The following is a 54,168-nucleotide window of genomic DNA, read 5'->3' as shown; positions in this document are numbered from 1 at the left end:
GAACGCGACCATCGAGGCGGCCCGGGCGGGCGCGGCCGGCAAGGGGTTCGCCGTGGTCGCCGACGAGGTGAAGAACCTGGCCGACACCACCGCCGACTCGACCGACAAGATCACCGCGACGGTCGCCGCGCTCGAGGCGGACGTGCAGCAGATGGGCGGCACGCTGACCGCGATCGTGCAGGACGTCAGCGAGATCGAGCAGGCGATGAGCCTGCTCGACGGGATCGCCGACGACCAGCACCGGATCGTCGAGCGGCTGAACGTCACGGTGGACGCGACGATGGCGCAGATCGCGGACCTGTCCGAGGTGGCCGACCGGCTCGACCGCCGGCGCGGCGACCGGCTGGCCGCCAGCGGCGAGATCCAGCTGCGGGTGCCGGACCGGGCCGAGCAGGTGACCGGCCGGCTGATCGACCTCAGCAACGGCGGGATCGGCCTCACGGTGCCGTCCCGCACCCCGATCCGGGTCGGCGAGCAGGCTCGGGCCGATCTGACGGTCGACGGCGTGCCGATCCACGCGAACGTCCAGGTGGTCCGCCGCCGCGAGCGCGGCGACGAGGCCGAGCTGGGCCTGGCGGTGACCGACCTCCCGACGGAGGCGCAGCGGCAGATCGAGGGCCACCTCAGCCGCGCGCTGGCGAACTCCTCGGCTACGCGTCGGGGAACACCTGGTCCACCAGGGTGAGCAGGGTCGCGGTGAGCAGCTTGTGCACCTGGGCGCGGGTGAGCTCGCCGCGCTGCAGCCATTCCCGGGCGGTGGAGGTCGCCAGGCCCACGTAGGAGCGGGCCATCGCGTGCCGGGCGCCGTCGGCGGGCCGGCCGACCGCGGCCAGCACCCGATCGGCCGCCACGTCGATCGCCTCGGCGATCACCCGGTCCACATCGGCGTCGCCGGCCATCCCGCCCGCGGTGATCGCGCCCAGCCACGAGGTGCTGTGCCGGGAGACCACGTCGAGGAACCAGGACACGATCGCGCCGGCCCGGGCGGGCAGGTCGTCGTCCGGCGGCAGCCGGGTCAGGGCCGCCTCGGGCACGGTCAGCATCACCCGCACGACCTCGAGGTACAGCTCCTTCTTGGTGCCGAAGTAGTGGTTGACCAGTCCGCGGGCGACGCCGGCCCCGCTTGCCACGTCGCCGGTCGAGACGGCCGCGTAGCCGCGCTCGCCGAACAGCCGGACCGCCACCGACAGGATCTGCTCGCGGCGGGCGTCCGGCTCGAGACGGCGGCGCTGACCGGTATCCACACTCACGCAGTGGACCCTACCGGGACCGGCTTGTTGACACACTGCCAACAAAGCCGGGAGAGTGGGGCCATGCCCACCCCCGGACTGGACGGGTACGCCCCGCCGTGGCTGAAGCCCGAGCACGACGACCTCGCCGAGCTGGCCCGTGACTTCTTCACCGACCAGGTGCTGCCGCACGCCGAGCGGCTCGAGCGGCAGGGCCACCCCGACCGCGAGCACTACCGCCGCGCCGGCGAGCTCGGCCTGCTCGGCCTGAGCGTGCCCGAGGAGTACGGCGGCGGTGGCGGCGACTTCACCCACGAGGCGGTGCTGCTGCACGAGCAGACCATGTGCGGCGAGGGCAGCCTCGGCCTGGCCGTGCACAGCGGCATCGTCACCGGCTACCTGCGCCACTACGGCACCGAGGAGCAGAAGCGGCGCTGGCTGCCCGGCCTCTGCGACGGCGACCTGGTCGGCGCGATCGCGATGACCGAGCCGGGCGGGGGCTCCGACCTGCAGGCCATCCGCACTCGCGCGGTCCGCGACGGCGACGACTACGTGGTCACCGGCTCGAAGACGTTCATCACCAACGGCGCCCTCGCCGACCTGCTGATCCTTGCCGTGAAGACGGACACCAGCCAGGGCGCGTCCGGGATCAGCCTGCTGGTCTGCGAGATCGGCGACGACACGCCCGGCTTCCAGCGCGGCCGGCTGATCGACAAGATCGGCCTGCACGCGAACGACACCGCCGAGCTGTTCTTCGACGAGATGCGCGTCCCGGTGACCCACCTGCTGGGCGGCGCGGAGAACGAGGGCAGCGGGTTCTTCCAGATGATGGCGCAGCTCCCCCAGGAGCGCCTGGTCATCGGCGTGGGCGCGGTCGCCGCCATGCAACGGGCGGTCGAGCTGGCGGTCGCGTACGCGAAGGAACGGACCGCCTTCGGCAAGCCGCTGATCGCCCACCAGAACACCCGGATGGTGCTCGCCGAGTGCGCCACCCGTACCCGCGCCTCGCGGATCTTCCTCGACGACTGCATCGCCCGGCACAGCCGTGGTGAGCTGGACGTGCCGACGGCGGCCATGGCCAAGCTGTGGCTCACCGAGGGACAGTGCGAGGTGGTGGACAAGTGCCTGCAGATCTTCGGCGGCTACGGCTACACCACCGAGTACCCGATCGCCCGGATGTACGCCGACGCCCGGGTGCAGAAGATCTACGGCGGCACCAACGAGATCATGAAGGAGCTGATCGCCCGTGTCCTCTGAGGCGTACGTGTACGACGCGGTGCGCACCCCGCGCGGCCGCGGCAAACCGACCGGCGCGCTGCACGGGGTCAAGCCGATCTCGCTGGTCACCGGCCTGATCGCCGAGCTGCGCGGCCGCAACCCGGGGCTCGACCCGGCCCTGATCGACGACCTCGTGCTGGGCATCGTCACGCCGATCGGCGAGCAGGGCGGCGATCTGCCCCGCGCCGCCGCGCTGCTGGCCGGCCTGCCGGAGACCGCGGCCGGGGTGCAGCTCAACCGCTTCTGCGGCTCCGGCCTGGAGGCGGTCAACCAGGCCGCGGCCCGCGTCCGCGGCGGCTGGGAGCACCTGATCCTGGCCGGCGGCGTCGAGTCGATGTCGCGCAACCCGATGGGCTCGGACGGCGGCGCCTGGTTCCTCGACCCGGAGACCGCCCTGGCCACCGGCTTCGTCCCGCAGGGCGTCAGCGCCGACCTGATCGCCACGATCGAGGGCTTCTCCCGCGACGACGTGGACGGCTACGCGCTGCGCTCCCAGGAGCGGGCCGCCAAGGCCGCCGCGGCCGGGCATTTCGCCCGCTCGATCGTTCCGGTCCGCGACCCCAGCGGGCTGACGCTGCTGGACCGCGACGAGCACGCCCGGCCGGAGACGACCCGCGAGGGCCTGGCCAAGCTCAACGCCTCGTTCGCGATGATCGGCGAGGCGGCTGGTTTCGACGCGGTCGCCCTGCAGAAATACCACTGGCTCGAGAGGATCGACCACGTCCACCACGCCGGAAATTCGTCCGGAATTGTGGACGGCGCGGCGCTTGTCGCGATCGGCTCCGAAAAGGCCGGCCAGGAAGCCGGTTTGACCCCGCGCGCCCGGATTGTCGCGGCGGCAGTCACCGGCGCCGAGCCGACGATCATGCTGACCGGCCCGATCCCGGCGACCCGCAAGGCGCTGGCGATCGCCGGCCTGCAAACCAAGGACATCGACCTCTTCGAGATCAACGAGGCGTTCGCGGCCGTGGTGCTCAAGTACGAGCGCGACCTGGGACTCGACCCCGAAAAGGTCAACGTCAACGGCGGCGCCATCGCCCTGGGCCACCCGCTCGGCGCGACCGGCGCGATGCTGCTGGGCACCGCCCTCGACGAGCTCGAACGGCGCGACCAGCGGCGGGCCGTCGTGACCCTGTGCATCGGCGGCGGCATGGGCGTCGCCACCGTGATCGAGAGGCTCTGATGATCCGCTACGACCGGGACGCCGACGGCGTTGTCACGCTCACCATGGACGACCCCGACCAGTCCGCGAACACCATGAACGCCGCGTACGTCGCCGCGATGACCGCGGCGCTCGACCGCCTCGAAGCCGAGCGGGACGAGGTCACCGGCGTCATCGTGACCAGCGGGAAGACGACCTTCTTCGCGGGCGGCGACGTGCCGCTGATGAGCACCGCCACCGAGCAGGACGCCCCGGCGCTGCGCGACCTGCTCGGCACGATCAAGCGGGACCTGCGTCGGCTGGAGACGTACGGCCGGCCGGTGGTCGCGGCGGTCAACGGCGCGGCGCTCGGCGGCGGCCTGGAGATCGCGCTCGCCTGCCATCACCGGGTCGCGCTCGACGCCCCCGGCACCCGGCTCGGCTTCCCCGAGGTGACCCTGGGCCTGCTGCCCGGCGCCGGCGGGGTCACCCGGACCGTACGCATGCTGGGTCTTGCTCCCGCTCTGACGACCTGGTTGCTGACCGGCCGGCGGATGCGCCCCCAGGATGCCCGGGAGAACGGGCTGGTCGACGAGGTCGCGGCGACACCGGCCGAACTGGTCACCCGGGCCAAGGAGTGGATCGGCAAGAACCCCGGCGCGGCCCAGCCCTGGGACCGGCCCGGCTACCGGATGCCCGGCGGCACCCCGGCCACGCCCAAGCTGGCCGCGCAGCTCCCGGCCTTCGCCGCCACCCTGCGCAAGCAGCTCAAGGGCAACCGGCTGCCGGCACCCGAGGCGATCCTGGCGACCGCCGTCGAGGGCGCCCAGGTCGACTTCGCGACCGCCGAGCTGATCGAGACCCGGCACCTGATCACCCTGCTCACCGGGCAGATCGCCAAGAACATGATGGGCGCGCTCTTCTTCGACCTGCGCGCGGTCAACGGCGGCCTCGCCCGCCCGCGGGTCGAGGTGCTCCCGGCCACCAAGATCGCGGTGCTCGGCGCCGGCATGATGGGCGCGGGCATCGCCCAGGCCTGCGCCCGCGCCGGCCTCCCGGTCGTGGTCAAGGACGTCACCCCCGAGCTCGCCGAGCGGGCGGCCGGCCCCGGCATCGTCACCACGGCGGACGTCGAGGACCTGCGCGGCTGCGACGTGGTGATCGAGGCGGTCTTCGAGGACCCGGCGCTCAAGGCGAAGGTGTTCGCCGAGGTCGAGCCGGTGCTCGCGCCGGGCGCGCTGCTCGCCTCGAACACCTCGACACTGCCGATCACCGGCCTGGCCGGGTCGGTCGGCCGCCCGGCCGACTTCATCGGCATGCACTTCTTCTCGCCGGTCGGCAGGATGCCGCTGCTGGAGATCGTGGTCGGCGAGCGGACCCGGGACGAGGCGGTGGCCCGCGCCTTCGACCTGGGCCGGCGGATCGGCAAGACGCCGATCGTGGTCAACGACGGGCGCGGCTTCTTCACCAGCCGGGTGATCGGCAAGTTCCTCGACGAGGCGATCGGCATGCTGGCCGAGGGCGTGCCGGCGCCGTCGATCGAGCAGGCCGCGTTGCAGGCCGGGTACCCGACCGGGCCCCTGGCGCTGGCCGACGAGGTGAGCCTCGCGCTGGTCCAGCGGATCCGGCGCCAGTACGAGGCGGTGTCCGGCGACGGGTTCGTCCGGCAGCCCTCGCACGACCTGGTCGACGCGATGGTGGACAAGCACGATCGGCCCGGGCGTGCGGGTGGGCGCGGCTTCTACACGTATGCGGACGGCAAGCGCACCGGCCTGTGGGACGGCCTCGCCGAGCTGGCCACCGACGAAGGCCGCGCGGTCCCCTTCCCGGACCTGCAGGACCGGTTCCTGTTCGCCGAGGCGCTCGACGCGCGGGCCTGCCTCGACGAGGGCGTGCTGCGCACCGAGGAGGACGGCAACGTCGGCTCGATCCTGGGCATCGGCTTCCCGGCCTGGACCGGCGGCGTGCTCCGGTTCGCGCACCAGCACGCCGACTTCCCCGGTCGGGCGACCGAGCTGGCCGCCCGCTACGGCGATCGGTTCATGCCCTCATGAGCGGCCCGCTCGACGGCGTGCGGGTGGTCGAGCTGGCCGGGCTCGCCCCCGCGCCGTTCGGCTGCATGGTCCTGGCCGACCTCGGCGCCGACGTGGTCCAGGTCGACCGGCCCGGCGGCACGGGCATCCCGCCCACCCCGATGCACCGCTCCCGCCGCACGGTCACCCTCGACCTCAAGACCGAGGCCGGGGTGAGCGGGCTGCTGCGCCTGGCCGCCCGCGCCGACGTGCTGGTCGAGGGCTACCGGCCCGGCATCGCCGAGCGCCTCGGGTTCGGTCCGGCCACGATCGAGAAGATCAACCCCCGGCTGGTGTACGCGCGGATGACCGGCTGGGGTCAGCAAGGTCCGCTCGCCGAGCGGGCCGGGCACGACATCGACTACATCGCCCTGGCCGGCGCGCTCGAGCCGATCGGCCGCGCCGGGCAACGGCCGCACGCCCCGCTCAACCTGATCGGCGACTTCGCCGGCGGCGGCATGCTGCTGGCCGTCGGGGTCCTCGCGGCGCTGCTCGAACGCGAGCGGTCCGGGCGCGGTCAGGTCGTCGACGCCGCGATGGTGGACGGGTCGGCGCTGCTCACCGCGTTCCTGCACGGGATGATCGGGGCCGGCCTGTGGTCGCACGGGCGGGGCGAGAACACGCTCGACGGCGGCGCGCCGTTCTACGACACCTACGAGACGGCGGACGGCGGCTTCGTCGCGGTCGGCGCGCTCGAGCCCGCCTTCTACCGGGCGCTGCTCGACGGCCTGGCCCTCGCCGGGGAAGAGCTGCCGGGCCAGCACGACCGGGCCGGCTGGCCGGTGCTGCGCGCCCGGTTCGCGGCGGCCTTCGCGTCCCGCACCCGCGACGAGTGGGCTCACCGGTTCGCCGGCAGCGACGCCTGCGTGGTGCCGGTGCTCGCGCCCGGGGAGGCGCCGGACCACCCGCACAACCGGGCCCGGGGCACGTTCGTCGAGGTCGGCGGCCAGACCCAGCCGGCACCGGCGCCGCGGTTCACCCGGACCCCGCCGCAAGCGCCGCGGGCGGCGGCCGGCGTGACCGTCGAGGAGGTCCTGGCCGGCTGGTGAGCCCCGGCTCTTTTGCGGTGCGGGGTTTCGCTCAAGTGTCCGGCGCCACGGTCGATTTCTTCGGGCAGTCAACACCGAGACTCCCCAAAGGCAGACACAGAACATGCGGAACATCGGGATCGCCAAGCGACTGGGCCTCATCGTCGGTACCGGGTCCGTGCTATTCGCGACGCTGGCCTTCATCAACCTCTTCAGCAGCCACAACCGGACGACCGGGGTCATCGCCCTGGTCGGCCTGGTCGTCATGATCGGCCTGGCGGTCCCGCTGGTCCGCTCGATCCTCGAGCCGATCCACCGCCTCGGCACCGTGATCGAGGCGGTGGCCAAGGGCAACCTGACCGTGCGCACCGGGATCACCAGCCAGGACGAGCTGGGCGTGATGGCCGCCAAGCTGGACCGCTCGCTGGACGACCTGCGCGAGTCGATGGGCACCATCGCGGCCAACGCCAGCATGCTGACCAACGCCTCGCACGAGCTGACCGCGGTGGCCGGGACCATCTCCGGCGCGGCCGGCGAGACCAACGCGCAGACCGCGTCGGCCGCCGCCGAGGCCGAGGAGATCTCCCGCAACGTCCAGTCGGTCGCCGCCGGCGCCGACGAGATGGGCCAGGCGATCCGCGAGATCGCCCGCAACACCAGCGAGTCCGCCCAGGTCGCGATGATCGCCGTCGGCGAGGCCGCGCGCGCCACCGACACCGTCCGCCAGCTCGGCGAGTCCTCCGCCGAGATCGGCAACGTCATCAAGCTGATCACCGCGATCGCCGAGCAGACCAACCTGCTGGCCCTGAACGCCACCATCGAGGCGGCCCGCGCCGGCGAGATGGGCAAGGGCTTCGCCGTGGTCGCCTCCGAGGTCAAGGACCTCGCCCAGGAGACCGCGAAGGCGACCGAGGACATCGGCACCCGGGTGGCCGCCATCCAGCAGGACACCAGCGGAGCCGTCGAGGTCATCTCCCGCATCTCCGAGGTGATCGGCCAGATCAACCAGTTCCAGACCACGATCGCCACGGCCATCGAGCAGCAGACCGGCACGACGAGCGAGATGAGCCGCAGCATCGGCGAGGTCGCGAACGGCTCCAGCCGGATCGCCCTGAGCATCTCCGACGTGTCGGCCGCGGGCGCGACCTCGGCCGCGGGTGTCGAGCAGACCCGCCTGGCCTCGAACGAGGTGGCCCGCACCGCCGAGGAGCTGCGCAACCTGGTGGGCGGCTACACCTACTGAGCTTCATTCACCCCCCAAGCGGCGGCGCCGCACCGGCCACGGACGGCAGGTGCGGCGCCGCCGTTTCAGCTTGATTTCAGAGTAAAATTCGCGTTTCACCTTCCAGAGGACAAAGCTTTTCGTACGGTCGGTAACCGTGCGCAAACTTCTGGCCGCCCTGCTGGCCCTGACCGTCCCGGCGCCGCTCCTGGCCGGGCGACCCGCGGCCGCCGCCACCGTCTGGCACGTCGTCGCCCCCGGCGAGACCATGGCGAGCATCGCCCGCGACTTCGGCCTGAACACCGCCGCGCTCGGCCGCTGGAACCAGATCGTCGCCCCCTACCCGGTGCACATCGACGCGACCCTGCGGCTGAACCCGCCCGCCGCCCCGCTGCCGGCCTGGCGCACCCGGATCGAGCCGGTCACCCCCGGGATGGTCAACTGGAAGCCGATCGTGGGTTGCCCCGTCCCGCCGTCCGAGCTGCGCCGGGTCTGGGTCTCCTACATCGACCTGCGGGGCGCCTACCACGACGGCAGCATCATCGTGCGCCGCGACGTGGCCGCACGCGTGCAGACCATCTTCCTCACCCTGTTCCGCTGGCGGTACCGCATCATGGCGATGGCCCCGATGTCGGTGAACATGCCCGGCGAGACCGACATGGGCATCGTCACCGCCGGCTACAACTGCCGCCCGATCGCCGGCACCCGCGTGTGGTCGGAACACGCCTACGGCACCGCGATCGACATCAACCCCCTGCAGAACCCGATGACCCGGGTCGGGTCACGGGACGGCGGAAGCCCCTACCTGGACCGCAGCCGCCACCTGATCGGCATGATCCACCCGGACGGGGCGGCCCGGGCGTTCACCGAGAACGGCTACTTCTGGGGCGGACAGTGGCACACCCTGAAGGACTACATGCACTTCAGCGTCACCAACCGCTGACGGCCTCGTCGTGGTTCAGCCGAGTTGTCCCAGCACGACCGAGCCGACCACGAACAGCAGGAGCAGCAGCGTGGTCCTGGTGACTGCCGTGCGGGTGGGGCGGCGGGCGGTGCGCAGGGTCTTGACGCCCAGCGGAACGAGGGCCGCCGCCAGGCCGGCGACCTCGACGGCCGAGGGCCACGTGCTCCCTTTGAGCACGCCGATCATCAGCCCGGACATCAGCGCCAGCCCGATGGCGGGCAGCAGGCCGAGAGTGCGGGACAGGTAGCACCCGATGGCCAGGACGATCCAGCCCAGCATCAGCGCCAGGGTGAGGCTCGAGGCGATCCACTCCCGGTAGCCGTAGTACGAGCCGACGGCCCGCGTCGCCGCGCTCACTCCGGCGCTGTCGACCAGCGCGAAGGCGAAGGTGTTGACGCCGTAGTGGAAGGTGCGGGCGAACAGGCCGAGCATGACCAGGCTGCCGCCCCAGGCCGACCAGGCGGGCCGGCTGATCCCGACCCGGACGGCGACCGCCACGATTCCGGGCCACAGCGCGATGGTGCCGGCGAGGAACATCCCGTACGCCGTCGTCATCAGGGCGGGATGCTGCTGGTAGGCGGTGAGTTGCCCGGGGAAGAAGAACGGGACGCCGAGCCGGAGAAGCGTGCCGGTCAGCAGCAGGACGGGCCCGACGACGAGGGACAACCCGCCGAGCCAGGGGCCGGGAAAGAGGAAACCGCCGGTGGCCGGGTCCCCCGGTTCGGCTGTCGCGGTGGTCATGTCGACGAATCTCCCGTACCGCGCGGCGTGGCACATCGGATCAGGGGTCCAACCATCCGGGCGCGGCTCCTACCGGAGAATGACGGCCTGCGGTCGGATGGCGGCGGCGGTGCCGGTCGGTAGCCTGACGACGTGGTCCGACTCCGGCGGCAGACGCTCGACGTGGCGGCCGCGGTTGTCGTGGCGGCGGTGTGCGGGGTGGCGGCGCAGGAGGCCGGCCGGTCGTTCTGGTGGCTGGCGGCGGCCGGGGTGGCCGCCCCGGTAGCGGTCCGCAGCCGGTTACCGCTGGTCGCGGCCACGGCGGCTCTCGCCGCGGCCACAGCGGTGCTCGCCGGCGGCGTGGTTCCCCCGTTTGCCGCGCCGATCCTGTGCGCCGTCGTGGCCCTGACGGTGTACCCGGTGGCGTCGGCGTTGCCGCTGTCGCGCTCGGGGCCGCTGCTGGGTCTCGGGCTCGTCGCCGCCGCGGCGCTCTTCCCGCGGTGGCCGGCCGCGCCGCTGGTGGCCATGCCGGCGGTTGCGGTCCCCTGGCTGATGGGCCGGCTCGTCCGGCAACGGCGGCAGTTCGCGGAGCGGATCGCCGACGAGCGGACCGCGCGGGCGGTGGCCCAGGAGCGGCTGCGGATCGCGCGTGACATCCACGACACCGTCGCCCACAGCCTGAGCATGATCGTGATGAAGGCCGGCGTTGCTCGGCACGTCTCCGCGGTACGGCCCGAGGAGAGCGCGACAGCCCTGGCGGTCATCGAGACCGCCGGCCGGGACGCACTGGTGGAGATGCGCCGCGCCCTCGGCCTGCTGCGCGCCGATGACGATCCGGCCACGCCGACCGGGTCCGAGGGCGACCTGCGCGCCCTCGCCGAGCACGCCGAGCAGGTCGGCGTCCGGGTGGAGCTCGCGCTGGTCGACCACGCTGCCCTGCCCGACGGGGTCCGGCTGGCCGTGTACCGCATCGTGCAGGAGGCGCTGACCAATGTGATCAGGCACGCGAGGGCCGGCCGGTGCACCGTCACCATCGAAGCGGGCCCGGAGGCGGTCACCGTCGAGATACGAGACGACGGCACCGCCGCGACGGCCGGGCCCGGCGAAACCGGCTACGGACTGCGCGGCATGCGCGAGCGGGTCATCGCCTACGGGGGCAGCCTGCGAGCCGGCCCGGCCACCGCCGGCGGCTTCGCGGTCGACGCCCGCGTGCCGTACCGCCCGCCCGGTGCGGAGACCTAGCCGTGGCCGAGACGATCCGGGTCGTCATCGCCGACGACCAGACACTCCTGCGCGACAGCCTCCGTCTCCTGCTGGACACCACGCCGGGCTTCACCGTGGTCGGCGAGGCCGGTACCGGCCGCGAGGCCATCCGCCTGACCGCGGCTCATCGCCCCGACGTCGTCCTGATGGACATCCGGATGCCCGACCTCACCGGCATCCAGGCCACCGAACAGATCTGCCGCCAGACGCCGAACAGCCGCGTCCTCATCCTGACGACCTTCGACCTCGACGAGTACGTCTACGGCGCGTTGCGGGCCGGCGCCAGCGGCTTCGTGCTCAAGGACACCACCGCCGCCGACCTGATCACCGCGCTGCGCGTGATCGCCGCGGGCGACGCTCTCCTCGCCCCCAGCGTCACCAGACGACTCATCGCGGCGTTCACCGCGCACCCCCGCCCGGCACAGCGATTCCACCGCACCTTGACCGGAGTGACCGAACGCGAGCGGGAAATCCTGACCCTGATCGCGCAGGGCCTGGCCAACAGCGACATCGCCGCCCACCTCACGCTCAGCGTGGCGACGGTCAAATCCCACGTCGGGCGGCTGCTCACCAAGCTCAACGCGCACGACCGCACCCAACTCGTCGTCATCGCCTACGAGACCGGCCTCGTGACCGCGTCCGGCGCCGCCCGCAACGACCGCCCCGGAGACACCACCACCCCATGACCGACCGCGGCGCCCCGGGCCGGACCCGGGGCGCCTGCCTCACTTCTCCAGCGACGTCCGGGCAGTCTCCTTGGCCGCCAGCACCGCGATCACGGTGAGCGCCGAGGCGATCGCCAGGTAGATGGTCACCGCTGCCAGGTTCGGGTTCGCGGGATCGCCGAGCAGCTTGAGCGCGATGATCGGGGCGGGCGCGCCGGCCAGGATCGACGCCAGCTGGTAGCCGACCGACGCGCCGGTGTAGCGCACCGTCGTGCCGAACAGCTCGGCGAAGAAGGCCGCCTGCGGCGCGTACATGAGAGCGTGCAGGATCAGGCCGACCACGACCGCGAGGGTGATCGGACCGGCCGAGCGGGTGCCGACCAGCTCGAGGAACGGGTAGATCCAGACCGCCACGCCGATCGCCCCGGCCAGGTAGAGCGGTCGCCGGCCGATCCGGTCGGAAACCGCGCCGATCACCGGGATCAGCACGAACTGCACGGCCGACCCGACCACGAGCGCGGTCAGGATCGTGTCCTTGTCGGCCGGCGTTCCCGCGTACGTGGTCAGGAAGGTGATCGAGATGACCGTGAACAGGTAGTACGAGATGTTCTCGGCCAGCCGCATGCCCATCGCCAGCACGATCTCCCGCGGATAGCGCCGAATCACCTCGATCAGTGGCCGGCGTTCGCGGCTCGCCACCGTGCGCTGGAACAGCGGCGACTCCTCGATGGACAGTCGTACCCACAGACCGGTCAGCACCAGCACCGCGCTGAGCAGGAACGGGATCCGCCAGCCCCACGCGTCGAACGCCGCGTCCGGCTGCACCAGCGCGAGGATCCACAGCACCGCGGTGGCGAGCAGGTTGCCCAGCGCCACGCCCGCCTGCGGCCAGGACGACCAGAAGCCGCGCCGGGCGTCGTCGCCGTGCTCGGCGGCCATCAGCACCGCGCCGCCCCACTCACCGCCGACCGCGAAGCCCTGCAGCAGCCGGCAGCCGAGCAGCAGGATCGGGGCGGCCACGCCGATCGCCGCGTAATTGGGCAGCAGGCCGATCGCGATCGTCGCGAGACCCATCGTGAGCAGCGAGAGGACCAGCATCTTCTTCCGGCCGACCCGGTCGCCGAAGTGACCGAACACGATCCCGCCGAGCGGGCGGGCGACGAACCCGAGCGCGTACGTCCCGAACGCCAGCAGCGTGCCGGTGACCGGATCGGACTTCGGGAAGAACTGCGACCCGAAGACGAGCGCCGCGGCCGAGCCGTACAGGAAGAAGTCGTACCACTCGACGGCGGTGCCGACGAGCGAGGCGAACACGACCTTCACGATGCCGGTCCCGCGGGACTGGACGACCTTCTCCTCTATGGTGGACATCGAACTCCTCTCAGCACTGGCCGTCGGCCAGGACGTAGTAGTTGTCGCCGGTCTGCCGCAGGGTGTGCGTGACGGCGACGTTCCACAGGCCCATGGCCTGGTTCGATCCGTTCGCGTAGGCGTAGCCGCCGCTCTGGTGCGCCCGCCCGGCCACCGTGTGCGCATAGTTGGACGTCGTGAAGCAGGGGCCGCCGGTGGGCGATGGCGTCGGTGACGACGTGGGCGGCGTCGTCGGGGTCGTGGTGGTCAGACCCCAGAACTGAGCGAGGTAGTACGAGGAGCAGATCGACTGCAGGTAGTACGTCCCGGTCGTTCCGCACTGGGTCTCGGCGCTGCCGGGATCGACCGGCGTTCCGTGGGCGATCCCGTTCACCCGATCAAGTTCCACCACGTTTCCGTACGTCTCCCGCGTCGTCCCGCCCGGCAGCGAGGTCGTTCCGGTCGGCGACGGCGACACCCCGAGCACGTTCGTCCACTGGTCGCGCAGCTCGGTCGCGTTGGCCGGCACCACGGTCGTGTCGGACGTCCCGTACCAGATCGCCACCCGCGGCCACGGACCGCCGTAACCCGGGTTCGCCGCCCGCACCAGGTCGCCCCACCGGGCCGGCGTCCGGTTCTGCGCCTGGTACTGGCAGACCGTTCCGCAGTTGTAGGGCAGCCCGGCCACCACCCCGCCGCCGGCGAAGACGTCCGGGTACGCGGCCAGCATCACCGCCGTCATCGCGCCGCCCGCCGACAGCCCGGTCACATAGACGCGGTGGGGATCGGATCCGTAGTGGGCGACCGCGTAGTCGACCATCTGCTTGACCGACAGCGCCTCACCACCGCCCCGGCCGATGTCCGCCGCGGCGAACCAGTTGAAGCAGGAGAGCGAGTTGTTCGCCGTGGTCTGCTCCGGGAAGACCAGCGCCAGGTGGTACAGGTCCGCGTACTTGGGCCAGCCGGAGTGGCCGTAGTAGTCGGACGCGCTCTGTGTGCACCCGTGCAGGGCCACCACCAGCGGCGCGCCGGACGGCAGCCCGGACGGCACGTAGCTGTACATGTTCAGGGCGCCCGGGTTCGAGCCGAACCCGGTCACCCGGGTGAGCCCGGCCGCCGCCCGCGCCGGGGTCACGACCAGGGTGACCAGCAGCGCCGCCAGCGCCACCGACCAGATCTTCTTCCGCACCGGGCACCTCCCGCCGACGACGATTTCGCCGACGCTATGACGCAGGACACATCCGAACCCATGGAGTCGGGGCCCACATTGCGGGCGGTCGCTGTGTAGGTGACCTACGCCACTCCGCGCAGCGATGTCTTCGCATGTGCCGATGCCCCATGCCGGGCCGCCCCCCGGTGGCGCCCGCACACGTGGTTCCGCCCCGGACGGGCGACCTAGCGTGAGCCCACCCCAACCTCGAGGTAACGAAAGGCGTCCGATGAGTGGATCGGCGACATTCCGGCGGGCGGCCCTCTCCGTGGTCCTGCTCGCCGCGGCCGGCGGAAGCGCGGCGTGTGGGAGCCCGCAGCAGGCGGCCGGCGGCGGCGACGGCCCGCTGCGGGTCGGCATCATCTATTCCCAGACCGGGCCGCTCGCCGGCTACGGCCGGCAGTACGCCGACGGCTTCAAGGCCGGCCTCGCGTACGCCACGCAGGGCACCGGCAAGGTCGGCGGCCGGACGATCGACGTCACCTACGCCGACGACGCCGGCGACCCGGCCAAGGCGGTCGCCGCGGCGAAGGACCTGATCGGCAAGGGCTACCGGGTGCTCGGCGGCTCCACCGCCTCGGGCGTGGCCACCCAGCTGGCCCCGCTGGCCGCCACCAACAAGGTGCTGTTCGTCTCCGGGCCGGCCGCGACCGACGCGCTCACCGGCCTCAACCGGTACACGTTCCGCTCCGGCCGGCAGTCCTATCAGGACGTGCAGACCGCGAAGGCATATCTCGGTGCCGGCGACGGCACCGGCAAGAAGGTGCTCGTGTTCGCGCCCGACTCGGTGTTCGGCAAGTCGAACGTCGCCGCCGTGCAGGCGATCATCGGCGGGGCCGGCGGCGCGACCGTCACGAACATCGCCGTGCCGGCCACCGCCACCGACTTCACCCCCTTTGCCCGGCAGGCCAAGGCGGCCGCGCCCGACCTGCTCTTCGTGGCCTGGGCCGGCAGCACCGCGAGCGCGATGTGGCAGGCCCTCGACCAGCAGGGCGTGCTCGCCTCGACCACGGTGGTGACCGGGCTCGACAGCCGCGCCACCTGGCCGGTCTTCGGCGCGGCCGGCTCCCGGCTGCACCTGCTCGCGCACTACTTCGACGGCGCCACCGACAACCCGGCCGAGCAAGCGCTTGCCAAGGCGGTGCCCGGCGGCCGGACCGACCTGTTCCAGCCGGACGGCTTCGCGGCGGCGCAGATGATCGTGCACGCGCTGGACAAGGGCGGCGACGACGTGGACAGGATGATCACAGCCCTCGAGGGCTACCGGTTCGACTCGGTCAAGGGCACGCTCACCGTCCGCGCCGAGGACCACGCGCTGCTCCAGCCGATGTTCCACGCCAAGCTGTCCGGCGACACCGCCACGCTGACCGGCACGATCGGCGCCGCCGACGCGGCACCGCCCGCCGCGGCGATGAAGGGCTGACGGTGTCGGCTCTCGCCGTGGAAGGCGTTTGCTGGCACGCCGGCGCCGTTCCGATCATCTCCGACGTCACGCTGCGGGTCGCCGCGGGCGAGTTCGTCGCGCTGATCGGGCCCAACGGCGCCGGCAAGACCTCGCTGTTCAATGTGGTCAGCGGCCTGTACGGGCCGAGCGCCGGCCGGGTTCTGGTCGGCGGCGTCGACGTGACCGGGCTCGCCCCGCACAAGCGGGCGCGGCTCGGCCTCGGGCGTACGTTCCAGACCTCGGCGGTCTTCGCCTCGCTGAGCGTGCGGGAAAATGTCGCGCTCGCCGTCCAGGCCGCCGGCGGCGGCAGCATGCGGCCCTGGCGGCGCAGAACCGATCGCCGGGTCGCCACCGCCGCGCGCGACGTCCTCGACCGCGTGTCGCTCGGCCCGCGGGCCGACGCCCGTGCCGGCGACCTCGCCCACGGCGAGAAGCGCAAGCTCGAGATCGCCCTGCTGCTTGCCGCCGCGCCGCGGATGCTGCTGCTCGACGAGCCGATGGCCGGGGTGAGCGCCGAGGACGTGCCGGCGCTGGCCGAGGTGATTCGCGGGCTCACCGCGGACGGCCGCGGCGTGCTCATGGTCGAGCACCACATGGACGTGGTGCTCGACCTCGCCGACCGGGTCGCCGTGCTGCATCACGGGACGCTGCTGGGCTGCGACACCCCGGCCGCGGTGATGGCCGACGCGACGGTCCAGCTGGCGTACCTCGGGGAGGAGTTGTGATCCTGAGCGTGCGCGACCTGTCGGTCCGGATCGGCGGCTCGCACATCCTGCAGGGCGTGTCGTTCGACGTGCCGCGCACCGGGATCACCGCGCTGCTCGGCCGCAACGGCGTCGGCAAGACGACCACCCTGCGAGCGATCCTGGGTGAGCTGCCGGCGTCCGGCGCCATCGACTTCGACGGCCGGCCGGCCCTGGGCCGGCCGACCCACCGCCTCGTCCGGGACGGCCTCGGCTACGTGCCGGAGGACCGCTGCGTCTTCGCCGGCCTCACCGTCGCGGAAAACCTGCGCCTGGCGGTCCGCTCCGCCGACCCCCGCTTCCGTACGGTGTATGAGCTGTTCCCGGAGCTGCACGTGCGGGCCGGTCAGCGGGCGGGCACGCTCTCCGGCGGTCAGCAGCAGATGCTCGCCCTGGGCCGGGTGCTGCTGAACGACCAGCGGCTGCTTCTGATCGACGAGCCCACCAAGGGCCTGGCCCCCGCGGTCATCTCGTCGGTCGCGACCGCTCTCGACCGGATCGCCGACCGGGTGCCGATGCTGCTCGTCGAACAAAACCTCGCGGTGGTACGCCGGCTGGCCACCGACGCGATCGTCCTCGCCGCCGGCCGGGTCGCCTGGCAGGGCCCGGCCGCCGGCCTGCTCGGCGATCCGGCCCTCGCCCGGGACCTGCTCGGCGTCGGCTCCACGGTTCGGAGGCCGTGAATGTCCACAGTGGTACTGCTGACGCTGACCGGGCTCGGCCTGGCGGCACTCTACTTCCTCATCGCCTCCGGCCTGTCGCTCGTGTTCGGCCTGGCCGGGGTTCTCAACTTCGCGCACGGGCTGTTCCTGTCGGTCGGCGCGTACGCGGCCTGGCAGGCCGCCACCCACTGGGGTCTCGGCCTGGCGATCCCGATCGGTGTCCTCGCCGGGGCGGTCACCGGCGCCCTGGTGGAACTGGTCGTGATCCGGCCGCTCTACCGCCGGCCGACCGAACAGGTGCTTGCCACCGTCGGGCTCTCGCTGGCCGGGGTCGCGCTGCTGCAGTCCGTCTGGGGCGCCGACCCGCGCCCGTACCCCAGGCCGGCCTGGACCGCGCACACCACCACCGTCCTCGGCGCCCCGGTGCCGGACGACCGGTTCCTGCTGATCGGCGCCGCGGTCGTGGTGCTCGCCGCGCTGCTCGCCGTCCTCCGCTGGACCCGGTACGGCCTGATCATCCGGGCCGGGGTCGAGAACCGGGCCATGGTGAGCGCGCTCGGTATCGACGTGCGCACCGCGTTCACCCTGGTCTTCGCGCTCGGCGGCGCGCTGGCCGGAACCGCCGGCGTGCTCGGTGGCATGTACTTCGGATCGGTCTCCCCGAGCCAGGGCGCAAGCCTGCTCATCTTCGCGTTCATCGTGGTCGTGATCGGCGGCCTCGGCTCGGTCACCGGCTCGGCCGTCGCCGCCGTCGCGGTCGGCCTGCTCCAGCAGTTCGTCAACTACTTCGGCACGTCCGGCGCCGGCGACGTGAGCGTGGTGGCCCTGCTGGCCGTCGTGCTGCTGCTGCGACCGGGCGGCCTGGCCGGAAAGGTCGCCGCATGAGGGCCGCTCGCCTCGTCCCCGTCCTGGCCCTGGTGCTCGCGATCGCGCTGCCCTGGTCCACGTTGGACGTCCCGGTGCTGTTCGACGGGCCGCTCAACTCCCCCGGCACGCTGCAACTGCTGGGCGTGTGCCTGGTCTTCGGCGGCCTCGCTCTCGGGTACGACCTGCTGTTCGGCCACGCCGGCCTGCTCTCCTTCGGGCACGCGCTGTTCATCGCGGCCGGGGCGTACACCATCGGGATTCTGATCGATCGCTACCACTGGCCGTTGTGGTCGGCGGCGATCCTCGCGGTGCTCGGCGCCGCGGCGGCGGCCGTCCTGCTCGGTGCGGTCGCGTTACGAGTGAGCGGCATCGCCCTGGCCATGGTGACGCTGGCGTTCGCGCAGGTCGGCTGGATCGTGGTGAACCGCGACCCGGGCGGCCTCACCGGCGGCGAGGAGGGCCTGCCGCTGGACGCCGGCGCGCTGCCGTCCGCGCTGGTCGGCGTGGCGAACACGGTCAACCTGTACTGGCTGGCGCTCGCCTTCCTGGTGCTGGTCGTGCTGGTGGTGCACGGCATCCGGCGCGCGCCGCTGGGCCGGGTGCTGACCGGCCTGCGCGACGACGAGCGCCGGATCGCGGTGCTCGGGCTCGACCCGTACCGGATAAAGCTGGCCACCTTGGTCCTGGCCGCCGCCCTGGCCGCCCTGGGCGGCGTGGTCTACGTGCTGCTGACCGGCGGCGCCACCCCCTACCTGGCGTCGACCGACCTGACCCTGGCACTGATCGTGATGGCGGTGCTGGGCGGCGCGGGCACCCGCTGGGGCGCGGTCCTGGGCGGCATCCTGTACGCCTACCTGGACCAGCGCCTGACCCGGATGGGCGGCTCGCTGCCCGGCCCGCTCGGCCAGCCGCTGTTCGTGCTGGGCACGCTGTTCGTGCTCGCGGTCGCCTTCGTCCCGGGCGGCCTGGCCGGCCTCCGCCGCCGGCTCAGCCCCGGCTGAGCTGCCGGGCGAGGTGTGACCAGGCCCTCTACGGGGAAGATCACATCACGCCGATGCGCGCGTGGTGCATGGCGATAATGCATGACTATGAATGACGTCTTGGGCTGGTTGGAAGATCAGTTGAGCGCCGAGCTGGCCGAGGCCGGGCACGCACCCGAGGACCCGGTGTGGACGGCGGCGATGCGGGTGCTGCCGCAGTGGAGCGGGACGCTCAGGTCGGCGCACGACTATGCCCACCTGCAGGTCGGCGGCGCCCGGTGCCGGTCTGCGCTCACCTCCCGGGCCGAGCCTGCCGCAGAGGCGATGGCCGGCCAGTAGCGGGCCTGCCGCTCCGGGATGTCGCTGAGGCTTTCCGAGTGGCGTCCCGCTCGCCGGGGCCCTTTCAGCGCCGCGTCAGTGCGGTTTCAGATCCCTCCAGCACAGTGGCGGCAGACCCATGAGGGTTTCGTCACCTATCGTTTCTGGAGGTAACAGCCATGCCACGAATGATGTCGCTGCTCGCCGTCGGTGCCGCGGCCACATTGGCTGCCCTGTCCTTCGCCGTGCCGGCGCAGGCGGGGGCCGGCCCGTTCCAGATCCGGCTCTTCGGCGAGGACGCCAGCAACAACACCTGCGTCTCGCTCGACCCGGCGACGGGGAACAACCCGGACACCCAACTCCGGCTCGCGGCCTGCGACCGGACCAAGACCAACCAGCTGTGGTTCTTCGACACCCTGGGCGGCAACGACTACCACATCATCAACGTCTCCTCTTTCAACTGCATGCGGGCGCTGCGAGACGCCGACCGCGCGCAGGTCCAGACCATCGACTGCACGTCGATCAGCGATGAGCGTTTCTCGGTCAACGTGTCGCTCCCGACCGGCGCGCCGACCCAGATCCACGCGCGGATCTCCGGCGGCAACCGGTGCCTGGACGCCACCAACGGTGGCACCTCGGTCGGCACCCCGATCCAGGTCTTCCACTGCACGAGCAACAACGGCTCACAGGCGTTCTCGATCTCGTGACGCCGGCAGTGACCGGTGGGCGTCTACGCTACGGGCTCAACCCGTGCGGACCGTTCCGGGCATGGCGACCGGGCAGCGGAGACGACACATCCCGGGCGGCGCCCCCGGTCATAGCTGCGCAGGGCCTGGGCCGGAATTTTCCTCATGTCGGGGTGGTGGCGGGCGATCAATGATCATGGTTTGTCGTATCCCGCAGGGAGTTGTCATGTCCGTAGGCCCCGTCGGTTCAGTCCCGTTCAGCGTGGTCGCACCAGGCACGTCGCCGGACCCACAGGCCCGCCAGGCGCAGGTCGACGCCCAGGCTGACCTGCTACAGGCGCTGGCCAGCCCCGATCTGCCGATGAAGATGATCCGGTGCGGCATCAGCCTCAGCCTCGGCGACGGCCAAAACGTCGACCTGTACATGTGAGTCGGTCACACCTGAGGCCCCTGGGTACGTAGGCCCGCGACGAGCAGGGCGACCATCCGGCGCGGGTCGTACTGCGGGCCGGCACCGACGCACAGGCTGCCGATGCCGCGCATGAGCTCCAGGGCCGCCACGTCCGGGCGGACCTCGCCGGCCGTCACCGCGGCCGTCAGCAGCCGGTCGCAGACCGGGACCAGGCGGTCGAGGAAGTACGCGTGCAGGGCCGCGAAGCCGGCGTTGTCCGACTGCATCGCCTCGGCCAGCCCGTGCTTGGTCACCAGGAAGTCGACGAATCGGTCGATCCAGGCGGTCAGCGCCGCGTACGGCGAGCTCTCCGCGGCCAGCAGGGCCGGGCCGGCCTCGGCGCACGCCTCGACCTGATGGCGGTAGACGGCGACGATCAGGTCGGCGCGGGTCGGGAAGTGCCGGTAGATCGTGCCCACGCCGACCCCGGCCCGCGCGGCGATCTCCCGCACCGGCACGTCGACGCCGGCCGCCACGAACGCCTGGGCCGCCGCGTCGAGCAGCGACCTCTCGTTCCGCCGGGCGTCGGCGCGCTTGCGAGAGGCGGCGACCATCGCGCTGTTACCTCCGTCACATCCGAGCCCATTCGGAACCGTGTTCCGTATCGTCGTAGGCGGAACATGATTCCGTTTGATCAGCATGCCAGAGACGACGGAGGATCACCATGCACGTCAGCTTCGGCATCGCCACCGCCCAGTCCCAGGTCTCCTACGACGAACTCCGCCAGGTGTGGCGGGAGGCGGACGCGATACCCGAGATCGAGCACGCCTGGCTGTACGACCACCTCATGCCGATCTTCGGCGACCCGGACGGCCCGACCTACGAGGGCTGGACACTGCTGGCCGCCCTCGCCGCGCTGACCAGCCGGATCCGCCTGGGCGTCCTGGTGACCAGCAACCGCTTCCGGCCCCCGGCCATGCTCGCGAAGATCGCCGCGACCGTCGACGCCGTGGCCGGCGGGCGCCTCGAGTTCGGCATCGGCGCCGGGTCGCGGCCCGGCCACCCGATCGCGCGGCGGGAGTACGAGGCGCACGGCCTGCCGTACCACGACTTCGCGCACTCGGTGGCCGGCCTGGCGGAGGCGTGCACCGTGATCCGTCGCCTGTGGACCGACGACAAGCCGTTCGACTTCCCGGGCGAGTACGTGCAGTTGACCGGCGCGTTCGGCAACCCCAAACCGGTGCAGCCGCGGGTTCCGATGCTCGTGGCGGGCCGCTCGAAGGCGGTGCTGCGGGTGGTCGCCGAGCACGCCGACATCTGGAACATCCCCGGCGGCGACCTGGCCGACGCGATCGAGCGCAGCGCGTTGCTCGACCGGTACTGCGCCGAGATCGGCCGGGACCCGGCGGCGATCACCCGCTCGATCTACCTGCCGTTCTCCGCCGAGCGGCCGGCCGACACCCGGCGCGCGGCCGGCGAGGCGATCGACGCCGGTTTCCGGCACATCGTGCTCGGGCTGGCCGCGCCCTACCCGGCCGGGGTCGTCCGCCGGGTCGCCGACGAGGTCGTCGCGGGCAGCGGGCGGGCCGTGCCGTAGGTGGTGCCCCGGCTGTCCCGTTCCAGCCAGCCGGTCTCCACCAGCATGCGGCGCACGCTCGCGGCGTCGTCGGTGACCGCGGACAGCCGTCGGTTGATCTCGTCCTCGTCGCACAGGCCGTCGAGGGCCAGGAAACGGGCGAACAGCTCGCCGATCTGCCGATAGCGGTCGGACATCGTCGGCGGCAATGCGGTCAGCCGGCCGTGCGCGAAGAAGCCGCGCAGGTGCGGATACTCCGCCAGCAGCGGGGCGATCGGCTGCATCCGGTCGACGGCGGCGACCGCCGCGCGGACCGCGCCGAGGTCGGCCCGGTAGATCCCGTTCCCGCTGCCGGTGGCCAGGCCCGCGCCGGTCAGCCGGGCGCACGCCTCCCCCGCCTGCTGCACCGGGACATCCAGCGCGTACGCGAGCTCGGCGAGGGTCGCGCCCTCCTTGCCGCGGCGCACCAGCTCGGCGAAGGCCGCGAGCCTCGGCGGCGCGGCGAGCTGGGCGAGGATCTCGGCGGCACGGGCGGCACCGGCAGAAGCGGACATGCCGCCACCCTAGAAAGGATGACGGCATGTCGCATGTGGTTTTTACCCCTGGTCGGCGACGAACGCGGAGACCCAGGACAGGGCCGCGTTCCAGTTGATCGCCTCCTCGTTGGTCGACCAGGACTGGATGTCGTCGATGTAGCAGAACTGAGCCACGCAGCCGGTCAGCTTGCTCTGCGCGTACGGGTCCTGGATGGACGAGTTCGCGCCGCCGGCGAGCGTGCCGTTCGGCGGGTGCGGCAGCGTCGGGTCGAGCTCGTGCGCGTACCAGCGGCTGTGCTCGTTCTGCGAGCTGACCTCGCCGTAACCGGTCACGTACGACTGGTTGAGAGCGTTCCGGCCCAGCACGTAGTCGACCCCGGTGAGCACCGCGGTGCGGTACTTCGGGTTGCCGGTCAGCGAGTAGGCGCCGGCCAGCACCACCATGTTGTTCAGGATGATGCTGTTCGAGCCCCAGTCCCACATGTTGTTGGCGGGCGCGTACGGAACCCCGTACGCCTGCGCTTTCTGCACGGCCAGGTACTTCTCGGCCCCCGCAACCACCGAGTTCTTCACGGCCGGAAGGCCCGGCAGGTGGTTGGGAATGAGCGCGAGGTCGAGCCGGCCGGCCGCCGCGGTGGACGCCCAGTCGAAGGCGCCCGCGCCGAAGATGTCGGCCGTGTGGTCCGGCGAGGCCAGGACGTCGGACTGGTACTGCTTCTCGCCGGTGGTGAGGAACAGCTCGGCCGCCGCCCAGTAGAACTCGTCGGTCACGTTGTCGTCGTTGTACGCGCCGCCCCCGTTGCCATCGCTTCCCGGCGCGTACCGGGCCGGATTGGCCTTGGCGGCGGTGTAGGCCGTGCGGGCGGCCTTCAGCGCCCGTGCCGCGAAGGCCGGGTCGTACTTGCAGTAGATGCGAGCGGCCTGGGCGGCCACCGCGGCCAGGTTGAGCGTCGCCGCGGTGGAGACCGGGTGCAGCTCCCGCGGTTGCGCGTCCTGCGAGGGCAGCAGCGGCAGACCGGTCCAGTTCTGGTCATGGATCTTGTGATGGACCATGCCCGCGTCCGGCTTGCCCGCCGGCACCTGCATCTCCAGCAGGAAGTTCAGCTCCCAGCGCGCCTCGTCGAGGATGTCCGGGACGCGGTTGCCGCTCTCCGGGATGTTCAACGACACCTTGCGTACGGCGGCGGAGCGCTCGTACTCGTTCAGGAGCTCCCATGTCGAGATGCCGCCGTTGACCACGTACTTGCCGTGGTCGCCGGCGTCGTACCAGCCGCCGCGCACGTCGAGCGTGTAGTCGCAGACACCGGCCTGGCAGGGAACGTTCCCGTCGCCCTGGTTCGGCGCGACATCCACGTGCCCGGCCGCGCGACCGTAGCCCGGCCGCAGCGCGTCGTCGATCGCGATCCCGCTGCGCTGGGTGTAGTAGAACTTGAGTGCGTCCGCACGAAGCGTGCGGTAGGCGCCGGAACCGATGTCGAACGGCCGGCTGGTCTCGCCGTCCGCCGTGATCGTGTAGCCGGTGCCGGCCCCGGCGTACCGGCCGAAGTCGATCGTCTGCACGTTCTGCCCGGACGAGACGTCCACCCCGCGCGGTATGCTCGTGCCGCGGGCGACGACCTTGCCGGCCGAGTCGTTGAGCTGCCAGGGCAACGCGGTGGTCGCGGTGGTCACCACGGTCGCGATCTTGGGGCCGTTCGGCAGGTACGCGACCTGGTTGACCCGCACCCGCGGGCCGGTGTCCGGCACGTACACCTCGGGCGGGACGCCACCGACGAGCGACACGTTGTCCAGGCAGAAGTGCCACGGCTCGGCGCTGCCGCCGAGCTGGAACGCGACCTGGCCCTGCGTGGTGTCGGTGCTCGCGGTGAACGTGGACGAGTAGTGCGTCAGGTCGCCGAGCACCGGCGACTGTTCGAAATAGGTGTCGTACGGGCTGACGGCGAGCCCGACGATCGCCCGGACCACGTGGCCCGCGTCGCCGGACGCGTCGAAGCTGAACCGGTAGGACTGCCCGGCGACCAGGGGCAGGTCGTTCTGTCCGATCGCGACGTCCCAGCGGTTGGTCGTGCCGCCGGGTACGTCGACGCAGGCCTGCCCGTTGGTGAGGGTCATCGGCATGCCCGCGGTCGACCAGAAGGGATCGGTGGTGCCGTCAAAGCCGCCGTTCTTGACCTGCTCGACCTCGTCGGCCAGAGCGGGTGCGGCGGCGCCGATGGTCAGCAAGGACGCAACGGCGAGGACGGAGACTAGTCGGGAGCGCTCCCATAGAGGCATGCAGACATACTGATCGCGGCCTCACACCGTGTCAACGCGCACGAAACAGCGCGTTCACGGCCGGGGCTCCGGGGGAACCCCGGCCGTGAACACTTCCCTAGGAGTGTCAGTTCGTGAAGACCGACGGGCTGCCGTCGACCGAGGTGTCCTGCACCGGCGCGTAGGTCGCGGTGAAGAACCCGGAGCTCGGGCAGAGCACCGAGCCGGACGTCTTGCTGAACGGCTGGTCGGTGAAGCTGATCGAGTTGTCGGCGTTGGACGCGACACCGGAGATCGAGCCGTTCGTGGCCCGGTAGACGCAGGTGATCGAGCCCAGGATGGTGCCGAGCGACAGGGTGGTCTGGATAGGCGCCGTGTCCGTGCCGGTCACCGTGACCGTGCCCGTTGCGCTGTCCACCGTGGTACCGAAGGGCAGGTTGTTGACGGTCACGCTGTTCACCTTGGTCACGCCGACGATGTTGGCGGTGCACGAGGAGAACGCCTGAGCGGTGGTCGACTCGGTGGCCACGGCGGGCGCGACCGGGTTGTCGGTGACGGTGGCGGTGAAGGTCGACACGGCGCACTTGACGCCGGTCGAGCCGCCGGCCGCGTTGGCGAAGTTGGCCGTGGTGCCGGCCGCCACCGAGGCGTTCAGCACGTCGCCGACGGCCACGTTGGCGCCGTCGGTACCGGCCGCGCCGGTGGTGAGCACCGCCGCCGGGTCGTCGGCCCGCGCCGGCGAGGCCGTCAGGGCCAGCGCGAGGGCCGCGAGCGCGGCGATCGGGGCGGTTCTGGACGCACGCATGGGTGTTTCCTCCCTCTCGAGGACGGGACGCACCCGGCGGGCACCTGCGGGGGGAGCAGAGGTCCATACCGGGCATACATCGGTGGGCGACTATCTCTGCCCACCGCTGCGAGAATTAATGCCGTCGATGTATATGCCCGAGGCTACTGGCGAGTCAACCCAATCGACATGGATCCTTACGCGAGGTGAAATCCCTGGTACCAACCCCTTGACCGTATTGATACCGGGCGGTAACTTCGGTCCGCTACATAGACCTCCGACAGTTTTACGGTCATTGTGGCCGAGCTACAAAGCAATTCCGCGACATTGTTTTCGACACACAAAAGGAGTGCCCGGATGACCACACCGGAGAAGATCTCCGCCGCCGGCGGCGTCCGCTGGAAGCGCTTCGGCGGCATGATCGCCATCACCGGGGCGGTGACCGCCGGCATGGTCGCCCTGACCGCGAGCGGCGTGCTCGCCGCCAACTTCTCGATCTCCGGCATGCCGTTCACGGTCACCGCCACCAACCTGCACGGCGAGGGCTTCGAGCAGTACGCGACGATCGACAACATGATTCCGAACAGCCCGAACGCCACCGATGAGAACGGCGGTCAGGAGCTGGTGATCGTGTCCGCGATCAACCAGGCGCAGCTGACCAACCTGTGCCAGAGCGTCTCGCTGGGCCCCATCAACCTGAAGATCACTGCGGGCGACAACGGCAACAAGGTCCAGGCCCGCGCCCTGGTCGTGGACTCCGACCAGATCAACGGCGACGCGGACTTCCAGAACATCAACGTCGGCCAGGACGCCAGCACGTTCAAGAAGGTGACCGACCCGGCCACCGGCGAGACCATCAAGGGCGGCGAGGGCGTCTTCGGCCAGCAGGCGGACACCGTCGACATCAACAACCTGCGGCAGAACAACTACGCCACCACGGCCTCCCGGTTCACCCTGCCGCACCTGCGGATGGGCTTCGCCGGCAGCGGTTGCTGATGACCCGCTCCAAGTTCTGGCTCTGGCGGCACGCCCGTCCCTTCTGGGGCGGGCTGTTCGTCTTCCTCGGCGGCGCCGAGATCTTCCTGACCGTCAAGGCGCCGCTGCCGGTCGTCGTGCACGTCGGCATGCAGGGCTTCATCGGCTACCTGCTGCCGATCGTGCTCGCCCTGCTCGGGATCCTGATCATCGTGAACCCGGCGCAGCACCTGTTCTACTCGCTGGTCGCGGCCGTGCTCGCGCTGGCCTCGTGGCTCACCTCGAACCTCGGCGGCTTCGTGATCGGCCTGCTGCTGGCCCTGGTCGGGTCGGCGCTCACCTTCGCCTGGTCCCCGGACAAGCACGCACCCGCGTCCCCGGCGCCGGATCTCGACGAGGCGCCGCTGGTCGAAGACGAGGCACCGCCGGTCGAGCACGAGGCACCGCCGATCGAACCGGAACCCGACGGGACGCCGCCGGTCGAACGGGAAACGGTCGAGCTCGGTCTCGATCAGTCGGGCAACGCGCCCGGGGTCCAGCCGGAGACGTCACAGAGCCGTCCCCGCCACAGGCGGCCCGAACCCGGCCTGCTGCCCGGCGAATAGACCCGCGTGTTGCGCAGGTGGATGTACTCGGTCGGGACCAAAAGGGCGGTCATCTGGCGGTGGGTCACCTCACCGCCGACGTCGCGCATCCGGACCGCGTCGTGGGCCAGGTCAGACTGCTCCTTCATGTGCTCGGCCATGCCGGTGTAGAAGGCGTCCTGGTAGTCGTCGAGCTCGCTGACCTCGGCGAACCACTGCCACTGCGGGATCAGGTCGCCGCTGACCATCAGGCCGTGCACGGTCAGGCTCAGCGGCACCCCCGGATCGACCGGTTTGGTCAGGCGATCAACCTGCGCCACATACATGCCCAGGACGCTGTCCGGCTCGCTCCAGTCGTTCCGGGTCGCGATCGCGTCGAGCATCGGATCGGACAACACCACGCACCACACCCCCGTGTCAGTCTCCCGTGCCGACTCTAGGCCAGCCGGAGGCGCCGCCGGACGCGATTCCGATTACCGGTGCGGGTGCGATCGCCGGCCGGAGGGGCGCCGGGCCCGATCCGGCCGGCGGTCAGGCGCGATCGCCGGTCGGGGAGGGCGCCGGGCCCTAGCGGTTCAGGCGCGATCGCCAGTCGGCCGGGACCGCGCCGGCCGGGCCGGGCACGGACTGGTCCGCCGGGTGGCTGTCGGCCGGCGCCAGGCGGGGACCGTTGCCGGCCTGGTCGGTCGAGTAGTCCCAGAACCAGTCCTCGCCGGGCTCGAAGGACTGGATGACCGGGTGGCCGGTGGCCTGCCAATGCGCGGTGGCATGCTGCGCCGGCGAGCTGTCGCAGCAGCCGATGTGCCCGCACTGCGCGCACCGGCGCAGGTGGAACCACCAGCCGCCGCCCTCGAGGCACTCGACGCAGCCGGTGCCGGACGGGGGAACTTCGGGCCGAATCGGGTCGTCGCTCGTCACAACGGTGAACGTACTCCGCGGACGGCGATCGCGCCGCCGTCGAGCCTCATGGTCACGCCTGCTCGGTCACATCGGCGAACGTCCCGCCGAGCGCGGCGATCGCCGCATCGGCGGCCACCTGGATGCCGACGCCGCGCACGCCACCGCCCAGGTTGATCGTGCGGCCGCGGGTGGACTCGTCGGCGATCACCGGCCACGGCCGGGCCGAACCGAACGGGGTGATCGTGCCGCGCTCGTAGCCGGTCGCGTCCTTGGCCGTGGCGGCGTCCGGCAGCGAGAGCCGGTTGACGCCGAGCAGGGCGCGCAGTTTCGGCCAGGAGATCTGCCGATCGCCGGGGACCAGAACGAACACGAAGTCGTCCTCGGCGCGACGGACCACGATGGTCTTGACCAGGTCGCGGACCTCGACGCCCTGGGCGGCCGCGGCCTCCCGCACGCCGGCGACCGGGCCGTGGCGGAGCACTTTGGTATCGACACCCAACGCGATGGCGGCGGTCTCCGCGGGCCCTGGCATGTGATCGACAGTAGCCTGGAGACGAGAGTTGTTCGCACGCGAGGAGTAGTCATGGCCGACAAGCCCGTTCTCCAGCCCGGCCCGGATCACCCGATCACCATCACTCCGACCGAGGGGCGCGTGGTGGTCAAGGTGGCCGGTGCGGTGGTGGCCGACACCCGGGCCGCGCTGACCCTGCAGGAGTCGACGTACCCGGCGGTGCAGTACATCCCGCTCGCCGACGTCGACACCGCGCTGCTCGAGCCGACCGAGACGCAGACCTACTGCCCGTACAAGGGGGACGCGAGCTACTACTCGATCCCGTCCGGCGGCGCGATGGCCGTCGACGCGATCTGGGAGTACAAGGAGCCCCGGGACGCGGTCGCGCAGATCAAGGGGCACGTCGCGTTCTACTCGAGCCGGGTCGACTCCATCGAGATCACGGCCTGACCGGCCCGGTCACTCGTATCGCAGTGCGTCGATCGGCCGGAGCCGAGCGGCGCGGGCCGCCGGCAGGCTTCCGAAGAACAAACCGATCACCACGGATACGCCCAGGGCGAGCACGACCGAGCCGGGCACCACGACCGGGGTCACCCCGGCGATCGAGAAGCGGGCTCCGATCAGGGCGGCGGCCACCCCGAGACCGCCGCCCAGGAAGCTCAGCAGCGTCGCCTCGATCAGGAACTGGGTCATGATGGTGCGCCGCTGCGCGCCGAGCGCCTTGCGGATGCCGATCTCCCGGGTCCGCTCGGTCACCGTGACCAGCATGATGTTGGTGATGCCGATCCCGCCGACCAGCAGGCTGATCGCGGCCACCGCGCCGAGCAGCGTGGTGAACGTGTCGGCGGTCGCGGTCTGCGTCTGCAGCAGCTGCGAGGCGCTGCGAATCCGGTAGCCGGCGGTGCCGCCCGACCCGGTCGGCACCCGCTCGTCGAGGATCACACCGACCTCCGACTCGACCGTGCTCACCATCTTCGAGTCGGCCGCCTCGACCAGGATCGAGTTCACCGCGCCATAGCCGGTCAGCACCTGCCGGACCGCGACGATCGGCGCGATCGCGATGTCGTTGGGGTCGGACGCGCCGGTCGACTCGCTCTTCTCGGCGAGCACGCCGATCACGGTGAACAGCGCGCCGCCCGCGGTGATCTGCTGACCGACCGGATCGACGCCGGGAAACAGGTCCTCGGCGACGGTCTGGCCGATCACGACCACCCGGCGGCCCTCGGTGTTGTCGTCGGCGCCGAACGCGGACCCGGTGGCGACCGGCGTGTTCGACGCGGTGAAGTAGCTGGGCGTGGTGCCGACGAAGTTGTTCACGGTGTGCGAGGTGCCGCCGTACACCATGGTCGTCGAGGTGGCGACCACCGGCGAGACCGACTTGACGTCGGGGGCGAGCACCGGGTCGGTCAGCGCGTCGGCATCCGCGAGGGTCAGGCCGCGGGCGCCGGCCGAGCCGCCGTTCGCGCTCATCACGGTGAGCGTGTTCGTGCCCAGCGCCGAGATCCGGTCGGCGACCGCCTTGGCCGACCCGTTGCCGACCGCGACCAGCAGGATCACCGCGGCCACGCCGATCAGGATGCCGAGCATGGTCAGGCCCGAGCGCAGCTTGTTGACCGCCACGCCGCGCAGGGCGAACCGGATGATCTCGAAGAAGTTCATCGCGCAGCCACCTCGTCGTCGGATCAGGGCGATCCTACGACCGGCGGCGCGCAAAAGGTCGGACGCCGGGTAAGCATCTCGCCCGGCCCATCACTGACCGAGCGAGATACCCCGCGATCAGTTCGAGCCGCCGCCGGCGCCGCCGTTGCCGCCGCCCGACGGCTTCTGGCCCGCGCATGCCGTGGTCGCCTTCGTCCAGGTCGCGTCGCTGACCCCGGCCGGCTTGGTGAGCTCGAACCCGCGCCCGCCGCCCGGCCCGCCCGAGGGCATCCCCGACGGCCTCCCCGCCCCGTCGGGCGCCCCCGACGGCGGCGCACCGGCACCGTTCGGCCCGCCCGACGGCAGGCCGGCTCCGCCCGGCCCGCCGGACGGCATCGTGATCGTCACACCGTTCTGCGAGAGGCACTGGAGGTACGCGGCCATCTGCCCACCACGACCGTTCCCGCCCGTGGTCCCGGTGCCGTCGCCGGTCCCGGAGGAGGAGCCGCCGCCGGAGTCGTTCGAGCCGCAGGCGGCGAGCGCGGCCACCGCGACCGCCGTGAGCAGCCCGGCCGCGAGACGCCGGCGTCGGTGCAGGACAGCGGATACAGACACAGGTTCTCCTGTTCTTCGGGGCCGCGGCGGGGGTGCCGCGGCCGAGGGGGGTGAAGGAGAATGAAGCAGTCGCGCCCCGGCACTGCGGGCGTTACGAGACCATGGCGCTGTTTTCTGACATTTCACTGATTCCGGATGGCTGCCGGACGACAGAAGCATCGGCGCGGATGCTGTGCGGGGCGGGTCCGGACGCTGTCGCGAGGCTGTGAATCGCCGCCGGGCGGCTCACCCGCCACGCGTACCGCACGATCCGGAGCTCGAAGATCGCCAGCAGCACCGCGGCGACGATCGCGGTCGTGCCGGGGAAACCGATCAGCGGACCGACCACGAACACGGCCATCTCGAACTCGATCCCGCTGAACAGATGGGTTCGGATGCGCCGACCGGCGAGGGCCGCCTTGACGCGACCGCCGGGCGCGGACGGCGGTGCCGCGGTCTGCGCTCCGATCGTTTCCGGGCGTTCCTGCGCGTACGCGGTTCGCAGCTGCTCCACCGTCTCCCGCAGCTGCGTCACCTGACCGGCGTTGAGGTAGCGCAGCAGATCACAACTGATCACCAGGGCGAGCAGCCACAGATACCGGATCTGACCGGTGTGCAGATACAGACCGCCCATGAGCGCCGCCGCGCAGGCGATCGCGCGCAACCGGTCGAGCATGAAGTCGCACCAGCCGCCGAAGAGCGACCCCTCGTCACGCAGCCGGGCGATCTTGCCGTCCATGCAGTCGGCCACGAAGCCGCAGTGGAACAGCAGCGCGCCGGCGACCGGCCACCAGCGGCCGGGCCCGGCGAAGCAGGCGGCCGCCGCGGCCCCCAGCACCGCGGCGAGGGCGGTCAGCCGGTTCGGCGTGACCCGGCGCCAGGGCGCGACCAGCCGGACCAGGCGGGTCGCGTACGGGTCGACCAGCAGAACCGTCCACCAGGAGTCGAGCGGCTTGCATGTGCGGCGGCGCACCTCGTGCAGCGGAATCCTACGCATCCCGCCATTTCAACACCTAAGCGGTGAATTCATGGCGAAAACGGTCAAAACGCACCATTACGGGACGGCAACGGATTCGCGCACCTGCCGGAGCAGCTCCGGGTCCACCTCGTACGGCGTGTAGAACGAGATCCGATCGACCAGCCCGTCGAACCGGTCCTTCAGCCCGCGCGCCACGTCCCCGCCGACCGCGAACGTGTCGAGCACGTCGTCGCTGATCAGCCCGGCCATCTCGGCCCACGCCTGCCGCCGGGACAGCTGGTTGAGCCGATCGGCGAGCTCGCCCCAGCCGTGCAGGTCGAGCACCGGGCGGTAGGCGGGCGTCGAGGCGTAGAACGCGATCTGCCCGCGTACCGCATGCTCGGCCTTTGATCTTGCTTTCTCGTCCGCGCCGAGCACCACGAAGGCGGACAGCGACAGGCTGAAGCCGTCGCGCGTCCCGCCCAGGATCGGCCGGGTCCGCTCGCGGATGTACGCCGGGCTGGTCAGCGGGTGCAGGAGCACGCCGTCGGCGACCTGCCCGGCCACCGCGGTCATCCGCTCCCCCACCGCGGCGAGCAGGATCGGCGGGTTCCCGAACGGGTTCGGCCCCGGATCGAAGAAGTCGGTCATCAGCGTGTGCCGGTAGAACTCGCCCCGGAACGCCAGCCGCTCGCCGGTACGCCAGGCGTCCCAGATCGCCCGCACCGCCGCGACGAACTCGGCCATCCGCGCGGCCGGCTTCCCCCACGGCATCGCGAACCGCCGCTCGATGTGCGCCTGCACCTGCGACCCGAGTCCGAGCTGGAACCGCCCGCCGGAGATCAGCTGCAGATCGTTCGCGAGCACCGCTAGGCTCATCGGGTTGCGAGCGAACGCGACCGCGATCCCGGACTGCAAGGTGATCGTCTCGGTGGCCCGGGCCGCGAGCGTGAGCGCGGTGAACACGTCATGTTTGCTCTCGGCCGCGCCGAAACCGTCGTAACCGTCCCGCTCGGCGCGGGCGGCCGCCGCCTCCACCTCGAGTGGCGAGGCCCCGACGCCCGCCGCGAAGTCAACAAGCATGCCCCATGAGATCACGTTCGGCCGGGAGCGACCATCACGGGTACCGTCTCGGACGTGGTTTCTTCGGCTCGAGTCGGTGCGTGCGTCGCCGGCCTTCTCAGCGCAGCGCTCCTCGCCTCGTGCACCAGCGGTTCGAACGCCGAGCCCGCCTTCCCGCCGGCCGCCGACTCGCCGGCCCCGGCCTCCGCCGGCAGCGCGTCGCCTGCGGCGGCCGAGTGGCCCACGTACCACCGCGACAACGGTCGCTCCGGCCTCGGCCCGGCCCAGCCCGCCGCCACGAAGCTGACCGCGGCGTGGCGGGCGAAGCTCGACGGGGCCGTCTACGGCCAGCCGCTGGTGGTCGGCGGCCGGGTGCTGGCGGCGACCGAGAACGACACCGTCTACGCACTCGACCCGGGCAACGGCGCGGTGCACTGGTCGCGCCACGTCGGCACCCCCGTGCCCAAGTCCGACCTGCCCTGCGGCAACATCGACCCGCTCGGCATCACCAGCACCATGGCGTACGACGCCGGCACCGGCCTGGTGTTCGCCCTGGCCGAGTCCACCGGCGGAGCGCACACCCTCTACGGCATCGACGTGGCGACCGGCCAGGTCCGCGTCAAGCGCGCCGCCGAGCCGCCGAAGGGCGACCGGATCGCGCACCAGCAGCGCTCGGCGCTGACGATCGAGAACGGGCGGGTGTACATCGCGTACGGCGGGCTCGCCGGCGACTGCGCCCAGTACATCGGCTCGGTGGTGTCGGTACCGGTCAGCGGCTCCGGCGCGCTGCAGAGCTACGCCATCCCGACCACCCGCGAGGGCGGCATCTGGGCACCGGGCGGCGCCGTGGTCCACGCCGGCAAGCTCTACTACGCGGTCGGCAACGGCGAGTCCACCTCCGGCTTCGACGGCAGCGACACGGTCGTCGCCCTCGACCCGGCGCTGCACCGCACCGACTACTTCGCACCGTCCACCTGGGCCGACGACAACGAGAAGGACCTCGACCTCGGCTCGATGACCCCGGCCGTGGTCGGCTCGTCGATCGTGATCGCCGGCAAACGCGGCATCGGGTACGTCCTCGACCCCGCTCACCTCGGCGGCATCGGCGGCGAGCGCAGCCAGGCGGAGATCTGCGCGCCGTTCGGCGGCGCCGCGGTCAGTGGCACGACGCTGTTCCTGCCCTGCAGCGACGGGATCCGCTCCGCCTCGCTGGACGAGAGCTCCGGCAAACTCCGCACCGGGTGGCACGGCCCGTCCGGCGCGACAGGCTCACCGGTGGTCGCCGGCGGCGCGGTGTGGGTCGTCGACTACGACGGCGGCCTGCTCTACCTGCTCGACCCGGCAACCGGCAAGGTGCGGTCCCAGCTGGCCATCGGCGTGGCCCCGCATTTCGCGTCGCCCACGGTCGCCGCCGGGCACGGCTACGTCGGCACCATGACCGGCGTGGTGAGCGTCACGTACTGACTCGGGCAGACTGAACCCATGACGTCCTACGCCCTGCGCCCGGTCGGGCGCGTCCAGTCCACATTGACCGATCGCGCGGACGCGCCACGGCAGCCCGACGAGGGCGCGCCCGAGGCGTGGCTCGTCTTCGACGAGGCGGTCGCGCCCGCGCTCGACGGCCTGACCCCCGGCATCGACGTGCTGCTGTTCACCTGGCTCGACCGCGCCGACCGGGACACCCTCGCCGTCCACCCGCGCGGCGACCGATCGCGCCCGCGCACCGGCGTCTTCGCCACCCGGGCGCCGGACCGGCCGAACCCGATCGGCCTGCACACCGTGCACGTCCTGGCCGTCGAGGGCAACCGGGTGCACGTACGGCACCTGGAGGCGCTGGACGGCACCCCGATCCTCGACGTCAAGCCGCTGCTGGGACCGGCCCCCGAGCGCTGAGCCGGGCGCCGATCGCCCAGGACGCCGGCCGGCACATACCGCGCCGCCACTTCCCGCGAACGATCCTCGCGGACCGCGCCGGTCACCGGCCCGCGGCGAGGATCGCGCGCCGCGCCCGCCAGGCCATGACCCCGCCGATCGAGACCGCCGACAGGATCGAGCCGACCGAGAGGAACGAGCCGATCGAGCCGACCGACCCGAAGGATCCGATCGATCCGACCGAGAGCGCCGAACCGGTGGAACCGATGGACAGCACCGAGCCCTTGGAGTAGACGCTCAGCACCGAGTTCTCCGCCTTGTACGAAAGGATCGACCGCCCGTCGCGCATGGCGATCAGTTTAGGGCGTCAGTCCCGGGACGGGTGCCGCCGCATGGTGGCGGGTCGGTGGTTCTCTCCGTCCTTAACAGGCGCTAAGGTGGTCATCGGCTCCTCGATCAGGCAGCCCGCTCCACGTCCGCGCCGCCGGCCCAACGGCCGCCGCCCGCCGCGTCGACGCACACTGCCTGCCCTTTCCCTGGAGTCCGCCGAGATGACCCAGCCCGCGGTCCGCCCGCCCCTGCCCGCCCAGCGCCTCGCCGGCGTCGCCAGCTCACCGGTCCGCGATCTGCTCGCGCTGATCGACCGGCCCGAGGTCATCTCGTTCGCCGGCGGCCTGCCCGCGCCGGAACTGTTCGACCTCGACGGGTTGCGTGCCGCCTTCGATCGGGTGCTCTCCACCCCGGCGGGCCGCCGCCACCTGCAATACGCACCGACCGAGGGCAACGCCGACCTGCGCGCGCTGGTCGCCGCCCGGATGACCGCCCGCGGCCTGCGCACCGGCGCCGACGACCTGCTGGTCACCACCGGCTCGCAGCAGGGACTGACCCTGATCGCCGCCGCGCTGCTCGACCCGGGCGCGGTGGTCGCCGTCGAGGAGCCCACCTACCTGGCCGCGCTGCAGTGCTTCCAGCTGGCCGGGTGCCGGATCGTCACCGTCCGATCCGATGCCGAGGGCATCGACCCGGCCTCGCTCGCCGAGGTGCTCGAAACCGATCGCCCGCGGCTGGTGTATCTGGTGCCGACGTTCGCGAACCCGACCGGCCGGACGCTGTCGGCGGCGCGGCGGGCCGAGGTGGCGGCGCTCGCGGCGGAGCACGGCGTCTGGGTGGTCGAGGACGACCCGTACGGCGAACTGCGCTACCGCGGCGAGCCGGTCCCCGCGCTCGCCGCCCAACCGGCCGCCGCCGATCGCGTTCTGCACCTCGGCAGCTTCTCCAAGATCGCCGCACCGGGCCTGCGGCTGGGCTGGGTGCGCACGCCGGCCACGCTGCGCCCGGCGCTGACCGTCGCCAAGCAGGCCGCCGATCTGCACACGTCCACGATCGACCAGGCCGCCGCGGCCGCCTGGCTGGCCGGAACCGATCTCGATGCGCACCTCGAGGCACTTCGCCGGGCGTACGCGAAGAGACGCGACGCGATGATGACGGCCATGCCCGCCACCGCCCCGGCCGGCAGCGTCTGGACCGATCCGGACGGCGGCATGTTCACCTGGCTGCGCGTGCCCGGCCGGGCGGTCGACACGGCCGCGCTGCTGCCCGCCGCGCTGGCCCGGGACGTGGCGTTCGTCCCGGGCGCGCCGTTCTTCGCCGGCCGGCCGGACCCGGCCACCATGCGCCTGTCGTTCACCACGCACACCCCCGACGAGATCACCGAGGGCATGCGGCGGCTAGCGGCGGTGCTCCGGCCCGCCGGGTGAGCAAGGGTCGCCACGGCCCGCCCGGTGAGCAAGGCCACGGCCCGCCGGGTGAGCGAGGGTGGCGACGGGCAACCAACCGATCATCGATCGTTGTCTGCCTGTCCGGGTGACTGCCGGTGCGTAGCCGATGTCGTTGGGTGCCGTGGCTGCCGGATTTCCGGGCCGGTGTCCGGCCGCCCACCACCTGCCCGCCAACCGGCCAGCATGGAGCCCCACCATGGCGTACGACCCGTACGGCTACCCGCGGCAGCGGCGACCCCAGTCCCCCGCGCCGTACGGCGGCGTCTACGGCCGGCCGGCGCGGCAGCCCGTGGTGCCCGGTCCGCCGTCGCCGGCGTCCGCCCCGGGGCAGCGGGCGCGGGCGCGACGCGGCCAGCCACCGCCCCCCGAGCCGGCCCGCAGGCCGAGCCGCTGGCCGTTCCTGGTGCTGGCCGCCGCGTTCCTGGTGCTGGCGGGCGGGGTGTGGACGGCGTACAGCCGGGCTCTGATCTTCAAGGACTCGGGGATCAAGGCGTGTGAGACGCTCCGGGACGGCACCCGGAGCCTGACCGGCGTCGCCAGGTCCACCGCGAAGATGACCGAACCGCAGTATCGGCAGATGCGGAAGGTCTTCGAGGACTCCCGCTACGGCGACATCCGCGACCACGGCACGAAGCTGATGGATGTGATCTGGGCGATGTCGCAGGCCACGGAGACCGGCGGAGGCAACGACAGCGCCGCGGTGACCGGTTCCGCGCTGGTGTATCTGCCGCCGCTGGGCGAGCATCTCACCGGTTTGCAGTCGGCCTGCGCCGACCAGGGCATCATCATCAACCTGCGGCAGACCGAATGACCGCCGGAGCGTTTCACGCCGGCGACGGCGCGTCCTGCGGGACGAACTCGCGGCACCCGCGCAGGCGTGTCCGGAGCAGACCGGTCGCCCGGTCGATGGTCAGGCGGATGTCGGCCGGCAGGGTGAGACCGGGTGGCATCGGTCCGTGCGGGATGGCTGCCGGGTCGAGCCCGTCCCGCTCGGCGACCAGCAGGCCCAGCCCGTACCGGCTGATCGCATCCGCTCCGGCCACGTTGAGCACGCCCGCGTAGTCGCTGCCGGCCAGCTCGATCAGCGCGTCGGCCAGGTCGTCGACGTGCACCGGCTTACGGATCTGATCGGTGAACAACAGTCCGTTCGCCCGCCCGGCGGCCAGGTCGTGGGTCAGCTTCTCCGGGAGGCCTCGCCCGTGCCCGAGGATGAGCGACGTCCGCACCACGGCCGCGGACGGATCGATGGCCCGGACGGCGGTCTCGGCCGCGGCCTTGGCGGCGCCGTACCGATAGATCGGATCCGGCAGCGCGTCCTCGTCGTACTCGCCGTCCCGGCCGGAGAAGATCGCCTCGGTCGAGACGTGCACGAGCCGGGCGCCGGCCCCGGCCGCCGCCAGCGCGACGTAGGCCGAGCCGTCCGCGATCAGCGGCCAGTCCTCCCGGCCGGCCGCGGTGTGCACGACAACGTCCGGCCGGGCGCGCCGGACGAGATCGTCGACCGCCCGGCGGTCGCGGATGTCGAGCCGCTCCCCCCGATCGGCCGGGTTGCCGAAGTAGGTGCCCGAGACCGCCCACCCGGCCGCGGAGGCCCGCCGGGCGGTGACCCCGCCGAGGAAGCCGCTGATGCCGGTGATGAGCATTCTCATGCCCGCGGACGATACCGACTGCCCGGGGGCGACACCGGTTCGCCACCCGTACGCCGGGACAGCTGTCAGCCGCCGGTGTAGGCGGCGTATCCGCGATCGGCCTGGGCGGCGGCCAGCGCCGGGTCCTCGCCGTCGGCGATCGCGACCTCCCGCCACGCGTCCGCGGCCAGCCGGTAGAAGAGCTTGCCCTCGTCCGAACCGACCCAGGCCATCAACTCCTCGGGGCTGAACCGCTCGGCCGCCGGATCGTCGAGGTAGCGAGCCAGGCCGAACATCCCCGAGTCCCAGCCGAGACCGGTCGCGGTCGGCCCGAACTGCTCCCACCACTCGTCCTTCACGTGCGCAACGTGTTCGAGTTCGAAGCGGGTGCCACCGGTCTCGGCGGTCAGCCGCACCTCGATCCAGCTGACCTCGTCCCCGTACTCCCAGGTGGCGGAGTAGCCGCGCGGCTTGTCGCAGGCGGTCACCGTGCCGCCGGCGTTGCCCTCGAGCTGGTAGTGGCCGCCCTCCTTGAGCTCGCCGGTGACCGGCAGGAACCAGCGGGCGATCCGGTCGGGAGAGGTCACCACCTCCCACAGGTCGTCGATGTCGGTGTCGTAGACCTGGCTGATGGTGGAGACCCGGGCCTCACCGGCCTCCAGGGTGCGACGGCCGAGCGTGCGCCGCACGGTGCTGATCTGCTGCCGGATGTCGATCATCAAGATTTCCCCTCGTCGTGGAGGCGTCGTTGTCTTTTTCCGCGGGCGACCTCGGTGCCCATGGCGGCCAGGCGCGGCGCCCAGAACCGGCGGAACCGGCCGAGCCACTCGTCGGCCTCGCGCAGCGCGGTGTCGTCCACCGCGTACAGCCGGCGGGCGCCCTCCGGCCGCACGGTGGCGAAACCGTTGTCCCGCAACACCTTCAGGTGCTGCGAGACGGCCGGCTGGGAGATGCCGAACTCGGCCCGGATCACCTCGGTCACCTCGCCCGAGGAGCGCTCACCGTCGGCGAGCAGCTCCAGGATGCGGCGGCGGACCGGGTCACCGAGCACGTCGAACGCGTGCATGACCCGTACGCTATCAGATTGGGCTTATATAAGTCACGCATGAGATACTGCGTCCCGGATCGCCGACGCCATCGTCTCGGCGGCCACCGCCCGGAGCAGGTCGATGCCGGCGTCGGCGACGTCGCCGGTGGCCAGCGCGACCACCGCGTCGCCGTCGTAGCGGGAGTGCGCGGGATGGATGGCGCGGGCGTAGCCGGTGTGGCCGCTCTGGGCGAGCAGGAAGCACTCGTTCTTGTCGAGCCGGGCATCGGTCAGCAGAACCCCGACGGTCGTGTTCAGTCCGAACGAGGCGGCCGGCGTCGCGGGCGGCGCGTCCGGCCCGAACACCGGGCGGCCGTCCGGCCCGAGCACGTCGCCCCAGGCGTTCACCACGACGACGGCCACCACCGAGGCGGCGCCGACCGAACCGCGGGCCACCCCCAGCCCGCCGGGGTCGAGCCGCTGCCGCCACTTGCCGGTGGTGGCGCCGGCGCCCGCCCCGACCGCGCCCGCCTCGAAAGGCTCGCCGCGGAAGGCCGCCGCCAGGGCCTGCTTCCCGGCCGCGTACGCCGGCGGTGTCCCGGCCACCGAGGCGTCGAAGATGGACATGCCGACCACGATCGGGACCGGTCCGAGCGGGGTCGCGAAGCCGAGACCGCGTTTGCGCAGGCCCTCCATCACGCCGTCGCCCGCGGCGAGCCCGAAGGCCGAGCCGCCGGAGAGCACGACCGCGGACACGGTGGAGACCGTTCGCACCGGCGAGAGCAGCTCGAACTCGCGGGTCGCGGGCGCTCCCCCGCGCACCTCGCCGGACCCGACGGTGCCCTCCGGCGGCACGATCACGGTCACCCCGGTGCCGGCCCCGGTCCAGTGCCCGGCGTACGCGGAAAGCAGCTGCGGTGCGCTCACCACCCCATCCAACTACGCACGCCCGGCAGAGCGCGCGGGAACCTCAGCCGCGCAGCGGCTTCAGGGCCCCGGCCACCCGGTGCAGCTCGTCGAGCAGGACCGTCGCGGCGGCCTCGGTGGTCTCGGACGGATCGAACCGGCCGTCGACCATCCGGCTCGTCACGAACGGGATGTTCACCTGCTGGGCGATCGTGAACAGGTTCAGCGCGAAGACGGCGGCGTGCAGGGCCATCGCCGATCGGGTGCCGGCCGAGACGCCGCCGTAGCTGACCACGCCGGCCGCCTTGTAGCGCCACTCGTGGTGGAGGTAGTCGATCGCGTTCTTGGCGACGGCGCCCAGCGTGAAGTTGTACTCCGGGATCACGAAGACGATCGCGTCGGCGGCGCCGACCTTCTCGCTCCAGCGCCTGGTGTGCTCGTGTTCGTAACGGCTCAGCCGGGGATGGTGCGGCTCGTCGAGCAGCGGCAGGTTCTCCTCGGCGAGGTCGGCGACGCTCACCTGGAAACCGCCGTGCGCCTTCGCGGCGTCGACGAACCACTGCGACACCGGCAGGGCGACCCGGCCGGGGCGGGTGCTCGCGACGACGACGAGCAGACGGAGATCACTCACGGGGCGGATCCGTTCCGATGCACGCTGGTTGTTACAGCAGACAATAAGCCGAAGCCGTCAGCGGCGCGCCGCGTTGGCCGCGATCGCGTCGACCACCTGCGTCCACAGCTGGACCGGGAGGTCGTGGCCCATGCCGGGGATCAGCACCAGCTCGGCGCCGGGGATCGCCTCGGCCGTGGCCAGGCCGCCGGACATCGGGACCAGCGGATCGGCCTCGCCGTGGATCACCACGGCCGGGACGGCCACGTCCCGCAGGCCCTCGGTGCGGTCCGGCGAGGCGATGATCGCCGCGTACTGGCGAAGGGTGCCGGCCGGGCGGTAGCCGCGGTCGTATTTGGCGCCGACGCGTCGCTCGATGTCGGCCCGCGGAGCCGGGTACGCCGGCGAGCCGATCACCCGGGCGGTCTCGATGCCGTTGGCGATCGCCTCGGCGCGGTCGGCGGCCGGCGGGCGCAGCAGCACGGCCTGCGCCGCCGGGGTCGGGCGGCCCACCCCGCGAGCGCCGGTGGTCGACATGATCGAGGCGAGGCTGGCGACCACGTCGGGACGATCGATGACGAGCTGCTGGGCGATCATGCCGCCCATCGACGCGCCGACCACGTGGGCGCGATCGATGCCGAGGGCCTTCAGCAGGTCGGCCGCATCGGCGGCGAGGTCGGAGAGCAGGTACGCCACCGAGGAGGGATCGCCGCCGATGATCGCGGGGATATCGGGCAGGCCCAGGTCGTCCAGGGCGGTGGACAGACCGGCGTCGCGGTTGTCGAAGAGGATCACGTGGAAGCCACGTCCGGCGAGCTGCTCGACGAAGCCGGCCGGCCAGTCGATCAGCTGGGCCCCCAGGCCCATGATCAGCAGCAATGGCGGATCGGCCGGGTCGCCGACGGTCTCGTAGTAGATGCCGAGTCCGTTCGCGCGCACCTCGGTCACGCCCACCATCCTCGGTGGCGGCGCGGCCCGGCGCAAGAGGGCAGGGACCTGACGTCACCGCAGCCGCGCCGCCCGGGTGGTCAGGTAGCGCTGCTCGGGCAGGCTGGTCGTGCGGGCCGCCGCGGCGGCGTACAGCCGGGCCGCCTCGGCCGTCTCGCCGGCCCGTTCGAGCAGGTGGGCGCGGACGGCGTCGAGGCGGTGGGTGCTCAGCCGATCGCCCAGTCCGTCGATCATCTCGAGGGCCGCGCGGGGACCGTCCGTCATGGCCACGGCGACGGCCTTGTTGAGGGTGACGACCGGGCTGCCGGTGATCCGTTCGAGCAGGCCGTAGAGCGCGACGATCTGCGGCCAGTCGGTCTCCGAGGCGGTGGCGGCGCGGGCGTGCAGGGCCGCGATCGCCGCCTGCAGCTGGTACTCGCCGACCGCGCCGCGGACGAAGGCCGCGTCCAGCACGGCGGTGCCCTCGGCGATCAGTCGGCGATCCCAGGCGCTGCGGTCCTGCTCCTCCATCGGGACCAGATCGCCCTCCGCGGAGACCCGGGCCGGCCGGCGGGCATCGATGAGCAGCATCAGGGCCAGCAGGCCGGCGCTCTCCGGCTCGGCGGGGTCGAGCATCCGGGCGAGCCGGATGGCCTCGGCGGTCAGGTCCACCCGGTGCAGGACCGGGCCGGCACTCGCCGCGTACCCCTCGTTGAAGAGCAGGTAGAGCACGTGCCGGACCGATCGAAGGTCGTCCGGTTGCCGGAACGGCACCCCGGAGGCCTTGATCCGCTGCTTGGCGCGGCTGATCCGCTGGGCCATGGTCGGCTCGGGGACCAGGAAGGCCGCGGCAATCTCCGCGGTCGTCAGTCCGGCCGCGGCACGCAGCGTGAGCGCTATCTGCGACGCGGGGGTGAGCGACGGGTGGCAGCACATCGCCAGAACCGCGAGCGAGTCGTCGGCGGCCGGCCCGCCGTTCTCGGCCGTCTGCAGGCGGGCGGCCAGCTCCTCGCGCCGGCGGCGCGCCTGCTCGCCACGGATCTGGTCGATCAGCTTCCGGGTGGCCGTCTGCAAGAGCCAGCCCCGCGGGTTGCCAGGAAGTTCGCTCGGCCAGTGCAGGTACGCGGACAGCAGCGCCTCCTGCACCGCGTCCTCGGCCGCGTCGAAGTCCCCGCAGCGCCGGGCGAGAACGCCCAGCACCTGCGGGGCCAGCGACCTCAGTAGATCCTCGATCACGCGGAGAGCGCGTCGAAGTCGGTGATCGACATCGCCCGGCGCACGACGACGGGCTGCCGCAGCGGCACCCCGCCCGGCCCCGGCACCGCGGACACCCTCGCGGCGATCTCCAGCGCGCGGGCCTCCGACTCCACCTCGACCAGTTGATAGCCGGCGAAGGTCTCCTTGAACTCGGCGTACGGTCCGTCGGTCACGACCGCCGGGCCCCGGCCGTCCGAGATCACCTCGAGGGCCTGGTCGGGTGGGGTCAGCGCCTCGGCGCCGATCAGCTCGCCGTTCTCGGCGAGCTCCCGGTTCAGCGCGGCGTAGTAGTCCATGTGCGCCCGGACCTCCTCGGGCTTCCACTGGTCCATCGGCTCCGGCACGTCGCCCGGCCGGTAGTCCACGATCAGCAGGTAACGCGGCATGAGTTCCTCCTCTGGTCGGTCTGTCCGCGGGTAGGACGGAGCCGATCACTGTCGCTCGACATCATCACCTGACCTAAGTTATGAACCATGAGTGTGCGCTTCGGGGTGTTCGTGCCGCAGGGCTGGAAAATGGACCTCAACGAGATCGACGACCCGGTCGAGCAGTACGAGGCGATGACCGCGGTCGCCCGGGCCGCGGACGCCGGTCCGTGGGACTCGATCTGGCTCTACGACCATTTCCACACCGTCCCGAAACCGACGTTGAACACGACCTTCGAGTGCTGGACCGCGTCGGCGACGCTCGCCCGCGACACCCACCGGGTCAACATCGGCCAGATGGTCGGCTGCAACGGCTACCGGCAGCCCGCCCTGTACGCCAAGATCGCCTCCACCGTCGACGTGGCCAGCCACGGCCGCCTCTACGCCGGTCTCGGCGCCGGCTGGTACGAGCACGAATGGCGCGCGTACGGCTACGAGTGGCCGGAGGTTCCGCAGCGGATGGGCGCCTTCCGCGAGGCGGTCGAGATCGTCCACCGGATGTGGACCGAGGACCGGCCGGTCTTCGCCGGGAAGCACTACCGCATCGACGCCCCGATCAACCAGCCCCGCCGCAAGCCGCGCTTCTGGATCGGCGGCGGCGGCGAGAAGGTGACGCTCAAGCTGGTGGCGAAGTATGCCGACGGCTGCAACGTGGGCAACGGCGACGTGGCCCTGATCGAGCAGAAGCTGGGCGTGCTGCGCGAGCACTGCCGTCAGGTCGGCCGTGACTATGCCGCCATCGCCAAGTCCACCACGATCGAGGTGAACCCGTCGTGGTCCACCGAGGACGTCCGGTCCCGGGTGGCGCAGGTCGTGGCCGCGGGCTGCGACTACGTCATCTTCTACATCCCGCGGCTGGCCTACGACCACGAGCCGCTGCACCGCTTCGCCGCCGACGTGATTCCCCATTTCGGATGACCATATTTGGAGAAAGGTGGCGGAATGTCTAAATTACCCCCGTTAGAACCCATCTGACCGGGAGTAAGAATGAAGATCCGTCACATCCTCGGGCTCGTCGCCGGCGCCGCCGCCATGACCGCGGGCCTTGCCACTCCGGCCCTTGCCGACACGCCGGCGCCGGTGTCGGCGCCGAAGCCCACCGTGGACAGCATCAAGGCCAGGGTCGACACGGTCGCCGACCACATCACGACCAGGCTGCAGGCGCTCCAGACCCGGATCGCCAAGAAGCCGGCGCTCGCCGCCGCCCAGGCAACCCTGCAGGCCGACATCACCAAGTCCCTCGCCGACACCGCCGCCTGGCGCAAGCAGGCCGACGCGGCGACCACCATCGCGGAGATCCGTGCGTGCGCCCCGGCGCGCCAGACCCTGAAGGCCGACCTCGCCAAGCTGCGCGCCGACGTGGCGGCCGCGAAGGGCACCACGACGACGAACCCGAACTGACGCACGCCCCGGGGACGGCCCGGACCATGCCGGTCCGGGCCCCCGGGCTCAGCCGCCTCATCCGCCGCTCAGCCCAGAGAGTGCATCACGTGCTTGATGCGGGTGTAGTCCTCGAGCCCGTACACGGACAGATCCTTGCCGTGCCCGGAGTGCTTGAACCCGCCGTGCGGCATCTCGGCCACCAGCGGAATGTGGCAATTGACCCAGACGCAGCCGAAGTCGAGCCGCTGCGTCATGCGCATCGCCCGCCCGTGGTCCTTCGTCCACACACTCGACGCGAGTCCGTACTCGACCCCGTTCGCCCAGCGGACCGCCTCGTCCTCGTCGGAGAACCGCTGCACGGTGATGACCGGTCCGAAGATCTCGTCCTGCACCGCCTCGTCGGTCTGCCGCAGGCCGGAGACCACCGTCGGCGCGTAGAAATAGCCTCGCTCGCCGACCCGCACGCCACCCGCGTTCACCGTGGCGTGCTCGGGCAGCCGGTCCACGAAGCCGGCCACCCGCTCCCATTGGCGGGCGTTGTTCAGCGGACCGAACAGCACGTCCTCGTCGTCCGCGGCGCCGGTCTTGGTGGCCCGCGCCTGCTCGGCGAGCGCCGCCACGAAGTCGTCGTACACGCCCGGCGCGGCCAGCACCCGGGTGGCGGCCGTGCAGTCCTGACCGGCGTTGAAATAGCCGCCGACGGCGATGGCCTCGGCGGCCGCCGCCACGTCCGCGTCGTCGAAGATGACCACCGGCGCCTTGCCGCCCAGCTCGAGGTGGGTGCGCTTGAGGTCGGCGGACGCGGCCGTCGCCACCTCCATGCCGGCCCGCACCGAGCCGGTGATCGAGACCATCTGCGGGGTACGGTGGCTGACCAGCCGGCGGCCGGTGTCGCGGTCGCCGACGACCACGTTGAGCACGCCCGGCGGGAGGAACTCGGCCGCGATCTCGGCAAGCATCACGGTGGTCACCGGGGTGGTGTCCGACGGCTTGAGCACGACCGTGTTACCGGCCGCGATCGCCGGCGCGATCTTCCAGACGGCCATCAGCAGCGGGTAGTTCCACGGCGTGACCTGCGCGCAGACGCCGATCGGCTCGCGCCGGACGTAGGACTCGAAGCCGTTCAGGTACTGCCCGGCCGACCGGCCCTCGAGCAGCCGGGCGGCGCCGGCGAAGAAGCGGATCTGGTCGATGGCCGGCGGCAGCTCCTCGCTGCGGGTCAGGCCGAGCGGCTTGCCGGTGTTGCGCGACTCGGCGGCGACCAGCTCGTCGGCCCGCGCCTCGATCGCGTCGGCGAACTTGAGCAGCGCCTGCTGCCGCTCGCTCGGCGTGGTGCCGCGCCAGGTCTCGAACGCGGACGACGCCGCCTCCATCGCCCGGTCCACATCCGGCTGGCCGGAGACCGGCGCCGAGGCGAACACCTCGCCGGTGGCCGGGTCGATCAGGTCCTCGTAGCGGCCCTCGGCCGGCGCGGACGCGGCGCCGCCGATGAAGTTGTGCAGCACGGTCTTGGCGGTCACTCGATCTCCAGACGCAGGATCGGACACTTTCCGGCCCATCCTGCCACCGATTCCGTACCTGGCAAGACCATCCGACCACTCTTTCCGTCATCCGGCTCAGCCGTGCCGCGGCGCTGACGAACGGAGGGAAAGTGGGCTCGCACACGGTTCTGACCGACACCGCGCGGCTGCGGCGGCTGCTCGACTGCGGCCTGCTCGACGGCGCGCCGAGCGACTCGCTGGACCGCCTCGCCCGCGCCGCCGCCCACCACGTCCGGGCCGCGCGCGCCCAGGTCAGTCTGGTGACCGCCGATCGCCGCGTGGTGGCCGGCCAGGCGGGCCCGCCGCTCACCCATTCGTTCTGCCGCATCGTCGTCGACACCGACGCCGCGCTGCTGGTCAGCGACGCCCGCACCGACGATCGCGTGGCCGGCCACCCGGCGATCGCCGACGGCGTCATCGCGTACGCCGGCTTTCCGATCCGCAGCGCCGACGGCTATCCGCTGGGCGCCTTCTGCGTCGCGCACGACCAGCCCCGCGACTGGGAGCCACGCGCGTTGTTGCTGGTCGAGGATCTGGCCGCGGCCGCCGAGACCGAGATCGTGCTGCGCGCCGAGGCCCGCGGCCGCCTGCGCCATCTGGCCACGCTGCTCGCCGACGCCGATCTGACCCCCGCGCAGCGGACCGCCCTTCTCGACGCAGCCAACACCTTCTGAACCCACGCAGACGTACGCGCGAGCACAGGTCCCCGGTGTGCCGGCGACCTGGCTGCCTGGTCACCCCCGGTGCCGCTGGCATCCGGGTGGGCCCGGGTGGTTGGGCTTCACCCCCGACGCACTTGCGGAAAATGGTTGGCGATGGAAACCTATCGGCATGACCACCGAAACGGTACCCGCCGGCGGCGAGCCCCGCCGGCTGCTCTCCGACGTGCACTCACTCGCCCGCCAGGTGCGCCGCGACCAGCGGGCAACCTGGATCGCCCTGTCGATCCTGGCCGGGGCGACGTTCGTCGCGATCCCGTTCGACTATTTCTTCCTAGTCGCGCATTGCACGCCGGTCGGCGACGGCGCCGCCTGCACCTTCGACCGCCGCGGCTTCCTTTACTACTGGCCGCCGGCGCTGCTGCTCTCGTACGCGGCGATCGCCCTCTGCTACGTGCGGATCGCCCGCCGGCGCGGGCTCGGCGCCCGGGTGCTGCCCTACGCGATCACCGGCGCGGCGCTGACCGTCCTGTTCACCGCCGCCTGGGTCGGTATCCGCCTGTATCTCGCCCACCACGGGACCCCGGCCAACCCGCTCCCCTCCTGGGCGCTCCTGCTGGACCGCCTGGTCGCGCCGGCCGGCACGATCGGGGTCGCGCTGCTGGTCCTGGCCCGGCTGGAACGCAACGTCCCGCTGCTGGTGTTCACCCTCGGCTATCTCGCCGTGGTGCTGGTGCCGATCGACTTCGGCTGGGGCCGGAACTGGGGCATCCACACGACCTTCCTGCCGCCGCAGATCATCGCCGGCACGGTCCTGCTCGGCGGCGCCGTCGGCTTCGCGCTGGCCCACCGGCGGCCGCGATGACCGCCCCGAACGCGGACCCGGCGGCAGCGACGACCGACCCGGACGCGGACCCGGCGGCAGCGACGACCGACCCGGACGCGGACCCGGCGGCAGCGACGACCGACCCGGACGCGGACCCGGCGGCAGCGACGACCGACCCGGACGCGGACCCGGCGGCCGCACCGGACACTCATCCCGTTCTCGGGCTGGACGACGTCGTGCACCAGCGGGTGCGGCTGGGGATCCTCACGATCGCGCACGAGGCCCGGCGGGTCGAGTTCGGCTACCTGCGCGGCCAGCTCGAACTGACCGCGGGCAACCTCTCCAAGCACCTCACCGTGCTGGAGACGGCCGGGCTCGTCGACGTCGAGAAGGGCTACGAGGGCAGGCGCGGCCGCACCTGGATCACGCTCACCACGGCCGGCACCGCCGCCCTCGCCCAGGAGATCTCCCGGCTCAGGGCGCTGGTCGACCGGGTGGAGATCGAGCCGCCGCACTGACTGCTCAGCCCTGCTCGCGCATCTCCCACGGGGTGCCGTACTCGACGAGCTTGTCGAGGAAGGGCACGGCGTCGAAGGCCTCCGGTCCGAGCACGCCGGTGCCCTGCCAGACCCCCGAGGCCAGCAGCTCCAGGGCGACGACCGGGTTCACCGCGGTCTGCCAGACCACCGCCTGGCAGCCGTACTCCGACATGGACCACTCGTTGTCGACCAGGTGGTACAGGTAAACACTGCGCGGCTCGCCGTCCCGGCCGAGGCCGCTGACCACCGTGCCGGCGCAGGTCTTGCCGGTCATCCGGTCGCCCAGCGTCGCCGGGTCGGGCAGCACGGCCGCCACCACGTCGCGCGGCGATACCGAGGCGGCGCCCACCCGGACCGGGTCGGTGCGGTCCAGGCCCAGTTTGTGCAGGGTGCGCAGGATCTCGATGAACTCGCTGCCCAGCCCGTACTTGAAGGTGACCCGGCCGGCGTCGACCCAGCGCGGAATGAGCAGCACCTCCTCGTGCTCGACGTGGACGCACTCGACCGGGCCGATGCCGCCGGGGAAGTCGAAGAGCTCCGGCTCGCTGAGCGGGACCGTCGTGTGCCAGCCGTCCTCCCGGGTCCAGATGACCGGCGGGTTGAGGCACTCCTCGATCGTGGTCCAGACCGAGAAGGACGGTGCGAAGTCGTAGCCGTCGACGACCAGGTTGCCGCCGTCGCGGATGCCGATCTCGTCGATCCGGGAGAACAGGTGATCGGCGGCGTAGCGGGCGAAGACGTCGGAGAGGCCCGGTTCGACGCCCATGCCGACCAGGGCCAGGCGGCCGGCGTCCGCCCAGCGCGGGGCCGCGGCGAACTGGTCGTCGCCGAGCTTGACCCCGGTCCGGCGGTACGGGTCGGTGGGGTGCGGGTGGGACAGGGACATCGCCATGTCGAGGTAGTCTGCGCCGGCCGCAAGGGCGCCCTCGAAGACCGGCAGCACGAAGCGCGGGTCGACCGCGTTCAGCACGTGGGTGATCTCGTGCGCCCGGCACAGCTCCGCGATGTCCGAGCTGTTCGACGCGTCCACCCGGGCGGCCACGAAGCGCGGGTCGGCGGCCGCCGGCTCGGCCGGGGAAAGCGCGTCGGCGACCGCCCGCTCGGCTCGGGCCGGGTCGAAGTCGGCCACCACGAACCGGGAGAAGAACGGCCGGCGCGCGGCGATCGCCGCCGCGGCGGAGCCGACCCCGCCGGCCCCGACCACCAGGACACGCATGGGATACCCACCTTCCGGCCAAGACGACCCGACGATCACTGAAACCGTGTCCCAAGAGCCTCCGTGCGACCGAAAAGCTTGTCAAGGGCGACCAACTCTGCGATAAACGCAGTTGTCAACGCCGCCCGGGAAGGACCGCCAATTCAGTGACCAACCCGAACCGGACACCCACGGTGATTGCCGTCCACCCGCACCCGGGGAAGAATCGCGGCGTGACGGCGGACCTGGCTCTGGATCAGATCAACAAGCAGATCATCGAGCACCTTCAGCGGGACGGGCGGATGTCGTACGCGACGCTCGCCAAGGAGATCGGCCTGTCCGAGGCCGCCGTGCGCCAGCGGGTGCAGCGCCTGCTCGACGGCGGGCTCATGCAGATAGTGGCGGTCACCGACCCGCTCACGCTCGGCTTCGCCCGGCAGGCGATGGTCGGCCTCAAGGTGACCGGCGACCTGCGCGCGATCGCCGACGAGCTCGCCGCCATCCCCGAGGTCGACTACGTGGTGATCTGCGCGGGCGGGTTCGACCTGCTGGTCGAGCTGGTCTGCACCGACGACTCGCACCTGCTCGACCTGCTCAACGAGAAGGTCCGGCCGATCAAGGGCGTCACCTCGTGCGAGACGTTCATGTACCTGAAACTGGCGAAACAGACGTACGCCTGGGGAACTCGGTGACCGCACCGTCCTACTGGCTGCACACCCTCGGCCCGGTCACCCGGCGCGCGCCGCTGGCCGGCGACCGCGACGCCGACGTGGCGATCGCCGGGGGTGGCTACACCGGCCTGTGGACGGCGTATTACCTCTCGCAGGCGGCCCCCGAACTCAAGATCGTGGTGCTCGAGGCCGAGTACTGCGGGTTCGGCGCGTCCGGCCGCAACGGCGGCTGGGCCTCCGGCCTGTTCCCGGTCTCCGCAGCGAAACTGACCCGCCGGTACGGTGCGCAGCGCGCGTCCGCGATGCATGCGGCGCTGGCCGGCGCCGTCGACGAGGTCGGCCGGGCGGCCGCGGCCGAGGGCATCGACTGCGACTACGCGAAGGGCGGGACGATCACGCTCGCGCGCACCCCCGCGCAGCTGCGCCGGGCCTCTTCCGCGCCCGGGTTCATCGGCGCCGACGAGGCCGGCGCGATCTGCGGGGCGAACGGCGTCCTCGGCGGGGTCTACCGCCCGGACTGTGCCGCCCTGCACCCGGCCAAGCTGGTCCGGGGCCTGGCCGAGGCGGTCGAGAAGCGGGGCGTCACGATCCACGAGGGCACCCGGGTCCACCGGATCGCCCGCGGCCGGGTCGAGACGTCGCACGGCACGGTCAGGGCCGGCACGGTCGTCCGCGCGCTGGAGGGTTACACCGCCCGGCTGGCCGGTCACCGGCGCAACCTCGCCCCGGTCTACTCCCTGATGATCGCCACCGAGCCGCTGTCCGCCGCCCAGTGGGAGCGGATCGGGCTGCGCCGCCGGGAGACGTTCAGCGACGAACGGCACATGATCATCTATGGTCAGCGCACGGCCGACGACCGGCTCGCGTTCGGTGGGCGGGGCGCGCCGTACCACTTCGGGTCGCGGATCGAGCCGGCCTACGACCGGGTGCCGGCCGTCTTCGACGGCCTGCGGGCGACGCTGACCGAGATGTTCGGCATCCGGCCGGAGATCGCGTACCGGTGGGGCGGCCCGTTGGGCATCCCCCGCGACTGGATGCCGAGCGTCGGGCTCGCCGACGGCCTCGCCTGGGCCGGCGGCTACGTGGGCGACGGCGTCGCGGCCGCCAACCTGGCCGGGCGTACCCTCGCGGACCTGATCGCCGGCGCCGACAGCGACCTGACCGCCCTGCCCTGGGTCGGCCACCGCTCGCGGCGCTGGGAGCCGGAGCCGATCCGCTGGCTCGGCATCAACGCCGCCCTGCGCGCCACGAACGTGCGCGACGCGCTCGAACGACCCCGCGCCCGGGTGTCGACAGCGGACTGATCCGTGGCGGCCCGCCGGTAAACCGGCTGCGACCTTGCATTCCGGCGTGGCATCCTGGTCTCATGACGTACCGCACGCGCTTCGGCCGGCCCCCGACGGTGGCCGACTGATTTTCGTGTGCGCGACGGCCGCCCATCGGGCGGCCGTTGTTGTTTCTGCGGTCCCGTTCCCGTGGGTGGTCGTTCCCCAAAACCACTTTCGTGTACCACGAGAAGACCGTGACCTACCTCAGCCCCGCCGCCCTCGCCGCCGACCTCGCCGTCCGTGACCTCACCGACCCGGCGTCCGGCCCGCACGCCCTGCAACTGCTGGTGTCCGCGATCCTGGACGCGGCGGGGCGACGCCGGCCGGGCGCGTCCCTGGTCGTCCACCGAGGATCCCGGGTCGTCTCGGTCGCCGACAACTACGACCATCTCGGCTACGGCCCGTCGGCGAAGGCGCGCGACTCCCGATATACGCGCTATGTCGCCCGGGATCGGATGCTCCGCTCGCAGACCTCGGCCCTGATCCCGGGCGCCCTGCGAGCACTGACCGTGCCCGACGCGCTGATCGCCTGCCCCGGCGTGGTGTACCGCCGCGACGCGATCGACCGCCTGCACACCGGCACCCCGCACCAGCTCGACCTGTGGCGCCTCGGCCCCGCGCCGTCCGCGTCCGACGAGTTGCTGGAGCTCGTGGGCATCGCCCTGGGCGCCGCACTCCCCGGCGTGCCGTGGCGAACCAGGCCGGCCGCACACCCGTACACCACCGGCGGTCTCGAGATCGAGGCGTCCGGCCCCGGCGGCACGTGGGTCGAGGTGGGCGAGTGCGGCATCGCGGCCGACCACGTGCTCCGCACCGCCGGCGTCCCGGCCGGGATCGGCGGGCTCGCGCTCGGCCTCGGCCTCGACCGGTTGCTGATGCTGCGCAAGGGCATCGACGACATCCGGCTGCTGCGCTCGGCCGACCGTCGCGTGGCGGACCAGATGACCGACCTGACGCCCTACCGCCCGGTGTCCGCTCAGCCGGCCGCCCACCGCGACCTGTCGGTGGCCCTCCCCGCCGACGTCACCGCGGAAGACCTCGGCGACCGGGTACGCGCCCTCCTCGGCGAGGACGCGCACCTGGTCGAGGAGGCCACCATCCGGTCCGTCACGCCGCCGGACGCCCTGCCGCCCGCCTCCCGCGACCGGCTCGCCCTCCGCGCCGACGAGGCGAACGTGCTGCTCCGCGTGGTCCTGCGCGACCTGCACACCGCCCTGCCGAAACAGCGCGCGAACGCCCTCCGCGACCGCCTCTGGGCCGGCCTGATGGGCGACCGCAGCCGACCGCAGAATCAGCCCCACCGCACGGATGCACCCGATGGCGCTCTGATGGCTCGTTGGCGCTGACGGTATGCGGCGGCCTTGGCCCGGTCGCCGCAGCCGCGCATCCCGCACCAGCGGCGCCGTTGGCCCCGGGACCGATCGATGAACGGTCGGGTGCAGTGCTCGTCGTCGCACCAGCGGAGTGCCTCGCGGTCGGCGCTGTCGTGCAGTTCGAGGCAGTCGCGGGCGAGGAGAGCCAGGATGGCGTCGGTGTCGCCCGCGCGATGGACTCCATCGGCCTCCAGTCGCAGTGCGGGCAGCGGTTGGGCGCCGGCCGCGTTGACCATCTCGCGGTCGGCACGGTCGACGGCGGTGCCATCGATCAGGGCTCGGATCAGCCGGAACATTGCCTCCCGGAGGTCCTTGGCCCGCTGCAGGCCGGCTTCGTCCACCCTCGGGGGGCGGTCGACGATTCCGGACTGCACGGCCCAGTCCGCCAGGTCGCTGGGGGCGTTCAGTTTCTCGTCGTCGGTATGCCCGCGCTCGCCGAGCGTGGGCAGAAAATCCAGCACCGGCCGGTCGGCGATGAACTCGAACTCCACGTCACCATCTTGACCGGTGACGCACCGTCCTGCAAAAGTCGACCGATGGCATCACCAGTTGAACAGGTGACGAGGCTCGGACCCGGAACCGGATTGGCTCGCTATCTGGTCGCTGCCGCGCTGGCGCGGACGGCCGACGAAGGCGCCCGGGTCGCGCTGATCGTCCTGGCACTGGATCGGACGGGAAGCGCCGCCATCGGCGGCACGATGGTCGCGACCCTGCTCATCCCGCACGTCGCGGCGGCGCCCTTGATCGGCGCCCTGGTCGACCGTGCCCGCCGACCGGCCATGGTGCTCGCCGGCGCGATCGCCGGCTTTGCCGCCGGCCTCGCCATCCCGGTCGCCCTGTTGGGTCACACGTCGCTGTGGCCGAGCTACCTCGCCCTCGCGGTGGCCGGATGCTGCGGACCGGCAGTGACCGGCGGGCTCACCAGCCGGTTGTCCGAGCTGACCGAGCCTGGCCGGGAAACTCGTGCCTACGGACTGGACTCGCTGCTCTACAGCGTGGCCGGCATGGCCGGACCGGCGCTGGCCGGGATGGTCGCGGCTGCTGCCGGCCCAGGCGTCGCCACCGGCGTGCTCGCGGCTGCGGCCGGGCTCGGCGCGGTCACCACCGCGACCCTTGGCTTTCCTGCTGCCGGGGCCGCCGAAAGGCGCGCTGGATCGGTGGGACTATGGGACGGCGCCCACGCGATCGTCAAAGAGCGCGACCTGCGGGTGCTGACGCTCACCACCGCTTTCGGCCAGTTGGGCCCGGGCGGTCTGGCGATCGTGGCCACCGCCTTGGCCGTCGCGGCGCACCGACCGGCACGGGCCGGACTGCTGCTCAGCGCGGTCGCGGCCGGCGCGTTCGCCGGTTCCCTGGTCTGGACCTGGCGACCCCTGCCCGCGTCCCGCGCGCCCAGCGTGACCGGGTGGGCGATGTCCGCCTTCGGGCTGCCGCTCCTACTGGCCACGGCGGTGCGATCGCTGCCCGTGACCGCCGTGCTGTTCGCCTTGGCGGGAGCAGCCAACGGACCGTTCACGGCGGCGCTGTTCCTGGCCCGCAATCAGCTGTCGGCCGAGGCAGTGCGGACCCAGATCTTCACCATCGGCGCCGGGATGAAGGTGGCCTGCTCCGCGCTCGGC

Annotated in this window: 61 protein-coding genes (2 of these 61 running past the window's edge); 34 read left to right on the top strand and 27 right to left on the bottom strand. The window is 72.1% G+C overall.

Translation table 11 applies throughout. From position 1 onward, the window contains the following. A protein-coding gene (locus ODJ79_RS20710; RefSeq protein WP_263025153.1) for a methyl-accepting chemotaxis protein crosses the window boundary here: on the top strand, positions 1-685 show its 3' portion. It extends 536 nt beyond the left edge of the window; 685 of the gene's 1,221 nt are visible here — the last part of the coding sequence; its start codon lies off the left edge, out of view; it ends in the stop codon at positions 683-685. Here the strand turns inward: ODJ79_RS20710 and ODJ79_RS20705 are convergent. After that, positions 651-1,250, bottom strand: coding sequence for a TetR/AcrR family transcriptional regulator (locus ODJ79_RS20705; RefSeq protein ID WP_263025152.1), 600 nt, complete (start codon positions 1,248-1,250; stop codon positions 651-653). The two genes, ODJ79_RS20710 and ODJ79_RS20705, sit on opposite strands and share 35 nt — an antisense overlap. Positions 1,251-1,313: 63 nt before the next feature. On the opposite strand from ODJ79_RS20705, the gene ODJ79_RS20700 reads away from it, so the two are divergent. The 6 genes from ODJ79_RS20700 (at position 1,314) to ODJ79_RS20675 (ending at position 8,913) form a co-directional block, all read left to right on the top strand. Beyond that, the gene (locus ODJ79_RS20700; protein WP_263025151.1) at positions 1,314-2,486 is read left to right on the top strand and encodes an acyl-CoA dehydrogenase family protein; all 1,173 of its coding nucleotides are present in this window, start codon (positions 1,314-1,316) and stop codon (positions 2,484-2,486) included. Continuing rightward, on the top strand, positions 2,476-3,690 hold the full coding sequence (locus tag ODJ79_RS20695; RefSeq protein WP_263025150.1) for an acetyl-CoA C-acetyltransferase: 1,215 nt from the start codon (positions 2,476-2,478) through the stop codon (positions 3,688-3,690). Before ODJ79_RS20700 ends, ODJ79_RS20695 begins: the two co-directional genes overlap by 11 nt. Continuing rightward, positions 3,690-5,702: a 3-hydroxyacyl-CoA dehydrogenase NAD-binding domain-containing protein gene (locus tag ODJ79_RS20690; protein ID WP_263025149.1), complete on the top strand. Its 2,013-nt coding sequence runs from the start codon at positions 3,690-3,692 to the stop codon at positions 5,700-5,702. Before ODJ79_RS20695 ends, ODJ79_RS20690 begins: the two co-directional genes overlap by 1 nt. Next, the gene (locus tag ODJ79_RS20685) at positions 5,699-6,769 is read left to right on the top strand and encodes a CaiB/BaiF CoA transferase family protein (RefSeq protein WP_263025148.1); all 1,071 of its coding nucleotides are present in this window, start codon (positions 5,699-5,701) and stop codon (positions 6,767-6,769) included. The genes ODJ79_RS20690 and ODJ79_RS20685 overlap by 4 nt, the downstream gene beginning before the upstream one ends. Before the next feature lie 103 nt (positions 6,770-6,872). Next, positions 6,873-7,991: a methyl-accepting chemotaxis protein gene (locus ODJ79_RS20680; RefSeq protein WP_263025147.1), complete on the top strand. Its 1,119-nt coding sequence runs from the start codon at positions 6,873-6,875 to the stop codon at positions 7,989-7,991. Between the two features lie 136 nt (positions 7,992-8,127). Continuing rightward, positions 8,128-8,913, top strand: coding sequence for a M15 family metallopeptidase (locus tag ODJ79_RS20675; RefSeq protein WP_263025146.1), 786 nt, complete (start codon positions 8,128-8,130; stop codon positions 8,911-8,913). 15 nt (positions 8,914-8,928) lie between these two features. Here ODJ79_RS20675 and ODJ79_RS20670 read toward each other — a convergent pair whose 3' ends face one another. Continuing rightward, complete coding sequence (locus tag ODJ79_RS20670) at positions 8,929-9,675, bottom strand: hypothetical protein (RefSeq protein ID WP_263025145.1); 747 nt, start codon at positions 9,673-9,675, stop codon at positions 8,929-8,931. Between the two features lie 132 nt (positions 9,676-9,807). Here ODJ79_RS20670 and ODJ79_RS20665 point away from each other — a divergent pair, with 132 nt between their 5' ends. Beyond that, a complete protein-coding gene (locus tag ODJ79_RS20665; protein WP_263025144.1) occupies positions 9,808-10,896 on the top strand; it encodes a sensor histidine kinase in 1,089 nt (362 codons plus the stop codon). A 2-nt stretch (positions 10,897-10,898) separates the two neighbouring features. After that, positions 10,899-11,603, top strand: coding sequence for a response regulator (locus ODJ79_RS20660; RefSeq protein ID WP_263025143.1), 705 nt, complete (start codon positions 10,899-10,901; stop codon positions 11,601-11,603). A gap of 39 nt (positions 11,604-11,642) precedes the next feature. Here ODJ79_RS20660 and ODJ79_RS20655 read toward each other — a convergent pair whose 3' ends face one another. Both ODJ79_RS20655 and ODJ79_RS20650 read right to left on the bottom strand, forming a co-directional pair. Further along, positions 11,643-12,953, bottom strand: a complete 1,311-nt coding sequence (locus ODJ79_RS20655; protein ID WP_263025142.1) for an MFS transporter — start codon at positions 12,951-12,953, stop codon at positions 11,643-11,645. 10 nt (positions 12,954-12,963) lie between these two features. Then, entirely contained in the window at positions 12,964-14,121 is a 1,158-nt protein-coding gene (locus ODJ79_RS20650) for an alpha/beta hydrolase family esterase (RefSeq protein ID WP_263025141.1), read from the bottom strand. A 250-nt stretch (positions 14,122-14,371) separates the two neighbouring features. Here ODJ79_RS20650 and ODJ79_RS20645 point away from each other — a divergent pair, with 250 nt between their 5' ends. From ODJ79_RS20645 to ODJ79_RS20610, 8 genes are all read left to right on the top strand, one after another. Next, the gene (locus ODJ79_RS20645) at positions 14,372-15,565 is read left to right on the top strand and encodes a substrate-binding domain-containing protein (protein WP_263025140.1); all 1,194 of its coding nucleotides are present in this window, start codon (positions 14,372-14,374) and stop codon (positions 15,563-15,565) included. A gap of 2 nt (positions 15,566-15,567) precedes the next feature. Then, positions 15,568-16,311 carry an ABC transporter ATP-binding protein gene (locus tag ODJ79_RS20640; protein ID WP_411267355.1) on the top strand — a complete coding sequence of 248 codons (744 nt, stop codon included), beginning with the start codon at positions 15,568-15,570 and terminating at the stop codon, positions 16,309-16,311. Further along, a complete protein-coding gene (locus ODJ79_RS20635; RefSeq protein ID WP_263025139.1) occupies positions 16,308-17,012 on the top strand; it encodes an ABC transporter ATP-binding protein in 705 nt (234 codons plus the stop codon). The genes ODJ79_RS20640 and ODJ79_RS20635 overlap by 4 nt, the downstream gene beginning before the upstream one ends. Then, positions 17,013-17,876 carry a branched-chain amino acid ABC transporter permease gene (locus ODJ79_RS20630; protein WP_263025138.1) on the top strand — a complete coding sequence of 288 codons (864 nt, stop codon included), beginning with the start codon at positions 17,013-17,015 and terminating at the stop codon, positions 17,874-17,876. It abuts the gene before it with no gap. After that, entirely contained in the window at positions 17,873-18,859 is a 987-nt protein-coding gene (locus tag ODJ79_RS20625) for a branched-chain amino acid ABC transporter permease (RefSeq protein ID WP_263025137.1), read from the top strand. The genes ODJ79_RS20630 and ODJ79_RS20625 overlap by 4 nt, the downstream gene beginning before the upstream one ends. Positions 18,860-18,946: 87 nt before the next feature. Then, the gene (locus tag ODJ79_RS20620) at positions 18,947-19,177 is read left to right on the top strand and encodes a hypothetical protein (protein WP_263025136.1); all 231 of its coding nucleotides are present in this window, start codon (positions 18,947-18,949) and stop codon (positions 19,175-19,177) included. 158 nt (positions 19,178-19,335) lie between these two features. Beyond that, the gene (locus ODJ79_RS20615) at positions 19,336-19,863 is read left to right on the top strand and encodes an RICIN domain-containing protein (RefSeq protein WP_263025135.1); all 528 of its coding nucleotides are present in this window, start codon (positions 19,336-19,338) and stop codon (positions 19,861-19,863) included. A 205-nt stretch (positions 19,864-20,068) separates the two neighbouring features. After that, positions 20,069-20,272, top strand: a complete 204-nt coding sequence (locus ODJ79_RS20610) for a hypothetical protein (RefSeq protein ID WP_263025134.1) — start codon at positions 20,069-20,071, stop codon at positions 20,270-20,272. A 5-nt stretch (positions 20,273-20,277) separates the two neighbouring features. Here the strand turns inward: ODJ79_RS20610 and ODJ79_RS20605 are convergent, their stop codons facing one another. Then, entirely contained in the window at positions 20,278-20,847 is a 570-nt protein-coding gene (locus tag ODJ79_RS20605) for a TetR/AcrR family transcriptional regulator (protein ID WP_263025133.1), read from the bottom strand. Between the two features lie 110 nt (positions 20,848-20,957). Here ODJ79_RS20605 and ODJ79_RS20600 point away from each other — a divergent pair, with 110 nt between their 5' ends. Next, positions 20,958-21,830, top strand: coding sequence for an LLM class flavin-dependent oxidoreductase (locus ODJ79_RS20600; protein ID WP_263025132.1), 873 nt, complete (start codon positions 20,958-20,960; stop codon positions 21,828-21,830). Here the strand turns inward: ODJ79_RS20600 and ODJ79_RS20595 are convergent. The 3 genes from ODJ79_RS20595 to ODJ79_RS20585 form a co-directional block, all read right to left on the bottom strand. Further along, positions 21,761-22,363 carry a DUF2087 domain-containing protein gene (locus ODJ79_RS20595; RefSeq protein WP_263025131.1) on the bottom strand — a complete coding sequence of 201 codons (603 nt, stop codon included), beginning with the start codon at positions 22,361-22,363 and terminating at the stop codon, positions 21,761-21,763. The genes ODJ79_RS20600 and ODJ79_RS20595 overlap by 70 nt on opposite strands. Before the next feature lie 42 nt (positions 22,364-22,405). Next, on the bottom strand, positions 22,406-24,619 hold the full coding sequence (locus ODJ79_RS20590; RefSeq protein WP_263025130.1) for a glycoside hydrolase family 9 protein: 2,214 nt from the start codon (positions 24,617-24,619) through the stop codon (positions 22,406-22,408). Between the two features lie 106 nt (positions 24,620-24,725). Then, positions 24,726-25,403, bottom strand: coding sequence for a Tat pathway signal sequence domain protein (locus ODJ79_RS20585; protein ID WP_263025129.1), 678 nt, complete (start codon positions 25,401-25,403; stop codon positions 24,726-24,728). Positions 25,404-25,739: 336 nt separating this feature from the next. On the opposite strand from ODJ79_RS20585, the gene ODJ79_RS20580 reads away from it, so the two are divergent. After that, the gene (locus tag ODJ79_RS20580; protein WP_263025128.1) at positions 25,740-26,378 is read left to right on the top strand and encodes a DUF6230 family protein; all 639 of its coding nucleotides are present in this window, start codon (positions 25,740-25,742) and stop codon (positions 26,376-26,378) included. Then, positions 26,378-26,962 carry a DUF6114 domain-containing protein gene (locus ODJ79_RS20575; RefSeq protein ID WP_263025127.1) on the top strand — a complete coding sequence of 195 codons (585 nt, stop codon included), beginning with the start codon at positions 26,378-26,380 and terminating at the stop codon, positions 26,960-26,962. Before ODJ79_RS20580 ends, ODJ79_RS20575 begins: the two co-directional genes overlap by 1 nt. On the opposite strand, the gene ODJ79_RS20570 is transcribed toward ODJ79_RS20575, so the two are convergent. The 3 genes from ODJ79_RS20570 to ODJ79_RS20560 form a co-directional block, all read right to left on the bottom strand. Continuing rightward, positions 26,869-27,342, bottom strand: coding sequence for a hypothetical protein (locus tag ODJ79_RS20570; protein ID WP_263025126.1), 474 nt, complete (start codon positions 27,340-27,342; stop codon positions 26,869-26,871). The genes ODJ79_RS20575 and ODJ79_RS20570 overlap by 94 nt on opposite strands. Before the next feature lie 166 nt (positions 27,343-27,508). Beyond that, positions 27,509-27,859: a UBP-type zinc finger domain-containing protein gene (locus ODJ79_RS20565; protein ID WP_263025125.1), complete on the bottom strand. Its 351-nt coding sequence runs from the start codon at positions 27,857-27,859 to the stop codon at positions 27,509-27,511. Positions 27,860-27,911: 52 nt separating this feature from the next. Further along, on the bottom strand, positions 27,912-28,373 hold the full coding sequence (locus ODJ79_RS20560) for an aminoacyl-tRNA deacylase (protein WP_263025124.1): 462 nt from the start codon (positions 28,371-28,373) through the stop codon (positions 27,912-27,914). 51 nt (positions 28,374-28,424) lie between these two features. Between ODJ79_RS20560 and ODJ79_RS20555 the strand changes: the two genes are divergently transcribed. Continuing rightward, a complete protein-coding gene (locus ODJ79_RS20555; protein ID WP_263025123.1) occupies positions 28,425-28,802 on the top strand; it encodes a DUF427 domain-containing protein in 378 nt (125 codons plus the stop codon). A 9-nt stretch (positions 28,803-28,811) separates the two neighbouring features. On the opposite strand, the gene ODJ79_RS20550 is transcribed toward ODJ79_RS20555, so the two are convergent. The 4 genes from ODJ79_RS20550 to ODJ79_RS20535 form a co-directional block, all read right to left on the bottom strand. After that, on the bottom strand, positions 28,812-30,011 hold the full coding sequence (locus ODJ79_RS20550) for an ABC transporter permease (protein ID WP_263025122.1): 1,200 nt from the start codon (positions 30,009-30,011) through the stop codon (positions 28,812-28,814). A gap of 117 nt (positions 30,012-30,128) precedes the next feature. Continuing rightward, positions 30,129-30,605, bottom strand: coding sequence for a hypothetical protein (locus tag ODJ79_RS20545; RefSeq protein ID WP_263025121.1), 477 nt, complete (start codon positions 30,603-30,605; stop codon positions 30,129-30,131). A gap of 91 nt (positions 30,606-30,696) precedes the next feature. Beyond that, positions 30,697-31,581 (bottom strand): CDP-alcohol phosphatidyltransferase family protein, encoded by an 885-nt coding sequence (locus ODJ79_RS20540; RefSeq protein WP_263025120.1) that lies wholly within the window; start codon positions 31,579-31,581, stop codon positions 30,697-30,699. Between the two features lie 57 nt (positions 31,582-31,638). Next, positions 31,639-32,625 carry a TIGR03617 family F420-dependent LLM class oxidoreductase gene (locus tag ODJ79_RS20535; protein WP_263025119.1) on the bottom strand — a complete coding sequence of 329 codons (987 nt, stop codon included), beginning with the start codon at positions 32,623-32,625 and terminating at the stop codon, positions 31,639-31,641. Between the two features lie 54 nt (positions 32,626-32,679). Between ODJ79_RS20535 and ODJ79_RS20530 the strand changes: the two genes are divergently transcribed. Both ODJ79_RS20530 and tsaA read left to right on the top strand, forming a co-directional pair. After that, positions 32,680-34,068, top strand: a complete 1,389-nt coding sequence (locus ODJ79_RS20530; protein WP_263025118.1) for a PQQ-like beta-propeller repeat protein — start codon at positions 32,680-32,682, stop codon at positions 34,066-34,068. Positions 34,069-34,086: 18 nt separating this feature from the next. Beyond that, positions 34,087-34,497: a tRNA (N6-threonylcarbamoyladenosine(37)-N6)-methyltransferase TrmO gene (tsaA, locus tag ODJ79_RS20525; protein ID WP_263025117.1), complete on the top strand. Its 411-nt coding sequence runs from the start codon at positions 34,087-34,089 to the stop codon at positions 34,495-34,497. An 82-nt stretch (positions 34,498-34,579) separates the two neighbouring features. On the opposite strand, the gene ODJ79_RS20520 is transcribed toward tsaA, so the two are convergent. Further along, positions 34,580-34,825: a hypothetical protein gene (locus tag ODJ79_RS20520; protein ID WP_263025116.1), complete on the bottom strand. Its 246-nt coding sequence runs from the start codon at positions 34,823-34,825 to the stop codon at positions 34,580-34,582. A gap of 202 nt (positions 34,826-35,027) precedes the next feature. Here ODJ79_RS20520 and ODJ79_RS20515 point away from each other — a divergent pair, with 202 nt between their 5' ends. After that, positions 35,028-36,233 carry a PLP-dependent aminotransferase family protein gene (locus ODJ79_RS20515; protein ID WP_263025115.1) on the top strand — a complete coding sequence of 402 codons (1,206 nt, stop codon included), beginning with the start codon at positions 35,028-35,030 and terminating at the stop codon, positions 36,231-36,233. Positions 36,234-36,450: 217 nt separating this feature from the next. Further along, positions 36,451-37,065 (top strand): hypothetical protein, encoded by a 615-nt coding sequence (locus ODJ79_RS20510; protein ID WP_263025114.1) that lies wholly within the window; start codon positions 36,451-36,453, stop codon positions 37,063-37,065. A 13-nt stretch (positions 37,066-37,078) separates the two neighbouring features. Here ODJ79_RS20510 and ODJ79_RS20505 read toward each other — a convergent pair whose 3' ends face one another. The 8 genes from ODJ79_RS20505 to ODJ79_RS20470 all read right to left on the bottom strand — a co-directional run bounded on the left by ODJ79_RS20505 (position 37,079) and on the right by ODJ79_RS20470 (position 42,995). After that, positions 37,079-37,903: an SDR family oxidoreductase gene (locus ODJ79_RS20505; protein ID WP_263025113.1), complete on the bottom strand. Its 825-nt coding sequence runs from the start codon at positions 37,901-37,903 to the stop codon at positions 37,079-37,081. Between the two features lie 65 nt (positions 37,904-37,968). After that, entirely contained in the window at positions 37,969-38,601 is a 633-nt protein-coding gene (locus tag ODJ79_RS20500) for an SRPBCC family protein (RefSeq protein ID WP_263025112.1), read from the bottom strand. Next, positions 38,601-38,948 (bottom strand): ArsR/SmtB family transcription factor, encoded by a 348-nt coding sequence (locus ODJ79_RS20495; protein ID WP_263025111.1) that lies wholly within the window; start codon positions 38,946-38,948, stop codon positions 38,601-38,603. Before ODJ79_RS20495 ends, ODJ79_RS20500 begins: the two co-directional genes overlap by 1 nt. A 33-nt stretch (positions 38,949-38,981) precedes the next feature. Beyond that, complete coding sequence (locus tag ODJ79_RS20490; protein ID WP_263025110.1) at positions 38,982-39,836, bottom strand: P1 family peptidase; 855 nt, start codon at positions 39,834-39,836, stop codon at positions 38,982-38,984. 43 nt (positions 39,837-39,879) lie between these two features. Further along, on the bottom strand, positions 39,880-40,446 hold the full coding sequence (locus ODJ79_RS20485; RefSeq protein ID WP_263025109.1) for an NADPH-dependent FMN reductase: 567 nt from the start codon (positions 40,444-40,446) through the stop codon (positions 39,880-39,882). 57 nt (positions 40,447-40,503) lie between these two features. After that, entirely contained in the window at positions 40,504-41,382 is an 879-nt protein-coding gene (locus ODJ79_RS20480; RefSeq protein WP_411267354.1) for an alpha/beta fold hydrolase, read from the bottom strand. Between the two features lie 45 nt (positions 41,383-41,427). Further along, on the bottom strand, positions 41,428-42,588 hold the full coding sequence (locus ODJ79_RS20475; protein WP_263025107.1) for an RNA polymerase sigma factor: 1,161 nt from the start codon (positions 42,586-42,588) through the stop codon (positions 41,428-41,430). Further along, the gene (locus ODJ79_RS20470) at positions 42,585-42,995 is read right to left on the bottom strand and encodes a YciI family protein (protein ID WP_263025106.1); all 411 of its coding nucleotides are present in this window, start codon (positions 42,993-42,995) and stop codon (positions 42,585-42,587) included. The genes ODJ79_RS20475 and ODJ79_RS20470 overlap by 4 nt, the downstream gene beginning before the upstream one ends. Before the next feature lie 87 nt (positions 42,996-43,082). On the opposite strand from ODJ79_RS20470, the gene ODJ79_RS20465 reads away from it, so the two are divergent. Next, positions 43,083-43,952: an LLM class F420-dependent oxidoreductase gene (locus ODJ79_RS20465; RefSeq protein WP_263025105.1), complete on the top strand. Its 870-nt coding sequence runs from the start codon at positions 43,083-43,085 to the stop codon at positions 43,950-43,952. Positions 43,953-44,021: 69 nt separating this feature from the next. Then, the gene (locus ODJ79_RS20460) at positions 44,022-44,435 is read left to right on the top strand and encodes a hypothetical protein (RefSeq protein ID WP_263025104.1); all 414 of its coding nucleotides are present in this window, start codon (positions 44,022-44,024) and stop codon (positions 44,433-44,435) included. A 68-nt stretch (positions 44,436-44,503) separates the two neighbouring features. Here the strand turns inward: ODJ79_RS20460 and ODJ79_RS20455 are convergent, their stop codons facing one another. Beyond that, complete coding sequence (locus ODJ79_RS20455) at positions 44,504-45,937, bottom strand: gamma-aminobutyraldehyde dehydrogenase (protein ID WP_263025103.1); 1,434 nt, start codon at positions 45,935-45,937, stop codon at positions 44,504-44,506. Between the two features lie 131 nt (positions 45,938-46,068). Here ODJ79_RS20455 and ODJ79_RS20450 point away from each other — a divergent pair, with 131 nt between their 5' ends. From ODJ79_RS20450 to ODJ79_RS20440, 3 genes are all read left to right on the top strand, one after another. Continuing rightward, complete coding sequence (locus ODJ79_RS20450; RefSeq protein WP_263025102.1) at positions 46,069-46,632, top strand: GAF domain-containing protein; 564 nt, start codon at positions 46,069-46,071, stop codon at positions 46,630-46,632. 157 nt (positions 46,633-46,789) lie between these two features. Then, entirely contained in the window at positions 46,790-47,482 is a 693-nt protein-coding gene (locus tag ODJ79_RS20445; protein ID WP_263025101.1) for a hypothetical protein, read from the top strand. 185 nt (positions 47,483-47,667) lie between these two features. Then, complete coding sequence (locus tag ODJ79_RS20440) at positions 47,668-47,961, top strand: transcriptional regulator (RefSeq protein ID WP_263025166.1); 294 nt, start codon at positions 47,668-47,670, stop codon at positions 47,959-47,961. A gap of 4 nt (positions 47,962-47,965) precedes the next feature. Here the strand turns inward: ODJ79_RS20440 and ODJ79_RS20435 are convergent, their stop codons facing one another. Next, positions 47,966-49,198: a saccharopine dehydrogenase family protein gene (locus ODJ79_RS20435; protein ID WP_263025100.1), complete on the bottom strand. Its 1,233-nt coding sequence runs from the start codon at positions 49,196-49,198 to the stop codon at positions 47,966-47,968. Between the two features lie 230 nt (positions 49,199-49,428). Between ODJ79_RS20435 and ODJ79_RS20430 the strand changes: the two genes are divergently transcribed. The 3 genes from ODJ79_RS20430 (at position 49,429) to ODJ79_RS20420 (ending at position 52,522) form a co-directional block, all read left to right on the top strand. Further along, positions 49,429-49,869, top strand: a complete 441-nt coding sequence (locus ODJ79_RS20430; RefSeq protein ID WP_263025165.1) for an Lrp/AsnC family transcriptional regulator — start codon at positions 49,429-49,431, stop codon at positions 49,867-49,869. Continuing rightward, positions 49,866-51,152, top strand: a complete 1,287-nt coding sequence (locus ODJ79_RS20425; RefSeq protein ID WP_263025099.1) for an NAD(P)/FAD-dependent oxidoreductase — start codon at positions 49,866-49,868, stop codon at positions 51,150-51,152. Before ODJ79_RS20430 ends, ODJ79_RS20425 begins: the two co-directional genes overlap by 4 nt. Before the next feature lie 200 nt (positions 51,153-51,352). Then, complete coding sequence (locus tag ODJ79_RS20420; protein WP_263025098.1) at positions 51,353-52,522, top strand: hypothetical protein; 1,170 nt, start codon at positions 51,353-51,355, stop codon at positions 52,520-52,522. On the opposite strand, the gene ODJ79_RS20415 is transcribed toward ODJ79_RS20420, so the two are convergent. Further along, positions 52,468-53,040: a CGNR zinc finger domain-containing protein gene (locus tag ODJ79_RS20415; protein WP_263025097.1), complete on the bottom strand. Its 573-nt coding sequence runs from the start codon at positions 53,038-53,040 to the stop codon at positions 52,468-52,470. The genes ODJ79_RS20420 and ODJ79_RS20415 overlap by 55 nt on opposite strands. A 45-nt stretch (positions 53,041-53,085) precedes the next feature. Between ODJ79_RS20415 and ODJ79_RS20410 the strand changes: the two genes are divergently transcribed. After that, on the top strand, positions 53,086-54,168 hold the 5' portion of the coding sequence (locus ODJ79_RS20410) for an MFS transporter (protein ID WP_263025096.1). The gene runs 147 nt beyond the window's last position; 1,083 of the gene's 1,230 nt are visible here — the first part of the coding sequence; the start codon lies at positions 53,086-53,088; its stop codon lies off the right edge, out of view.

Origin of the sequence: Actinoplanes sp. KI2 (genome assembly GCF_025630775.1) — a bacterium.
Taxonomy (GTDB): domain Bacteria; phylum Actinomycetota; class Actinomycetes; order Mycobacteriales; family Micromonosporaceae; genus Actinoplanes.
Note: the sequence above shows the minus strand (reverse complement) of the source record. Positions and strands in the feature narration are given on the sequence as shown.

What these genes read in the sequence shown, in the direction of transcription:
- ODJ79_RS20495 (WP_263025111.1), bottom strand. Translation starts at nt 38,948, where the DNA reads ATGCACGCGTTCGACGTGCTCGGTGACCCGGTCCGCCGCCGCATCCTG.
- ODJ79_RS20680 (WP_263025147.1), top strand. Translation starts at nt 6,873, where the DNA reads ATGCGGAACATCGGGATCGCCAAGCGACTGGGCCTCATCGTCGGTACC.
- ODJ79_RS20555 (WP_263025123.1), top strand. Translation starts at nt 28,425, where the DNA reads ATGGCCGACAAGCCCGTTCTCCAGCCCGGCCCGGATCACCCGATCACC.
- ODJ79_RS20515 (WP_263025115.1), top strand. Translation starts at nt 35,028, where the DNA reads ATGACCCAGCCCGCGGTCCGCCCGCCCCTGCCCGCCCAGCGCCTCGCC.
- ODJ79_RS20580 (WP_263025128.1), top strand. Translation starts at nt 25,740, where the DNA reads ATGACCACACCGGAGAAGATCTCCGCCGCCGGCGGCGTCCGCTGGAAG.
- ODJ79_RS20610 (WP_263025134.1), top strand. Translation starts at nt 20,069, where the DNA reads ATGTCCGTAGGCCCCGTCGGTTCAGTCCCGTTCAGCGTGGTCGCACCA.
- ODJ79_RS20670 (WP_263025145.1), bottom strand. Translation starts at nt 9,675, where the DNA reads ATGACCACCGCGACAGCCGAACCGGGGGACCCGGCCACCGGCGGTTTC.
- ODJ79_RS20575 (WP_263025127.1), top strand. Translation starts at nt 26,378, where the DNA reads ATGACCCGCTCCAAGTTCTGGCTCTGGCGGCACGCCCGTCCCTTCTGG.
- ODJ79_RS20605 (WP_263025133.1), bottom strand. Translation starts at nt 20,847, where the DNA reads ATGGTCGCCGCCTCTCGCAAGCGCGCCGACGCCCGGCGGAACGAGAGG.
- ODJ79_RS20540 (WP_263025120.1), bottom strand. Translation starts at nt 31,581, where the DNA reads ATGCGTAGGATTCCGCTGCACGAGGTGCGCCGCCGCACATGCAAGCCG.
- ODJ79_RS20685 (WP_263025148.1), top strand. Translation starts at nt 5,699, where the DNA reads ATGAGCGGCCCGCTCGACGGCGTGCGGGTGGTCGAGCTGGCCGGGCTC.
- ODJ79_RS20535 (WP_263025119.1), bottom strand. Translation starts at nt 32,625, where the DNA reads ATGCTTGTTGACTTCGCGGCGGGCGTCGGGGCCTCGCCACTCGAGGTG.
- ODJ79_RS20645 (WP_263025140.1), top strand. Translation starts at nt 14,372, where the DNA reads ATGAGTGGATCGGCGACATTCCGGCGGGCGGCCCTCTCCGTGGTCCTG.
- ODJ79_RS20520 (WP_263025116.1), bottom strand. Translation starts at nt 34,825, where the DNA reads ATGCGCGACGGGCGGTCGATCCTTTCGTACAAGGCGGAGAACTCGGTG.
- ODJ79_RS20465 (WP_263025105.1), top strand. Translation starts at nt 43,083, where the DNA reads ATGAGTGTGCGCTTCGGGGTGTTCGTGCCGCAGGGCTGGAAAATGGAC.
- ODJ79_RS20615 (WP_263025135.1), top strand. Translation starts at nt 19,336, where the DNA reads ATGCCACGAATGATGTCGCTGCTCGCCGTCGGTGCCGCGGCCACATTG.
- ODJ79_RS20590 (WP_263025130.1), bottom strand. Translation starts at nt 24,619, where the DNA reads ATGCCTCTATGGGAGCGCTCCCGACTAGTCTCCGTCCTCGCCGTTGCG.
- ODJ79_RS20505 (WP_263025113.1), bottom strand. Translation starts at nt 37,903, where the DNA reads ATGAGAATGCTCATCACCGGCATCAGCGGCTTCCTCGGCGGGGTCACC.
- ODJ79_RS20620 (WP_263025136.1), top strand. Translation starts at nt 18,947, where the DNA reads ATGAATGACGTCTTGGGCTGGTTGGAAGATCAGTTGAGCGCCGAGCTG.
- ODJ79_RS20585 (WP_263025129.1), bottom strand. Translation starts at nt 25,403, where the DNA reads ATGCGTGCGTCCAGAACCGCCCCGATCGCCGCGCTCGCGGCCCTCGCG.
- ODJ79_RS20435 (WP_263025100.1), bottom strand. Translation starts at nt 49,198, where the DNA reads ATGCGTGTCCTGGTGGTCGGGGCCGGCGGGGTCGGCTCCGCCGCGGCG.
- ODJ79_RS20600 (WP_263025132.1), top strand. Translation starts at nt 20,958, where the DNA reads ATGCACGTCAGCTTCGGCATCGCCACCGCCCAGTCCCAGGTCTCCTAC.
- ODJ79_RS20655 (WP_263025142.1), bottom strand. Translation starts at nt 12,953, where the DNA reads ATGTCCACCATAGAGGAGAAGGTCGTCCAGTCCCGCGGGACCGGCATC.
- ODJ79_RS20445 (WP_263025101.1), top strand. Translation starts at nt 46,790, where the DNA reads ATGACCACCGAAACGGTACCCGCCGGCGGCGAGCCCCGCCGGCTGCTC.
- ODJ79_RS20700 (WP_263025151.1), top strand. Translation starts at nt 1,314, where the DNA reads ATGCCCACCCCCGGACTGGACGGGTACGCCCCGCCGTGGCTGAAGCCC.
- ODJ79_RS20510 (WP_263025114.1), top strand. Translation starts at nt 36,451, where the DNA reads ATGGCGTACGACCCGTACGGCTACCCGCGGCAGCGGCGACCCCAGTCC.
- ODJ79_RS20470 (WP_263025106.1), bottom strand. Translation starts at nt 42,995, where the DNA reads ATGCCGCGTTACCTGCTGATCGTGGACTACCGGCCGGGCGACGTGCCG.
- ODJ79_RS20500 (WP_263025112.1), bottom strand. Translation starts at nt 38,601, where the DNA reads ATGATCGACATCCGGCAGCAGATCAGCACCGTGCGGCGCACGCTCGGC.
- ODJ79_RS20560 (WP_263025124.1), bottom strand. Translation starts at nt 28,373, where the DNA reads ATGCCAGGGCCCGCGGAGACCGCCGCCATCGCGTTGGGTGTCGATACC.
- ODJ79_RS20625 (WP_263025137.1), top strand. Translation starts at nt 17,873, where the DNA reads ATGAGGGCCGCTCGCCTCGTCCCCGTCCTGGCCCTGGTGCTCGCGATC.
- ODJ79_RS20460 (WP_263025104.1), top strand. Translation starts at nt 44,022, where the DNA reads ATGAAGATCCGTCACATCCTCGGGCTCGTCGCCGGCGCCGCCGCCATG.
- ODJ79_RS20595 (WP_263025131.1), bottom strand. Translation starts at nt 22,363, where the DNA reads ATGTCCGCTTCTGCCGGTGCCGCCCGTGCCGCCGAGATCCTCGCCCAG.
- tsaA (WP_263025117.1), top strand. Translation starts at nt 34,087, where the DNA reads ATGACGTCCTACGCCCTGCGCCCGGTCGGGCGCGTCCAGTCCACATTG.
- ODJ79_RS20630 (WP_263025138.1), top strand. Translation starts at nt 17,013, where the DNA reads ATGTCCACAGTGGTACTGCTGACGCTGACCGGGCTCGGCCTGGCGGCA.
- ODJ79_RS20690 (WP_263025149.1), top strand. Translation starts at nt 3,690, where the DNA reads ATGATCCGCTACGACCGGGACGCCGACGGCGTTGTCACGCTCACCATG.
- ODJ79_RS20480 (WP_411267354.1), bottom strand. Translation starts at nt 41,382, where the DNA reads ATGGTGGGCGTGACCGAGGTGCGCGCGAACGGACTCGGCATCTACTAC.
- ODJ79_RS20550 (WP_263025122.1), bottom strand. Translation starts at nt 30,011, where the DNA reads ATGAACTTCTTCGAGATCATCCGGTTCGCCCTGCGCGGCGTGGCGGTC.